At 44.7% G+C, this 48,731-nt stretch carries 46 protein-coding genes and 3 tRNA genes; 17 read left to right on the top strand and 32 right to left on the bottom strand.

Annotated elements, in window-relative coordinates:
- Positions 1 to 216 precede the first annotated feature (216 nt).
- The 3 genes from rnc to rpmF form a co-directional block, all read right to left on the bottom strand.
- Entirely contained in the window at positions 217 to 903 is a 687-nt protein-coding gene (gene rnc, locus HYV65_01425) for a ribonuclease III (GenBank protein MBI2462877.1), read from the bottom strand.
- 95 nt (positions 904 to 998) lie between these two features.
- A complete protein-coding gene (nusB, locus tag HYV65_01420; protein ID MBI2462876.1) occupies positions 999 to 1,520 on the bottom strand; it encodes a transcription antitermination factor NusB in 522 nt (173 codons plus the stop codon).
- Between the two features lie 133 nt (positions 1,521 to 1,653).
- The gene (rpmF, locus tag HYV65_01415; GenBank protein ID MBI2462875.1) at positions 1,654 to 1,929 is read right to left on the bottom strand and encodes a 50S ribosomal protein L32; all 276 of its coding nucleotides are present in this window, start codon (positions 1,927 to 1,929) and stop codon (positions 1,654 to 1,656) included.
- Between the two features lie 392 nt (positions 1,930 to 2,321).
- Here rpmF and HYV65_01410 point away from each other — a divergent pair, with 392 nt between their 5' ends.
- On the top strand, positions 2,322 to 2,492 hold the full coding sequence (locus tag HYV65_01410; GenBank protein MBI2462874.1) for a hypothetical protein: 171 nt from the start codon (positions 2,322 to 2,324) through the stop codon (positions 2,490 to 2,492).
- 361 nt (positions 2,493 to 2,853) lie between these two features.
- Here HYV65_01410 and HYV65_01405 read toward each other — a convergent pair whose 3' ends face one another.
- Positions 2,854 to 4,248, bottom strand: coding sequence for a CCA tRNA nucleotidyltransferase (locus HYV65_01405; GenBank protein MBI2462873.1), 1,395 nt, complete (start codon positions 4,246 to 4,248; stop codon positions 2,854 to 2,856).
- A gap of 445 nt (positions 4,249 to 4,693) precedes the next feature.
- Here HYV65_01405 and HYV65_01400 point away from each other — a divergent pair, with 445 nt between their 5' ends.
- Together HYV65_01400 and HYV65_01395 are read left to right on the top strand one after the other, a co-directional pair.
- Complete coding sequence (locus tag HYV65_01400; GenBank protein ID MBI2462872.1) at positions 4,694 to 4,942, top strand: type II toxin-antitoxin system HicB family antitoxin; 249 nt, start codon at positions 4,694 to 4,696, stop codon at positions 4,940 to 4,942.
- Positions 4,943 to 4,945: 3 nt separating this feature from the next.
- On the top strand, positions 4,946 to 5,158 hold the full coding sequence (locus HYV65_01395; GenBank protein MBI2462871.1) for a type II toxin-antitoxin system HicA family toxin: 213 nt from the start codon (positions 4,946 to 4,948) through the stop codon (positions 5,156 to 5,158).
- 1,202 nt (positions 5,159 to 6,360) lie between these two features.
- Here the strand turns inward: HYV65_01395 and HYV65_01390 are convergent.
- Positions 6,361 to 6,699, bottom strand: a complete 339-nt coding sequence (locus HYV65_01390) for a hypothetical protein (GenBank protein ID MBI2462870.1) — start codon at positions 6,697 to 6,699, stop codon at positions 6,361 to 6,363.
- Between the two features lie 894 nt (positions 6,700 to 7,593).
- On the opposite strand from HYV65_01390, the gene HYV65_01385 reads away from it, so the two are divergent.
- The 4 genes from HYV65_01385 to miaA all read left to right on the top strand — a co-directional run bounded on the left by HYV65_01385 (position 7,594) and on the right by miaA (position 16,019).
- Positions 7,594 to 10,854: a DNA polymerase III subunit alpha gene (locus tag HYV65_01385; GenBank protein MBI2462869.1), complete on the top strand. Its 3,261-nt coding sequence runs from the start codon at positions 7,594 to 7,596 to the stop codon at positions 10,852 to 10,854.
- Between the two features lie 56 nt (positions 10,855 to 10,910).
- Entirely contained in the window at positions 10,911 to 12,743 is a 1,833-nt protein-coding gene (locus HYV65_01380; protein MBI2462868.1) for a threonine--tRNA ligase, read from the top strand.
- Between the two features lie 56 nt (positions 12,744 to 12,799).
- Positions 12,800 to 14,989: a hypothetical protein gene (locus tag HYV65_01375; GenBank protein ID MBI2462867.1), complete on the top strand. Its 2,190-nt coding sequence runs from the start codon at positions 12,800 to 12,802 to the stop codon at positions 14,987 to 14,989.
- Positions 14,990 to 15,053: 64 nt separating this feature from the next.
- Positions 15,054 to 16,019: a tRNA (adenosine(37)-N6)-dimethylallyltransferase MiaA gene (gene miaA / locus HYV65_01370; GenBank protein MBI2462866.1), complete on the top strand. Its 966-nt coding sequence runs from the start codon at positions 15,054 to 15,056 to the stop codon at positions 16,017 to 16,019.
- 82 nt (positions 16,020 to 16,101) lie between these two features.
- Here miaA and HYV65_01365 read toward each other — a convergent pair whose 3' ends face one another.
- Positions 16,102 to 17,130 (bottom strand): amidohydrolase family protein, encoded by a 1,029-nt coding sequence (locus tag HYV65_01365; GenBank protein MBI2462865.1) that lies wholly within the window; start codon positions 17,128 to 17,130, stop codon positions 16,102 to 16,104.
- 1,695 nt (positions 17,131 to 18,825) lie between these two features.
- Between HYV65_01365 and HYV65_01360 the strand changes: the two genes are divergently transcribed.
- Together HYV65_01360 and HYV65_01355 are read left to right on the top strand one after the other, a co-directional pair.
- A complete protein-coding gene (locus tag HYV65_01360; protein MBI2462864.1) occupies positions 18,826 to 20,097 on the top strand; it encodes a serine hydroxymethyltransferase in 1,272 nt (423 codons plus the stop codon).
- Positions 20,098 to 20,204: 107 nt separating this feature from the next.
- The gene (locus HYV65_01355; GenBank protein ID MBI2462863.1) at positions 20,205 to 21,086 is read left to right on the top strand and encodes a bifunctional 5,10-methylenetetrahydrofolate dehydrogenase/5,10-methenyltetrahydrofolate cyclohydrolase; all 882 of its coding nucleotides are present in this window, start codon (positions 20,205 to 20,207) and stop codon (positions 21,084 to 21,086) included.
- A 50-nt stretch (positions 21,087 to 21,136) separates the two neighbouring features.
- Here the strand turns inward: HYV65_01355 and gatB are convergent, their stop codons facing one another.
- From gatB to HYV65_01275, 16 genes are all read right to left on the bottom strand, one after another.
- Positions 21,137 to 22,621 (bottom strand): Asp-tRNA(Asn)/Glu-tRNA(Gln) amidotransferase subunit GatB, encoded by a 1,485-nt coding sequence (gatB, locus tag HYV65_01350; GenBank protein MBI2462862.1) that lies wholly within the window; start codon positions 22,619 to 22,621, stop codon positions 21,137 to 21,139.
- 167 nt (positions 22,622 to 22,788) lie between these two features.
- A complete protein-coding gene (locus HYV65_01345) occupies positions 22,789 to 24,567 on the bottom strand; it encodes an FAD-dependent thymidylate synthase (GenBank protein MBI2462861.1) in 1,779 nt (592 codons plus the stop codon).
- Between the two features lie 108 nt (positions 24,568 to 24,675).
- Entirely contained in the window at positions 24,676 to 25,296 is a 621-nt protein-coding gene (gene tmk / locus HYV65_01340; protein MBI2462860.1) for a dTMP kinase, read from the bottom strand.
- A 207-nt stretch (positions 25,297 to 25,503) separates the two neighbouring features.
- On the bottom strand, positions 25,504 to 26,529 hold the full coding sequence (gene dut / locus HYV65_01335) for a dUTP diphosphatase (GenBank protein MBI2462859.1): 1,026 nt from the start codon (positions 26,527 to 26,529) through the stop codon (positions 25,504 to 25,506).
- A 95-nt stretch (positions 26,530 to 26,624) separates the two neighbouring features.
- Positions 26,625 to 27,047 (bottom strand): 50S ribosomal protein L11, encoded by a 423-nt coding sequence (rplK, locus tag HYV65_01330; protein MBI2462858.1) that lies wholly within the window; start codon positions 27,045 to 27,047, stop codon positions 26,625 to 26,627.
- Between the two features lie 142 nt (positions 27,048 to 27,189).
- A complete protein-coding gene (gene nusG, locus HYV65_01325; GenBank protein ID MBI2462857.1) occupies positions 27,190 to 27,735 on the bottom strand; it encodes a transcription termination/antitermination protein NusG in 546 nt (181 codons plus the stop codon).
- 151 nt (positions 27,736 to 27,886) lie between these two features.
- Positions 27,887 to 28,093, bottom strand: coding sequence for a preprotein translocase subunit SecE (secE, locus tag HYV65_01320; GenBank protein MBI2462856.1), 207 nt, complete (start codon positions 28,091 to 28,093; stop codon positions 27,887 to 27,889).
- Between the two features lie 227 nt (positions 28,094 to 28,320).
- Positions 28,321 to 28,941, bottom strand: coding sequence for a hypothetical protein (locus tag HYV65_01315; protein MBI2462855.1), 621 nt, complete (start codon positions 28,939 to 28,941; stop codon positions 28,321 to 28,323).
- Positions 28,922 to 29,179: a hypothetical protein gene (locus HYV65_01310; GenBank protein MBI2462854.1), complete on the bottom strand. Its 258-nt coding sequence runs from the start codon at positions 29,177 to 29,179 to the stop codon at positions 28,922 to 28,924. The genes HYV65_01315 and HYV65_01310 overlap by 20 nt, the downstream gene beginning before the upstream one ends.
- A 2-nt stretch (positions 29,180 to 29,181) precedes the next feature.
- The gene (locus HYV65_01305; protein MBI2462853.1) at positions 29,182 to 29,382 is read right to left on the bottom strand and encodes a hypothetical protein; all 201 of its coding nucleotides are present in this window, start codon (positions 29,380 to 29,382) and stop codon (positions 29,182 to 29,184) included.
- A gap of 395 nt (positions 29,383 to 29,777) precedes the next feature.
- A complete protein-coding gene (locus HYV65_01300) occupies positions 29,778 to 29,942 on the bottom strand; it encodes an IS1 family transposase (GenBank protein MBI2462852.1) in 165 nt (54 codons plus the stop codon).
- A 211-nt stretch (positions 29,943 to 30,153) separates the two neighbouring features.
- Complete coding sequence (locus HYV65_01295) at positions 30,154 to 30,618, bottom strand: hypothetical protein (GenBank protein ID MBI2462851.1); 465 nt, start codon at positions 30,616 to 30,618, stop codon at positions 30,154 to 30,156.
- A 21-nt stretch (positions 30,619 to 30,639) separates the two neighbouring features.
- Positions 30,640 to 32,793: a DNA topoisomerase (ATP-hydrolyzing) subunit B gene (gyrB, locus tag HYV65_01290; protein MBI2462850.1), complete on the bottom strand. Its 2,154-nt coding sequence runs from the start codon at positions 32,791 to 32,793 to the stop codon at positions 30,640 to 30,642.
- 158 nt (positions 32,794 to 32,951) lie between these two features.
- Entirely contained in the window at positions 32,952 to 35,006 is a 2,055-nt protein-coding gene (pheT, locus tag HYV65_01285; protein MBI2462849.1) for a phenylalanine--tRNA ligase subunit beta, read from the bottom strand.
- Position 35,007: 1 nt separating this feature from the next.
- Positions 35,008 to 36,057 carry a phenylalanine--tRNA ligase subunit alpha gene (gene pheS, locus HYV65_01280; protein MBI2462848.1) on the bottom strand — a complete coding sequence of 350 codons (1,050 nt, stop codon included), beginning with the start codon at positions 36,055 to 36,057 and terminating at the stop codon, positions 35,008 to 35,010.
- Positions 36,054 to 36,440, bottom strand: coding sequence for a hypothetical protein (locus HYV65_01275; protein MBI2462847.1), 387 nt, complete (start codon positions 36,438 to 36,440; stop codon positions 36,054 to 36,056). Before HYV65_01275 ends, pheS begins: the two co-directional genes overlap by 4 nt.
- A gap of 252 nt (positions 36,441 to 36,692) precedes the next feature.
- On the opposite strand from HYV65_01275, the gene HYV65_01270 reads away from it, so the two are divergent.
- From HYV65_01270 to HYV65_01240, 7 genes are all read left to right on the top strand, one after another.
- Entirely contained in the window at positions 36,693 to 36,896 is a 204-nt protein-coding gene (locus HYV65_01270) for a hypothetical protein (protein ID MBI2462846.1), read from the top strand.
- 291 nt (positions 36,897 to 37,187) lie between these two features.
- Positions 37,188 to 37,259, top strand: a tRNA-Met gene (locus tag HYV65_01265).
- A 185-nt stretch (positions 37,260 to 37,444) separates the two neighbouring features.
- On the top strand, positions 37,445 to 37,744 hold the full coding sequence (locus tag HYV65_01260) for a GIY-YIG nuclease family protein (GenBank protein MBI2462845.1): 300 nt from the start codon (positions 37,445 to 37,447) through the stop codon (positions 37,742 to 37,744).
- Between the two features lie 2 nt (positions 37,745 to 37,746).
- Positions 37,747 to 37,818 (top strand) — tRNA-Met (locus HYV65_01255).
- Positions 37,819 to 38,336: 518 nt separating this feature from the next.
- A complete protein-coding gene (locus HYV65_01250; GenBank protein MBI2462844.1) occupies positions 38,337 to 39,005 on the top strand; it encodes an LOG family protein in 669 nt (222 codons plus the stop codon).
- 23 nt (positions 39,006 to 39,028) lie between these two features.
- On the top strand, positions 39,029 to 39,253 hold the full coding sequence (locus tag HYV65_01245) for a hypothetical protein (GenBank protein MBI2462843.1): 225 nt from the start codon (positions 39,029 to 39,031) through the stop codon (positions 39,251 to 39,253).
- 105 nt (positions 39,254 to 39,358) lie between these two features.
- Positions 39,359 to 39,437: transfer RNA gene (locus HYV65_01240), tRNA-Asp, on the top strand.
- Positions 39,438 to 39,655: 218 nt separating this feature from the next.
- Here the strand turns inward: HYV65_01240 and HYV65_01235 are convergent.
- From HYV65_01235 to HYV65_01190, 10 genes are all read right to left on the bottom strand, one after another.
- The gene (locus HYV65_01235; protein ID MBI2462842.1) at positions 39,656 to 40,180 is read right to left on the bottom strand and encodes a hypothetical protein; all 525 of its coding nucleotides are present in this window, start codon (positions 40,178 to 40,180) and stop codon (positions 39,656 to 39,658) included.
- 122 nt (positions 40,181 to 40,302) lie between these two features.
- Positions 40,303 to 41,811 carry an Asp-tRNA(Asn)/Glu-tRNA(Gln) amidotransferase subunit GatA gene (gatA, locus tag HYV65_01230; GenBank protein MBI2462841.1) on the bottom strand — a complete coding sequence of 503 codons (1,509 nt, stop codon included), beginning with the start codon at positions 41,809 to 41,811 and terminating at the stop codon, positions 40,303 to 40,305.
- A 140-nt stretch (positions 41,812 to 41,951) separates the two neighbouring features.
- Positions 41,952 to 42,281: an Asp-tRNA(Asn)/Glu-tRNA(Gln) amidotransferase subunit GatC gene (gene gatC / locus HYV65_01225; protein ID MBI2462840.1), complete on the bottom strand. Its 330-nt coding sequence runs from the start codon at positions 42,279 to 42,281 to the stop codon at positions 41,952 to 41,954.
- A gap of 197 nt (positions 42,282 to 42,478) precedes the next feature.
- Positions 42,479 to 44,545 (bottom strand): NAD-dependent DNA ligase LigA, encoded by a 2,067-nt coding sequence (gene ligA / locus HYV65_01220; protein MBI2462839.1) that lies wholly within the window; start codon positions 44,543 to 44,545, stop codon positions 42,479 to 42,481.
- A gap of 60 nt (positions 44,546 to 44,605) precedes the next feature.
- The gene (locus HYV65_01215) at positions 44,606 to 44,971 is read right to left on the bottom strand and encodes a hypothetical protein (protein MBI2462838.1); all 366 of its coding nucleotides are present in this window, start codon (positions 44,969 to 44,971) and stop codon (positions 44,606 to 44,608) included.
- A gap of 136 nt (positions 44,972 to 45,107) precedes the next feature.
- Entirely contained in the window at positions 45,108 to 45,788 is a 681-nt protein-coding gene (locus tag HYV65_01210; GenBank protein ID MBI2462837.1) for a prepilin-type N-terminal cleavage/methylation domain-containing protein, read from the bottom strand.
- A 3-nt stretch (positions 45,789 to 45,791) separates the two neighbouring features.
- Entirely contained in the window at positions 45,792 to 46,340 is a 549-nt protein-coding gene (locus HYV65_01205) for a prepilin-type N-terminal cleavage/methylation domain-containing protein (GenBank protein ID MBI2462836.1), read from the bottom strand.
- A 111-nt stretch (positions 46,341 to 46,451) separates the two neighbouring features.
- Positions 46,452 to 46,970 carry a prepilin-type N-terminal cleavage/methylation domain-containing protein gene (locus tag HYV65_01200; GenBank protein MBI2462835.1) on the bottom strand — a complete coding sequence of 173 codons (519 nt, stop codon included), beginning with the start codon at positions 46,968 to 46,970 and terminating at the stop codon, positions 46,452 to 46,454.
- A 105-nt stretch (positions 46,971 to 47,075) separates the two neighbouring features.
- A complete protein-coding gene (locus tag HYV65_01195) occupies positions 47,076 to 47,942 on the bottom strand; it encodes a prepilin peptidase (GenBank protein ID MBI2462834.1) in 867 nt (288 codons plus the stop codon).
- Positions 47,943 to 48,065: 123 nt separating this feature from the next.
- Complete coding sequence (locus tag HYV65_01190) at positions 48,066 to 48,533, bottom strand: type II secretion system protein (protein MBI2462833.1); 468 nt, start codon at positions 48,531 to 48,533, stop codon at positions 48,066 to 48,068.
- A gap of 55 nt (positions 48,534 to 48,588) precedes the next feature.
- Between HYV65_01190 and HYV65_01185 the strand changes: the two genes are divergently transcribed.
- The coding region (locus HYV65_01185) for a hypothetical protein (protein ID MBI2462832.1) at positions 48,589 to 48,731 on the top strand (143 nt) is incomplete at its 3' end.

Raw genomic sequence — 48,731 nt, 5'->3', positions numbered from 1 at the left:
ATCAACGAGTCCAGCTATTCCTACGCTGCAAGGCATTGAATATCATGACTGCTCTTGGTATGCCGGACTCCTATGTTGTTGAGTAAATCCTGAATACACTAGGTGAAAACTATCGTGTTCGGGATTTACTCAACAACGCCATTGAGAATCATGAATCCGGCCGTCCTTAAGTATTCACAATTCACTATTCATAATTCAATATTCATAGTGGTGGCGTCACCATCCCTTCACCTCCAACCCATTTTTCGCCGCTTCCTCCTGAGCCTCTTGCTTGGAGCTTCCCTCGCCCTTAGCAATAAGCTCCTCGCCTAGATACACGCCAACCACAAAATGCCTCTCGTGATCCGGTCCCCACTCGTCAATAACATTATAGGTTGGAGTAATGCCAACAACTTCCTGGGCTTTTTCCTGAAACTTGCTTTTTGGATCCTGATAAAGCTGCTCTTTAATTATACTAGGAAGCTCGACTAAAACATATTTTGTAATAAACTCCGATGCCGCGTCGTAGCCCTTATCCAAGTACAGCGATCCGATAAACGCTTCCATAGCGTTCGCCAAAATAAAATGCCGCGCCTTGCCAGCATCCTTGGCTTCGCCCTTTGAAAGCAGCATGAAATCGTTAAATCCTAAACCCTCGCCAATCTGACCGAGTATCTTGCTGTTTACAAGCGCGGCGCGCCAGTTGGTCAGCTCACCTTCAGGGTTTGGATAGTTCGAGTAAAGATAGCGAGTTACCACAAGTTCAAGAACAGCATCGCCCAAAAACTCCAAACGCTCGTTATGCGGCAAAGCAATTTCCGGATGCTCGTTTAAATACGAACGATGAATAAAGGCCTGCTTAAGCAAGTCTTTATCTGTAAACTCAATGCCAAGTTTTTTTTCTAATTCTGAAAATTCTTCCATGAAAACATGAATACCGAAACATGAATAATGAATCATGAATACCGATGCGTCAGTCGCCCCAGTATTCACAATTCATAATTCACTATTCAAGTAAATTAATCCTCTGTTAATTGCTCCTTCTCTTCTAATACTTCACTCTCCACAGATTCTGCGACATCGATCTCTTCTTTCTTCTTCGTCATCTGCTCCTTGCCCGGTTCGCCTATTTCGCGATAAATTGTCCCCAAAACACCATTAATGAATCGGCCAGAGCTTTCGCCGCCGAATGTCTTTGCAATTTCAATTGCCTCATTAATTGCCACTTTTGGCGGTACTTCGTCGCGGTTTCCCCACAATAATTCAAAAATACCGATTCGCAAAACGTTTCGGTCTATGATTGTCACCTGCTCCAAGGGCCAAGCTGGCGCGCAGCGCGTGATAATTTCGTCCATCTTTTCGCGATGCTCTATAACACCATCCACGATAGCGTGGACTAATGTCGGATCGTCAATGCCTGCCCCCATTTCTGCGATGTTACGTTCCAAAATTTCCGAAAGCCGTGAATTGTCGCGTCCCCAGAAATCCCATTCATAAAGGGACTGCATTGCGATGGTTCGCGAAAGATGACGATTTGCCATAAAGAACTGTGTTAACTTTTAACTTAAATCTTAAATGGCAAATCTCAAAATTACATCTCAAATCTGAAATCTTACTACGTAGTTTTGAGATTTGAGTTTCAGTTTTGCGATTTGAGATTTGCGATTTGAGATATTATTTCTGAATTACTTTTTCTGATTTTTCGGCAACATGCTCATGTTCGTGCTCTGCTTGTTCGCGCTTGCGTTTCTTCTGCTCTTTTTTGTCTAATTTTGCAATTACATCAATGACCATTCTGCCCTTGTATGTGCCGCAATACTCGCACATGCGATGAGGAAGAGATGGCTTGCCGCATTTTTTGCAAGACACAATACTCGTTTGCTTAAGCGCGAGGTGCGAACGGCGTCTGTTGCGGCGGGATTTGGTATGACGTTGTGTTGGTAATGCCATAGTCTAGAAATATTGAATATTGAATACAGAATACAGGAACTCTCGAAAAACTTTTTAATCCTTTACCCTATATTCAGCATTCGTGATTAGTATGATTATCTTTTATCAGCATTAGAAGATTTTGTAAACCCCGTTAAGGATAGGCGCTTTGCGAATGCCTTAAAAATGATTTGGCGCCCCCGCTGTTGCGGGGGCGCCAATGTCTACACGGGCCCTCCTCCGTAGAGCCCGAGGTCCTCCTCGCCAGGACCTCCACGATCGTTGCCGCGGTTAACCATTGGCGTTGGCGGGCGACTAGCCGCAAGAATCCGGTAATGATTCCTGTGGACGAACTCCTCGTCCTCGTGGGCGAGCTCGTCCAACTCGTCCAGACGACGCATAACTTCGCAGATATGGGCCAGGAAATCCTGGTCCGCCTACGAATATCCCGCGAAGTCTTTCATGACAACCTTCCTTTCTTTGGCCGTCATAGCTTTAGCGACGACGGCCCGTCCCGCCTAGCAGGACACTACTATAAACTTCTAGTGGAATACTTTTCCACAGAGCCGGAAACCAATGTATGATTTATACAAATGGAGAGAGATGCTTAGATTTTCATCTAAGCTATACAAATCTCACATTGACTCCGCGGCTCTGTGGAAACCAGAATGCTTTATCTGATTATTTTTGTTTAAGAACCCAGCAAAATCCATCCGCCTTAGGCCGATAAACTTTGATGGATTCGCCTCGCTGTCAGCACGTGTGCTGACAGCGAGGCCTTATCTAGTAGCACGGCAACGGCTGTTTACGCCGTTGCCGTGCTAGCATCCGCTTCATCCGTCGGATGAGCGGACTACTAGGACGCGACGTCCAGGTCTTCCTGGACAAAATTCGCGTCCGTAAATTTTTCATCGTAACCTCCTTTCCTTGGCACGCCGTAGCTTTTTAAGCGTAGGCGGCCATAATCTCCCGCGCCATATCCAGCGCCTGCTCAATGGTCGCAACCCGACCCTCAAGCTGCGCCTCAAACACGGCGCGGAGAATCTCGCTAAACTGCCGATTCGGCTTCATGCCGAGCTCGCTGATGAGGTGGCGCCCCATCAGCAATGGCTCGGTCTTGCCCGAGCCGACAGCCAGCGTCTTCGCCTGCTCCAGCAGAGCCGTACCTTCCGCGAACTCGCGATTAGGCACAGCCCTGCCTAGCACGTCTGCCTCCGACACCATCACCAATTCCGCGATGGTTGCCTGAACCAGACGCTGTGCCAGGCGGCGAATCGCCGCATCACTCACCTCCAGCCCATGCTGGGCTGGAAACAAGTGATCGGCGATTAGCGGCAGAACGCGCGCTTCAATCTCCCGCCCGAATGCGTTTCGGGCAAAAAACTTACGCGCGGCATCCACGCCCGCCGCCTCGTGGTTCGGGGAACGCCAGCGGCCGTCAATGAAGACGGTTGTCGCCGGCTTCCCCGAATCATGAAGCAGGACTGCCAGGATGATGACCAGGGCGTCGTCCCCCGCCAGCCCTTCGCGGCGCACGATTTCAGCAGCTTTGTCCACCGCCAATTTCGTGTGCTCGCCGACACTGCCTTCCGGGTGCCAATTGGCATCCTGAGGGCAGATCCACAAGGCCGCAAGCTCCGGGTGCAGTGCATCCCACACCCCAAGCTCCAGCCCGACCTGCAAGCCCACCGACGGCTGCGGGCTCTTGAGAAGCAGTTTGCGCCATTCCTCGGAAACCCGCGCCGGCGACTGGCCGACAAACTCTTTGGTCGCAGTGACATTGCGGCAGAGCACGGCTGTTGCCTGTTCCACCGCAAACCCGAAGCGGGCCGCGAACTGCACCGCGCGCATCACGCGCAGTGGATCGTCCACGAACCGCTCCGGGTCAGTCGCCCGCAGAATCCCCTGCCGCAAATCTTCCTGACCTCCGAAGAAGTCAAAAAGTTCTCCGGTCAGGGGATCCATCGCCATCGCCCCAACCGTGAAGTCACGGCGACGGCATGCTTCCTCCAAGGTCATAGTCGGGTCAGGGACCGCCAGGATCCCCTTGTGACCCTCTCCGACCTTGGAGTCTCGGCGGGGTGGAGCTATGTCCAAATCCTCCCCGTCGATCCGAACCTTCAGAACGCCGTAGGAACGCCCCACGGTGTCCATCCAGCTCGGATGAAAGGAGGCGACGGTCTCCTCGAGACGCGACGGCGCAATGCCGTGCACCTCGAGGTCAAAGTCCTTCGGCGGAACGCCCAGAATCATGTCCCGGACAGTCCCGCCGACCACGAACAGCCGCCCGCCACGCGCTTGCATGGCCTGGGCGAGCCGGACCACGATGTCCGGAAACATGGAACGCTCCTTTCCGTCCCATCTCGCGGTAGCGAGATGGGATTATTTATTTTGTTCAAAGAACCCATCAAAATCCACAATTTGAATTTAGCTTTCAATACACGGCCGTGTATTGAAAGCTAAATTGTAAACTTTGATAGATTCGTTAGCGGTAGTATTGCGCACAAGTGCGCAATACTACCGCTAACTTTTTCTTAACTCCTTTCCTCGGCACGCCGTAGCTTATTAAGCGTAGGCGGCCTGCCCAGTCTTTTAGAACTGGACTATTTTTTTGTTTAAGAACCCATCAAAATCCACAATTTGAATTTAACTTAATATGGACGGCCGTCCATGATAAGTTAAATTGTAAACTTTGATGGATTCGCCTTAAATCAATAAGAAGCACGTTTTTTCTCAAGAAAAGACTTAGCGTTGACTTCTCTTTCCTTGAAGCTATAATAAGCACATGGCTAGAAAAACTCATAAAATTTCATCTTATTTCGCCGTGTTTGATCCCGCGGAGGAGGGAGGATATAATGTATCTTTCCCGGATTTTCCCGGATGCGTAACCTTTGGAAAGAATTTTGAAGAAGCTAAGGCAAAAGCGCAAGAAGTTTTGGAATTGTGGATTGAAGAACTAACTTCTCACAAACAAGAAATTCCCAAAGCGGTTGCAAGGGCTATTATTGATGAGGTCCGCGTAGCTCTTCCTTAATCTATGCGCGCTCTCACCGCAAGACAAGTTATTCGAATTCTTCGCGATAACGGTTTTGTTTTATCTCGCCAGCGAGGAAGCCACATGATTTGGCATAATCCGCAAACCAATGCGAGCGTGCCAGTCCCCTTGCATGGGAATAATAAATCCATTCCTCAAGGCACACTGCTTGCAATTGTGAAGCAGTCCGGACTTGCTCGTGAAAAATTTAAATAATAAACGAACATCGTCCATTTGCTTTCTTCAGCACGCCGTAGCTTGTGTTCAAGCATAGACGACTGTGCCCCGCAACTGTGCGAGACTATTTTTTTGTTTAAGAACCCATCAAAATCCACGAATAATTTCTTGGATTTTGATGAGGTTGGGAGGCGGTTAGAACCGCCTCCCCTTTCTCTACTTCTTGCCTCCTTTCTTCCCGTTTCCAGGCCCCGGGAATAGACCTCCTGTGAAAAGCTCAAAGAGCTTCCACAGGACTACGAGCATGATCGCCATGACGATCAGGTTCGTGAGAACCTGACCCACGGCGACCATCAGGGCTTGGGCGGCATTGCCTAGCGTTGTTACCAACGCCAAGGCATTGCCGCTCATGATGAACCATGCCGCCAGCACTAGAAGTGCCAGCGGAATGCTCCAACGCCCCCACCCTCCCTGATGGTGGGGGCGGAACGGCGGCCGACCACCACGTGGAGCCGGCCGCCGTCCGGCCGCAGGGCGAGGACCGCGTCCTCGCCCTGCGGCCCCTCCGCTAGACCCGCCAACCCTGTTGGCGAGCCAGCGAAGGAAGTTCGCCATGCACCTCATGTGGTGCCTCCTTTATTCGGCACGCCGTAGCTTATTAAGCGTAGGCGGCCATTTTTTTTAAAGTCCTTCTCTGAACCCATCATCTTCAACTTACGCCTCGTGATGATGAATTCGGCGAAAGAGGAGAGCGACACGGGCGTTGTTGCGCCACAGCCACTCTCCTTTCTTCTTTGCGGCCCATCCACCCTAGGCGAATCGGCCGGCTACCTCTGATTTCAGGCGTGAGGCGCGCCTGCCAATTTACTCTAACTGGCAAAATATTTTTCGTCGTCAGTTTTTAACTGACGACGGTGTATTCGGAGAAGGAGAATGTCGCCGAAGCGATCTCCTCCTCCGAATACTCGTGGCGGTCAGTGAGCCGCGGCAAGCCGCGAACCCCCATGACCACCACTGAGTCGCCAACCCCGAGCGCTACTCGGGGCGGGGTCTCCGGGATCGTAACATCGATCCCGTATCGACCCCTCATGGCGCCAATCGTGGCGCCATGGCTCGGGTTGAGGCAGGATTCCACCCCCGCCTTAACCCGAGACTTAATCTCTCGACGGACAGCGTCCGCCGAGAGATTTCGCTGACTCCATCGAACATGGAGTCAGCGAGCGCGAAACCGAAATAAATTTTCATTTTCTCCTTCCGTCATTAGGGCTGACGGAGCCCGTAAGCTCACTCTTTTTCCAGAGCGGCAGAGAAAATACAAATAAATTGCGTTCTCTCTGCCGCTCTGAAGTTTGTTTCAAGGAACCAGAACGGAGAGTAAATGAAGATAAACGATAGGCCAAAATATATAATTTAGTGCCTCGTATCTTTATTTTCTCTCTCCATTCTGGGTGCTTGAATACTGAATAGTGGTAACCCTTCGACTCGCTATGCTCGCTCAGGGTCTTTTTTACCCCGCAACTGCTGGGTAAAAAAGAAAAACGATTGAAAAACTTCTTCTCTTTGTGTATTGGTAATACCATGAAGAGAAAAGATCTTTCAATCGTCTTTTTCCGCTTATTTGCCTCGCGCATGCGAGGTTGCCCTTTAACCCAGGGGCTCGGGTCCTCTCTCCAAGATATTTAGAAGGTACTGGCTGGGACTATAAGTGGGTTTTAAACCCACTTATAGTCCCTTCTTGCCCGGGCCGCTTTCGCGACCACACTGACCTCTGCCAATGCGCATTTGCCTTAAGGGCAATACGCGCTTGGCGTCTTGAGGCTTCCCCGCTCTAGCCAGCTCTGTCAGCGGGGAGGGGTCCGGCGATGCTCTACGTGGATAACACCACATAAGGCCTCGCCGAACACCTCCCTTTCATTCATTCTTTATGCGTGTATTATACACCCACTAGGTTATTTTGTCAAGGGCTGAGACGAAATACAAAAGGCCCTCAAAGAGAGCCTTTATGTGTACTGCAACCAAGTGCTATAAGTCGCCTCGCCGCCCGCCCAACACTGCAAAAATAGTCATTAAAATAAGTATAGAAAAAAGAACTATCGCGCATACCGCTGTTAGCACGGGATACAAAAAAGACACAAAAACAAATGCGGCCAATACAATAAGGCCTACAGCGCACCTAAGGAACAATCGGACGGAATTCTTGACAGCCATAAACATTCTTCCTTTCTTTCCGCACGTTGACTCTTCGTACTTTCATGCATGCATAATGACACGACTAAAGATAAATACAAGGCATCCGCAAAAATTTCTATAAAGATACGGGTGGTGATATAATGGGAAAACTATTGAGAATACTGAATCAAGAATCATGAATCGAGAATGCTATAAAAGCCACTCACTATTCACAATTCATGATTCACTATTCATTTATTATATTTATATAATTCTATAAATTAGAAATAAACACTCTGTATTAAATGAACCAAAAATTTACTCATCTTCACGTCCACTCCCACTATTCCCTGCTCGATGGCTTGCCAAAAATCGGCGAGATGCTTGACTATGTAAAGGAACTGGGCATGGATTCTGTGGCTCTTACCGACCACGGCGTGATGTATGGCATTGTTGAGTTATACAAAGAAGCAAAAAAACGCGGCATCAAACCAATCTTCGGCATGGAAACATATGTCGCGCCCGACAGCCGCTTTGACAAACGCCCGGGCATTGACGATAAGCGCTATCACCTGACGCTTCTTGCAAAAAATGACCGGGGTTACAAAAACCTTATTAAACTTTCTTCTAAAGCGCATATTGAAGGCTACTACTACAAGCCGCGAGTTGATAAAGAACTTTTGAAAGAATGCGGCGACGGCATTATTGCATTGTCGGGTTGTTTGAATGGCGAGCTCGCTAAAGCGGTGCTTGCCAACAATTTAGATAAAGCGCGCGAAATTATCACTCAGTACCAAGAAATATTCGGCAAAGAAAATTATTATCTTGAACTTCAGTACCACAAAAATATTCCAGAGCAACTTAAGCTTAACGCGGCGCTTGTCACACTCGGCAAAGAATGCGGCGCGCCGCTTGTCGCCACGCAAGATTCTCACTATCTAAAAAAAGAAGATTGGGAGGCGCAAGATATTCTGCTTGCAATTCAAACCGGCAACAAAATTTCCGATACGCAACGCCTGACAATGAAAGACGATGATTTCTCAATGAAATCTACCGAGCAAATGATAGAGGAATTTAAAGATATTCCGGAAGCAATTACCAATACACAAAAAATTGCCGATGCCTGCGATATAGAAATTGTGCTAGGAAAATATCAACTGCCGAACTACGAGGTTCCGGAAGGATACGATGACTTTTCATATCTTACTAAGCTTTGCGTGGAGGGATTAAAAAAAAGATTTGAAATACAGGCGCCGACAATTTTAAATTTTAAATTTCCAATTTTAAAACAATTCTCAATTTCTAATGACCAAAACACACAAACTATACTAGAACGACTAGATTACGAATTAAGTATCATCAAAAAAACCGGCTATTCCTCATATTTTCTTATCGTTCAAGATTTTACCAATTGGGCGAAGGAGCATGGCATCGTTGTTGGTCCGGGCAGAGGTTCTGCCGCGGGCTCGCTTGTCGCCTATCTTACCAACGTCACGAATATCGACCCGCTCAAATACAATCTTTTGTTTGAGCGCTTTTTAAATCCCGAGCGTATCTCCATGCCTGATATTGATATGGACTTTACCGACACGCGCAGAGATGAAGTCATTGGATATGTCTCTGAAAAATATGGCCGCGACCATGTGGCGCAGATTATTACTTTCGGAACAATGGCGGCGCGAGTGGCGATTCGCGATGTCGGCCGAGTGCTCGATTATGAATACGGCTATTGCGACAAGCTCGCCAAATTAATCCCGATGCATTTTACACTCGGCCAAGCCGTAGAAGAAGTGAATGAACTGAAACAAATTTACGCGCAAGACGAACGCGCCAGAAAACTTATTGACACCGCAAAAAAACTTGAAGGCGTGGTGCGCCATGCCTCCACTCATGCCTGCGGCGTGGTTATAGCAGGCCGACCACTTGAGGAACTAACCCCCCTACAACTACCAACACAAATGAAAGGTGAAGAATTAATCGCAACGCCGGTTACTCAATACGAAATGCACGCGGTGGAAGAACTGGGTTTATTGAAAATGGACTTCTTGGGACTCAAGAACCTAACCATCATCGAACATGCTCTTGAGTCAATCAGGAAAAGATACGGCGTAAAACTTTCCATAGACACAATCCCCATGGACGATGAAAAAGCTCTCGCCCTGATGCGTGAAGCAAACACCACGGGTTGTTTTCAGTTGGAAAGCTCGGGAATGAAGCGCTACTTGAAAGAACTTCAGCCGAGCAGCTTGGAAGATATTATCGCTATGGTTTCTCTGTATCGGCCGGGTCCAATGGAATTTATTCCGGATTTTATTGCCCGCAAACACGGTAAAAAACAAATTACTTATCTTCATCCCGCGCTTGAGCCGATTCTAAAAAATACTTACGGCATTGCGGTGTATCAAGAACAAGTTCTTGAGATTGCCCGCGAGCTAGCAGGATTTAGTTTTGGCGAAGCTGATGTGTTACGCAAAGCTATCGGTAAAAAAATCAAAGAGTTGCTGGATGAGCAACGAGTGAAATTCATTGAAGGTGTAAAAAAAAATGGCTTGTCGGAAAAAATCGGCGATCAATTGTTTCAATTTATTGAACCTTTTGCCCACTACGGCTTCAACCGCAGCCATGCCGCGTGCTACGCAACAATTGCATTTCAGACGGCATATTTAAAAGCGCACTATCCCACGGAGTTTATGGCTGCTTTGCTAAATTCCGAACAAAAAGATATAGACCGCATTTCGTTTCTTATTGATGAATGCAAGCGCATGAATATTCAGGTTCTGCCGCCAGATATTAATGAAAGTGACGAAACATTCACCGCAAGCGGGGCTCTTAATGATTCTAGCGGTGGACGCATTCGCTTCGGACTCGCGGCTATTAAAAATGTTGGACATAATATTGTTGATGAAATTATACGCGAAAGAAACAGCGGCGTTCGTTTTACTTCCATGGAAAATTTTCTAGAACGCATGAATACAAAGGACTTGAATAAAAAATCTATTGAGAGCTTGGTGAAGGCGGGGGTTTTTGATACTCTGGGAGAGCGCAACAGATTTGCCCAAAATATTGAAATGCTATTAAAATTCAACAACGAGAAAAAGGCGGCTGCGGCTTCAAACCAAATGAGTCTTTTCGGCGCTGGCACCGGTGTAATATCAGAGTCCCGCCTTATACTTGCCAACGCGCAACCCGCACCTAAAAACGAGGTGCTTGGCTGGGAGAAAGAATTGCTTGGCCTATATATTTCTAGCCACCCGCTGGAGGAGCACGCCGAGATGCTGAAAATATTTCCCAAAATTAAAAATATCTCTGCAAAAGATAATGGTCGCGTGTTGAATCTTGCCGGTATGCTCTCCAGCGCCAAAAAAATTATTACCAAATCCGGCAAGCCAATGCTTTTTATTCAGCTGGAAGATTTAACTGGAAAAATTGAAACAATTATTTTCCCTTCGCTACTTGAATTAAAACCTGATTTCTTCCAAAATGGCAAAACGGTTCGAATGTCAGGTCGTGTCAGTGACAAAGACGGCGAAGTCAAATTCATTTGCGAAGAAGTAAAAGAGTTGTAGTATATAGTAGTTACTTGCTACTATATAATTTGTAAAATTTTTATATAGTTAATCATATGAAAAAAGAAAAGTCAACTCAACTACTTCAGGAGCCAACCGAGCTTGAAAAAATACGCCATTCTTTTGCGCATCTTTTAGCCGCGGCTGTAAAAAAATTATATCCCGAAGTCCAGCTTGGCATCGGGCCAGTTATTGAAAATGGTTTTTATTACGATTTCGGAAATCTTCAGGTCGCCGATGAAGACTTAGTGCGCATTGAAGATGAAATGCGAAAAATTGCAAAGCGCAATCTAGCGTTTAGCAAAGAAATGTGGCCGGCGGAAAAAGCGCTAGAACATTTTAAAAAAGAAAATCAACCATTCAAAATAGAACTCGTAGAAGATTTAACAAAGCCGGTTGCTTTGGAGGGACAGTCCTTCCGCGGAGGGACTGTCCCTCCTGTAGCAAATAACGAGGTCGGCATGGTCTACACCGGCGACGCATTTTTAGATCTCTGCCGCGGCGGCCACGTAGAAAATACAAGCGAACTGCCGCTAGATGCGTTCAAACTAATACGTATTGCCGGCGCGTACTGGCGCGGCGACGAAAACCGTCCCATGCTAACGCGTGTCTATGGTGTCGCGTTTGAAACCAAAGAAGAATTAGATACTTATCTAAAACAGCTAGAGGAAGCAGAGAAACGCGACCACAAAAAACTAGGGAAAGAACTAGGGCTTTTTACTTTTTCCGAACTAATCGGCCCTGGCCTTCCTTTGTACAAACCAAAAGGCACTTTCATTTTGAAACAACTAAAAGAATATTCCGGCTCTTTGCGCAAAAAAATGGGTTATCAGGAAGTGCACACGCCGCAAATAAACAAGGCGGAGCTTTTTAAGGTTTCCGGACATTATGATAAATACAAGGATTCCATGTTCCGAGTTACTTCAAACTACACTGAGGAAGAATACTACCTTAAGCCGATGAATTGCCCGCAACATACGCAGATTTTCGCTTCGGAAATGCGTAGCTACAAAGAAATGCCAGTGCGTCTGGCAGATTTTGCAAACTTGTACCGCGACGAAAAGCCAGGAGAACTCGGCGGTCTTACTCGTCTGCGGGCTTTCTCGCAAGACGACGGACATTGTTTTTGCCGCGAGGATCAAATTGAAGAAGAATTTACAAAAATACTCAACGCCATTGCCGAGGCAATGAAAACATATCAACTCAACTATTCTATTCGCCTATCTTTGCGCGATGAAGCCAAAAAAGAACAATATCTTGGCGATGACAAACTTTGGGAGAATGCACAAAATATACTAACAAAGATTCTCGCGCACATGAGCATAGACTTCACGCCCATGCAAGGAGAAGCCGCGTTCTATGGACCAAAGATGGATTTGATCGCCAAAGACTCTCTGGGCAGAGGATGGCAGCTCTCCACTATTCAGCTTGACTTCAGTATGCCGAAGCGTTTTGGGCTTGAATATATAGATGAAAAAGGAAACAAAGCCACCCCAGTAATGATTCACAGCGCGCTCATCGGGTCGGCTGAGAGATTCCTAGGAGTACTGATTGAGCATTTCGCGGGCGCATTTCCCTTGTGGCTTGCGCCGGAACAGGTTTGGGTAATTCCGATTGGTGAAAAATTTAATAGTTACGGACAAACGGTGGCGGATGATCTTGTTGACCGCATTCCCTCACTGCGAATAATAGTGAGGGAAGAGAATGAAACTCTGGGCAAAAAAATCCGCTCCGGACAATTGCAAAAAATCCCTTATCTTATTGTAGTGGGAGAGAAAGAACAATCAGTGAGAATGGTCAGCGCGCGTTCGTTTAAGGATGGCGATTTAGGCAGTTTCCCTATCCAAGATTTTGCGGACAGACTGCAAAAAGAATTACTAGGTTTGTGAATGTCGCAGAAATCTTTTCATAGTTATAAAAATTATTAAAATTAATAGCAAAACATATGCGTATTTATCGTATTTTTCTATCCCTCGCTGCCCTTGCTCTCTTTATAGCGTTGCAAGGAAGCTATCCTGCCAATGCCCATGGACAAACTAATGATCAGCTAACTGAACAGGCACAAGAATTGGTTCAACTCGATGAAAATATTTCAGCTGAGGATCTTGGCGTAACAAATCCCACAATTTTGCCAAACAACCGCCTTTATTTTCTTAAAAATTTTCGCCGAGGGGTACAGAGCTTTTTTACTTTTAACCCAGTTAAACGGGCTGAATTGAAACTTCAATTCGCGAATGAAAAAATTGCTGAGGCGCAGAAACTCGCAAATCAAACCGCCGATCAAACGGTATTGAAAAACGCGATTGAAAACTATACGCAGGAAACAGAGCAGGTAAAAAAAGAGATTGAAAAAGTCTCGGACAAAATCCAGGGATCAGCGGTTGCTGAAAAAATACTAGACGCACAGATTAAGCATTACAAAATATTGAGCGGGTTGATGAGAGAATACAGTGATATTGCGCCGGAAATTGAGCAAATAAAGCAAGACGCGGCTAAAAATTTTGCTGAGTCAGCGTCTGCCATACTATCCCCAGAAGAATTGCGGCAAAAACTGCCGGATATTGTTGAGCGACAAAAAGGAAGCCAATTTCGTGAGTTTAAGAATCTTGAAGTTCTTCAAGCGCTCAAAGATGTAGTACCGGAGCAAGCAAAACCAGCCATTCAACATGCTATACAAGAAGCATCTAAAAATTTTGAAAAAGATTTTTCACAAGCAAGTGAACCATTGCGCGACACATTCAAAGTATATATGGAAAAAATGGGAGGAAACGAGGTTCGACATCTTGAAGTGCTTGATACTATCAAGCCGCTCGTGGAATCCTCCTTGGAATTAAATGAAAAACTTGACGAAGCGCGCGACAAAATACATGAACAAATAGAAAAACGCTTTGAGAATATTAAAGAAAAAGAACGTAAACGCGTATTTATCTCTCATCTTGAGAAGGGCGACCTTAATAAAATCCGCACCCTCCAAGAACTAGAGAGCAATCTTTCACCCGAAGTTCTTCCAACGGTTTTAGAAATTAAGCAAAAATCTGAACAGCGTATACGAGAAAAATTTGAACAAGCTCAATCGCAAGCTGATCTGCAAAACTTTTTCAAAGAAGTAGAACAAAAGCCAGATGTGCGCATGATGACTGTCGTAAAAGACATTGCTAGCTTCGTGCCGGAAAACAAACAAGAATTAGTAAAAAAGTTGGAAAAGAAAATATTTGACGAAACTCGCCGACAAATGGAAGAGGCGCAAAAAAGAGGAATGCTAGAAAATAAACTTCGTAATTTAAGCGGGAATGATCCCGAGGACGTGGAGACGCTAAATGAATTCAAGAAAAAATTTGCCGGCGAAAATGGCCTTATTAACCAGCTAGACAAGCAACAAGCCCAGCGTATTCAAGAACGATTTGAGGTCCTGCGCCAAACAAGCCAAGAAAATCCAACGGATGAAGATGCGTTGCGCAAAACGGATTCGCTCCGCCTTCGCATAGAAGAAAATCCCACCGTGGAAACAAAAATTAAAATTCTTGCTCCGTCTATTGTTCAAAATTTTAAAAAATTAGAAGAACAAAAAGAAGAAAATGTTTCTCCGGAACACGTAAAAGCTATTCTGCAAAAAGCAGAAAATACCATCCATGAGCTTTCTTTGCGCCTTGATAAAAATGAAGTCAAAGAAGAAGTAAAAAATTCCGCGCGAAAACTCTTGCAAAACGCGAAAGAAAAACTGGAGAGGGCGCGAGAGGCCCTTGCCGCGGAAAAATTAGGTCATGCCTTTGGACAGGCAAACGCCGCGCTTCATGATGCCAGCAATGGCTTGCGTATGCTTGAAAAAAGAGGGTCTGTTGCGGAACCTATCGAAACCACAAAAAAAGAGGTGCTGGAAAAAGAGAATGTGCGCGTAGAACTTAAAAAGCCAAATGCGGAACAATCTGAATCGGAAGCATCGTCCAAATCTATTAGAACCCCGTTGCAAGAAAAACCTATTTTTGAATTGAAGCCGCTTAAAGAAAAAATTGAGAATACTTCTACCTCACCAGTAACAGAATCTTCTACCGCAGAAAAAACAGAAACATCTGCTCCATCGGAACCGGCGAACACAGAATCATCTAAAGAAAAAGTTGCCCCTGTAACGCAAGAGTAAAAAAAGACCGTTAAGGACGGACCGACCCTCCGCAGGAGGGTCGGTCCGTCCTGTAGATTAAACCATGATTCCCCTTATTGTCATTGTCGGCCCCACTGCTTCGGGAAAAAGCGATTTGGCGGTCACGCTAGCTAAAAAATTCAACGGTGAAATTATTTCGGCCGATTCCCGCCAAGTTTACCGCGGAATGGATATCGGCACGGGCAAAATTACTAAGAAAGAGATGAAAGGCGTGCCACATTATATCCTCGATGTGGCAGATCCAAAGCGCCAGTTTACAGTCGTGCAATATCGCAAGCAGGCAATTAAAGCAATTCACGACATATCAAAACGCAATAAAATTCCTTTTCTTGTAGGAGGAACCGGTTTTTACATTCAGTCGGTTGTTGATAATCCGACTATTCCAAATGTGCCTCCGGACAAGAAACTGCGAGCAGAACTTGAGAAAAAATCTCTGGGAAATTTAATGGCAATGCTTAATGGCCGCGACCCTGCGCGCGCCAAAACAATTGACCAAAAAAATAAAAGGCGCGTCATCAGAGCGCTTGAGATTGTATTAAAATCAGGTCGTCCAGTTCCCCATCTTACAAGTTCGCCGCCAAAGGATTTCTCGCTATTAATAATAGGAATAAAAAAAGATTATGATGAGCTAAAGGAAAAAATTCACAAACGCCTCGTTACGCGCCTACGCAAAGGCATGATTGCGGAGGTAAAAAATCTTCACCCCGTTAGAAGTCTCGCTCGCGCCAAAGGCGCGAGTCTGCAAGACCCAGGCAAGGCTACTTCTAACGGGGTACATGAAAAAAATGGCGTATCTTGGAAACGTCTTGAGAGCTTCGGGCTTGAATATCGCTGGGTAGCACGCTTCCTGCAGCAAAAAATTTCGCGTGAAGAAATGATTGAAAAACTGCAAAAAGATATTGAACATTATGCCAAGCGCCAGATGACATGGTTTAAACGCGACAAAAGAATCCACTGGATTGAAAACGAGAGCGAGGCGCAGACACTAATTAAAGATTTTCTGAAATAAATACTAACTAATAGGGTAGTCGGGATATCCCATGCGGATAAAATAAAAGTAAAAGGGCCTCCGGGAAGCCCTTTTTAATATTTTATTCAAGACCTAAAATTTTACGGCCGTTAACCGTCATAATGTCTGCCACAACTTCAAGTGATCCTTGATAACGCACGGCGCCAACCATCTGTCGCGCTTCTTCAAACAAATCTCCGTTATTCAAACGGCCATAGATGTCATGTACGTTGTCTGCTCCCATGCCGACTGTAATACCATGCCCAAGCAGCAACAGCCACGGCGCTATGGAGTTATGGATCGGAGCGTCTTTATCGCTTCGCTGGAGCATATCACGCGCCGCGCTTGGGCAAACAACTACAGAAATATTCAACTGACGCATATTATAAAGCAGAACTATTCTCGTGGGCCAATCTGCACGATTATACGCGCCGAGTGAAATGCAATGTGTCGCATTGATGCCCTTATCGTACCCACGCCTGCGAAATGCGTACGCAACTTCTAAAAGCTCGCGCGTTTCTCGCTCGCTCGGATCGTTGTCCTGATCAATCTGCAAATCAATCGGCTTGTCGTGCTCGAAGGCAATAGAGAAAAGATCTTTCATATTGCGATGGCTGGTTTCCCAATCATATTCATTAATGCGGCCGCGTGACGGAAGGCACCCCAGCAAATCCGCACGCTCCATTGCTCTGCTCAGCAATTGTCGCTCAGTTGCGTTACTTACTCCCAAAAATGGATAAGCCGCAATCTGCAAATAGAACCCGTGCCACTGCCATTTTGCTTTTGCCTCCAGCATAGCTTCAAGAACATGCATTCCGACAGTCGAATCAACGGGGCAATACGTTCTGCAAGCCGCTACACCTTGCCGGCGCATATTACGAATTTGCTCGTCGATGCGATCAGGCATGCCATCGATGTATGTTTTTTCGCGTTTCTTAGTATCTATATACGTCCATTTTTGCCGAAGACTAGGATTAGTTGCGAGAAAAGCCATATCTTGATCAGTTAGAGTGCCAGCGGTGTCCAGATGACGATGACAATCAACCAATGTAAGCGCGCCGCGCTCGCGAACAAGTTTTTCTAATGGATCAATTAGCTTTGAGTAAGACATAACGTCTCCTTTTCTTCGGCTTGCCGTAGCTAGCAGCGATAGCGAAAATGCGTAAGCGGCCCGTAAAACAAAGAACTAATTAACTCTACCAGGGGCATATACTATGTCAATAAAACGCGGCGATAAAACAAACCACGCCATCAGCGAAAACTGATGGCGTGGTTTTATGAAATGTGCAAGGAGGCACCGTGGCGTTAACCATAATGCTATCTCCCGCATCATCAGACGACTTGGTCCTCTAATGATGCAGAAGCCCCACCATGCAAACGCATGGTGGGGCTCGGTCATTGCCGCTACTTGCTGCAGCGGCAATGACCTTGACGGTCCGTCGTGCGCGAGCACGACGGACAGATCTCGCTTTTCATTGGATTCCTTTCTGCCCCCGCCTTGGCGGGGGCGATTTTTTATGAAAGATCTGGAATGAGGAGCGTAGTCCCATGTTTTGAATATTGACTCCTCCTCATTCCACATCCTTCATCTTTATGTTTGTATTATACACCCTATTTAATTTTTTGTCAATAGGTTCGGCAGAATTACATTCTAAGTGTTATTTTACATTTTTTTGTAAAATAATATCTTTGTAATTATTGTGTTTTTACATACCTCCCTCTTTCACCTCCATTTAACATGGAGAGTAAGGAGGGAGGGGCCGCCGGTCAACTCGTCGGCTCTAGAAAAGAGAGCGCGAGAGTACCGACCTAGCGGCCCGCCTGCAAGGAGAGAGTTCATGCGGCTACCCTGCCGGCCCTTTTCCAGGGCGGGAGGTGCACAGCTCGACGAACTCGTCTCGCTTAGCCAGCAATAAGGTTGCTGGCAACCTTGGGAGATTAGGCCTTGTTCCTCTGCGGGGGTTGTATGATCCCGCAAAGTAAGCCTCCTCCTCTTTACGTTCTGCTAACAAAGCGCAAAGAGGAAAAGGTAACTTATTTATGCTTATGTTTGTATTATACACCCTATTTAATTTTTTGTCAAGTGCTTTTACGTTTTTAAATATTTTTTTCGGGGGCCTGCCGTATCTTCATCAGACGCGCAAGCCTCCCGGGTAGAGATTAAAGCCCTCTACCAGGGCCATGTACGCATGGTCATCGTGCCTCCTTTGGAGGGGTCAGCGGCGAGGGCGTATACAGCCCTAGTGACCCCACACCCGCCCTATGGCGCTTCATTAAAATCGGAATTTACAGCGCGAAGCCCATGCGCCGTATTTCCGGATAGAGTATTTTAAGCCCCTCTACCGTGGGCTAAATACACCGCTTCACTCTTCTTCCTTTCTAGAAAGTAAGCTAGGCGTAGCTTGCTTTCCGCTTAAAATCAATACTCAGAGTGAATTCTGTAGCCGGTTGTAGCCCGACCCCTCACTCTGCATAAAAGTCATTATACGCCTATATTGATATTTTGTCAAGATATACGACCTTTTTAATACCTCTATAATAGATTTAGGAGAATAAAGCTATAAATATCGAAACTCACAACGATCTAATTTTCAATGATCAATTTACAATTTTCAACGTATAGTTGCGTGGCAACCACGTTGCTTTACGCAATCAATGCCATAATTTTCAAACTAAGCGCATAAAATACATCCTTGGTGTTATTTATATACTTTCGTATAAATAACATTTTCATATTTTACATGCGTTATTGAACATTGATAAATTGAAAATTCATTGTAAACTGTAAATTTAAAGTTGAAAATTTATGCAAAAACTCACCCTCAAATTAAACGACAAAGAGCTGGAAAAGCTCAATGCCGCTGAAGAAAAAAAACAATCAGAATATATCAATCTTATTGCTTCTGAAAATTACATGTCCCCTGCCGTGCGCATGGCGCTTTCAAGCGTTACCGCCAATAAATATGCCGAAGGGTATCCCGGTGCGCGCTACTATCCTGGGTGCGACGAGGCGATCGACCCAATCGAGCGGCTCACGCAAGATCGCGCGCTTAAAGCCATGAAATTGTCGCCTAAAGTATGGGAAGTAAATGTACAACCGTATTCTGGCTCCCCCGCTAACCTCGAAGTTCTCGGCGCGCTGGTAAAACCAAAAGGGCACCCTGATGGCGCAGACACCGTGCTTGGCATGGCGCTTCCGGTAGGAGGGCATCTCACTCATGGCCACCCTGTTTCATTCACCGGCAAATTCTTCAACTTCGTGCAATACGGATTAGATACTAAAGGAATTATTAACTACGACCAAATAGAAAAACTAGCAGGAGAACACAAACCCCGCCTCATTATCTGCGGCGCCACTGCCTATTCGCAGAAAATAGATTTCAAGCGCTTCAGCGAAATTGCAAAAAAGCACGGCGCGCTTTTAATGGCAGACATCGCGCACATCGCCGGACTTGTCGCGGGCGGCGTCCACCCATCTCCATTTCCGTACTGCGATGTTGTAACAACCACCACGCACAAAACCCTGCGCGGGCCGCGCGGTGCCATGATTTTTGCCCGCAAAGAATTGATGCCTGCGATAAACAAAGCGGTATTTCCGGGCATGCAAGGCGGTCCGCATAACAACAACACTCTCGCAATTGGAGTTGCATTTGGAGAAATTATGAAGCCGGCATTTAAAACGTACGCAAAGCAGATAGTAAAAAATGCAAGCGTACTCGCCAAAGAACTCAAAAAAAGAAATTTTACGCTTGTTTCCGGCGGCACGCAGAACCATTTAATGTTAATTGATTTACAAACTAAATCCGTAAGCGGCAACGAGGCGCAAAAGATTCTTTATAGCGCGGGAATTATTGCAAATCGCAATTCAATTCCCAATGACCCACGCAAGCCGTTTGACCCATCTGGTATTCGCATGGGCACACCGGCGCTAACCACGCGCGGTTTCAAAGAGAAAGAAATTCTGCTGGTGGCGCAATGGATTGATGAAGCAATAAGCGACCCAACTGCAAAAAATTGCGCGCGCATAAAAAAACGAGTGCAAACGCTTTGTAAAAAATTCCCACCACCGGGATTTTAAACTAAATTTTCATCAACGAATAGCGAATAACGTACGAATATACGAATACTCCACTACAGCCAATTCGTTTATTCGTATAGGATTCGTTATTCGTTGATTACTACAGCATGTCCATTTTACTCGACGGCAAAAAGCTCTCGGAAAAAATTCTGGACGAACTCAAAGAAACTGTTACGCAAATGAATATGCCGATTACACTCGGCATTGTTTTGGTCGGCGAAGATCCGGCGTCAAAAGCATACGTTGAACAAAAAAAACGCGCCGGGGAGCGTATTGGTGTCAAGGTAAAAGTTTTCCCATATCCTGAAACAATATCCGCACGCGAACTGCGCGCTGAAATTGCGCGCATCTGCCACCTGCCATCAATGCGCGGAGTTATTGTACAACTTCCGTTGCCTGCCCGTCCGAAGCCCCTTGGGGGCGAAGGAGGGCCTCACGCATTAAAGCAAGATCGCATCCTCAACGCCATTCTTCCAAAGCTTGATGTTGACGTGCTCGGCAGGACAATGTTTGGCGCATTTGCCCTAGGCAATTCGCCTATTATGCCTCCTACACTTGCCGGCATTATTCGCCTGCTTGATGAATACAAAATCTCGCTTGATGGCGGTAAGCATGTGGTGCTTTACGGTGCCGGCCGGCTGATAGGCTTCCCAACTGCAATTGAAATGATGAAGCGCGAGGCAACGATATCGGTTATAAACAAAACCACAAAAAATCCTGAGCGCATTACCAAGGAAGCAGACATTCTCATAACCGGTACGCCGATCCCCGCGCACATCGGAGGCGACATGTTAAAAGACGGCGTTGTAATTATTGACGGCGGATACGGCCGCACGCCTGAAGGAAAACTTACCGGCAATGTTATTTTTGACGAAGCAGAAAAAAAAGCATCGTACATCACGCCAGTTCCCGGCGGTATCGGCATTATGACCGTCGCGATGCTATTCTACAACCTCATAGAATTAACAAAATATAATACAAAAGGATGATATATAAAAGGAACGCCATGCTATCGCACGGCGTTCCTTTTATATATTGATTAAACCAACTTCTCTTTCAAAATCTCCGCCACAAGCTGTGGATTTGCCTTGCCTTTTGTCTCTCTCATAATCTGACCGACTAGAAATTGCAGGGCGGTTTCCTTGCCTTTTTTGTAATCCGCCACTGGGCCTTCGTTTGCCTCAATCACCTTCGCCACTATCTCCTCAAGCTCATTTGCATTGCTCATTTGCGCGAGGCCTGATTGCTTCACGATATCCGTGGGGTTATCGCCTATCTCGTACATTTTTTGCAGCACATCTTTGGCGCCGCGGCTTGAAACAACATTCTGATGAAGCAAGGAAATGAATTCTGCAAAATCCTCTGGCGTAATTTTTATATCCGTAATTACATTTGCGTCTTGTTGCATTAAAGCGCGCAAGTCATTCACCAAATAATTTGTCGCCAAGCTATATAAATGCGTTCTCACTTCCTGCGGTTCGTTATCATGCCCGTTGGATTCCTCCCACGCATCTACCTCGCTTATTACATTCTCAAAATACTCGGCAAACATTTTATCGCGAATGAAAATATCTGCTATTGAATCGTCTAATTTATATTGTTCTTTTAATCGCTTGCGTTTTGCTTGCGGTAATTCTGGTATTGATGATTCCAGCAAATCCTTATCCAGGCCATACTCTTTGGCGACATAAACAAGCGGCAAATCCGGCTCCGGAAAATATCTATAATCATGCGCTTCTTCCTTTTCGCGCTGTGAAAAAGTAATTTGCTTGGCATCATCAAAGCCGCGAGTCTCTTGCACAACCTTTTCGCCGCTATCTAAAACTTGAGTTTGGCGTTCAATTTCGTAAGCCACCGCGCGCTCAACAGTGCGAAATGAATTAAGATTCTTTACTTCCACTTTTGTGCCGAGTTTTTCCGCGCCTTCTGGCGCCAACGAAAGGTTTACTTCCACGCGCATCTGCCCACGCTCCATCTCCGCGTCGGAAGCGCCGAGGTAGCGCAAAATAAGCTGTAGCTCCTCGGCAAATTCGCGCGCCTCTTCGGCGTTATGAATATCGGGATGAGTAACAAGCTCCATCAAAGGCACGCCAGCGCGATTAAAATCAACCAGCGAATGCTTGCCATCGGATGTGTGTTGAAGACGGCCAGTATCTTCTTCCAGATGCACGCGTTGCACTCGTATTCTCTTGCCATTAGCTAAATCAATATATCCTTCTTGGCAAAAAGGCATATCGTATTGCGAAATTTGGTAACCTTTTGGAAGGTCGGGGTAGAAATAGTTTTTGCGATCAAACTTTGCAATATCTGCAACAGTGCAGTGCAGGGCATATCCAACACGTATCATAAACTCAACTGCCTGCTTGTTTATTACGGGAAGAGTGCCGGGATGCCCCATGCACACAGGACAGATATTTACATTGGGATGTTGCTCCGCAGGGTCATTTGCAGAATCGCAAAACATTTTGGTCTGCGTCTTTAATTCGGCATGTATTTCTAAACCAATCGTTGGAATATATTTCATATAGCGCTTGCCCCGTTGATTTTGCATAGCAAAATCTTTACGGGGTAAATTTCAAGACCAATTGTGGGAATGTATTTCATACTTGTAGTGAATTTATTGAACTATAGAAATCGTATCATCTTTTTTTAACAAAAAAAAGCCCTCTGCTTATTGCAGAGGGCAGCAAACTAACCATTTCCCAGCTTTCCCTTCAAATCCTCTTCTTTCTGCTGTATTCGTTCCGACACTCCGCGGCGGGCAAAGTCGTACTCATTCATATCAATTAGCATATACTTTAAAATAAGAGGATACACTGGCAATAACAACCGATATTTTTCCTGCTCAATCCAGCGGTAATCAGGTCGCCCCTGTGAGATCGTACGCAATTCACCTTCCCAAAAAAATTGGCGCAAATTTTGATACTGATAAAAACGCATTAGGTGAGAAAGCGTTACCGCGTCCTGCGCGATTTCTGTATCAACAGCTTCTACTTTTGCAAAAAGATTTTCCACTTCTTTCATCAATCTTTTTACGCGAGACAAAAATCCGTATCGTTCAATTTCTGGCGGCAGCTCGTAGCCAAGATGCGTGGTGAAACGCTGGCGCTGAGAAGTGTGCATGCGATGGCGATGAAGGTCGCGATACGCGCCCGCGTTCATTACAATTTCAAAACGCACAAACGCATTTTCAAACGCGCGGCCAATTTTTTCCCAGCGCGCTTGCCTGCCACTCAAATGAGCCTTCAGCGCCCTCTCTTTTTTAGCATCGTTCCAAGAGCAGACTTTCTGAAATAAAGTATCCCATGATAGCCGCGAATTACCTTCATCAAACAATAACGCGGTGATGACTTTCTCTTGTCCTTGCGGGTCATATTCCACGAGCCGCACGACTGGCATGCCCAATTGCTCTTCATAATCCCTTGGGCCAAATTCGTTTCTCATCACAGTAGCCATTCGCTGTTTGCGTGCTATGCGTTCTTTCTGGTAGCGCTTGGCTGGCGCGTCATCAAGGCGCAGAAGCATTGCCGGAATTTCTTCATCAAGCGCCTTGCGCGCTTCCCGCGCGAACCACTGCAGTTCCGCGCGAGGATGCGCGGCGCAACGCGTAATCATATATTGCAAAGCTTGAGCGTTACCATGAAATGCGACTTGCGACACGGTTGCCATAGGCAAAAGTCCGCGCATCACGTCAAATGCTTTCTTCTCCACAACATCATGTTTCTCTTGTGGATAATCTTTTTGCAGAAGTTCAATCAGCTCTGGGATATACGCGCGGTATGCCGCAAATAACTTATCCATTACCCTGCTATACTCATCACCTATTTCACCGCCCGTAAGTTGCGGGGCAGTGTAATAAAGATAATGTCCATTAACTTTCGCGCCATAATCAACGTATCGAGTGGATTTTTCAATTGGCGAAATGCCAATACGCTGGTCTTCCAAAAACTTCAGTGCCGGTTGCGAAGCCGCCGCCCACACAATGTTTGACGAAGTCATCTGCGCGATGGAATCATCGCCGTACTGCGCGAGCCATTTTGCAAAAAAATTATACGCGCGCTTGGTGTTGTAAGGCGGAGTTGCGTGCGCGTAATGAAATGAAATAATTTCACGAAGTTCATCTGCTATTTTTTGTCCTTCTCTATCTGTATCTTGCGGATGAAGAATAGGCGCTAGATATTCTTTGTAAAATACTTCGCGCAAGTCACCTTTAGCGCGACTGGCGCGCGAGAACAACGCCCCAAGTAATTGAGGCGGAAGGAGATGGCTGCGAAATGAATATACTGGCGCTTCCACGCTTGTAACAAACGGCGCGACTGCCCAGCGCGCCCCGTTAGAGGCAATGCCTCTAACGGGGCGCGCTTCTTCGTCAAATTGTGGCGGAGAGTAAAAGGGAGCATATTTCTCTGGTGCAGATGATATTCTTTTTGGCATTGTCCCTTCCTTTCTTTTTAACAAACGCTTTGCCATAAATATAATACAATATTTACACTCCTGCTAGTACTATACTAAATTAACTTGGTTTTGAGTCTTCTGCGTCTGTCCGCGTCTAGTCTGCGTTGTTCCGCGAGTGCCGTTTTAAGCGGCACTAGAAATTACTTTTAGTGCTAATCGCTGCACTTCCTTAAATATAACCTCTATGTCCCTCTCGCCGTCAACTATCGCCACGCGCGGAAAACTTTTTGCAAAATATTCATAATTCGTCCATACGCGCTCAAGCTCGCGTTCTTTTTCAAAAAGCTCAAAGTGATTGCGGTTTTCCGTAATTCGCTTCATGCACGTCCGCGGAGTCACCTTCAACAAAACCGTCAAATCCGGCTCGGGAAAATGCTTATTAATCTCCGTCAGCCATTTCCTGTCTGGTATTTCCAACGCGCCGTATGCCATCGTGGAAAGAAAATAGCGGTCAGAAATTACATGAATGCCTTTTTCGAGCAGAGGTATCACCTCTTTTTCCAAATGATGAGCTCGGTCTGCGGTAAATAAAAGCTGCAAACACACTGGGCTGCTCTCCCAGTCGCCTGAAAGCCAGCTGCGAATAAGGCCACCAATGAGATAGTTTGTCGGCTCCTTTGTCATGTGCGAACGCTTTTTTTCGCTCATCAAATATTGGTGAAGCTTGGCGGATTGCGTAGTTGAGCCAGAGCCATCAAGCCCCTCAAAGACAATGAATTTTCCTGGATAGGGATTTTTTATCATGATAGTTAGAATATTTTTCTATTTATAATTCTACAGTTTTTTGTCAGTGGCCGGATATTTTTATCTAAAATCTCAAATGGCAAATCGCAAATCTAAATCGCAAATCTAAAATCTTCGCCGTAGTTTTGAGATTTGAATTTTAGTTTTGCGATTTAAGATTTGCGTTTTGAGATAAATATAATTGGTAATTTTGACTTTGAGATTTAGCTACGCTAATCCCGTACTACCAAATCCTCCAACTCCGCGGTCTGTTATTTCTTCAATCGGCGCTTCTTCAACATTAAGCTGGGCAATCGGCTTTATCACGAGCTGAGCGATTTTTTCTCCAATGCGTATATAATATGGCGCGTCGCCCATATTAGAAAGAATTACTTTCAGCTCGCCTCTGTAATTTGCATCAAGGACACCACCAAGTGTTTTTAAGCGATAGCGCGAAGCAAGCCCACTTTTATCCCATACAAAACCGGCATACCCTTTCGGAATTGCAAATTTCAGCCCCGTACCAATTGTTGCCTGCGCTCCTGGCATCAAAACCAAATTCTCGCAGGAGAATAAATCTAGCCCGGCGTCATCTGGATATGCTCGATTTGGCACTTTGGCGTGCGGGGAAAGGCGCTCCACGCGCATAGTAGGGCTAACCTTTTTTTGAATAGTGTCGGCATATTCGATCTGCTCTCTTGTAGCAGCGCTTACAATTTTCAAGGCATCCTCCTGCAATCTCCCGCCGGTGCCGCTGATTCTTGCCAAAATTTTATTAAGAAGATTCTCAAAACTAATATCCGCTTTGCGGAATTCAACTCCTTTATGCGTTGCCATTGTTTCAATAAACTCTTGCCCCTGTGTTTTGCCATGTAAATTTGTAAAATCTCGCGTATACAAAAGCTTTTTCACGCCCTTGCTAATAATTTTTTTTGCGCAAGGCACGCATGGGCCATCAAGAATGTATGCCGTGCTTCCATTCCAATCTTGCGTGCCGTGCAAAATCGCGTTTTCTTCCGCGTGCAGTGTGCGCAGGCAATGCCCGTCAACCATAAAATGTCCAACCTCATCACAATGGTCTTCACCGGACAAAGAGCCATTGTATCCGGCCGCGATAAGCCGATTATTCTCGTCTACAATTAAACACGCCGTACGAAGCCTGTCACAAGTGCCGCGCGAAGAGTACATTAACGCGAGCGCAAACCAAAACTCTTCCCACGTTGGACGCTCTGAATTTGAAAAATTATTATTCATTTTTTTTTATACTCAATATCCATTTCATTATAGAATACATTGCAAAACAAAAAAGACTGTACACGCAGTCTTTTTTGTTTTGCGCTATACAATTATTATTCTACGATTATCCCCATGCTACGCGCCGTGCCTTCGATAATCTTAGCCGCGGCATCTACGTTGTTGGCATTTAAATCAGTCAATTTCTGTTCAGCTATCTGGCGAATCTGGGCTTTAGTTACATTCCCCGCTTTGGTGCGAGGCGTATCGCCAGATCCCTTTTCTATGCGCGCCGCCTTGCGCAGCAAATCAGACGCTGGAGGAGTCTTTAGCTTAAAATCAAACGTGCGGTCGGCGTACACCGAGACTTCCACGGGAATAATGTTGCCGAGTTTGTCCTGCGTTGCCGCGTTAAACTTAGCGCAAAAATCCTGAATATTAAGCCCGTGAGGACCAAGCGCGGTTCCCACTGGAGGCGCGGGATTTGCCTTCCCCGCGGGAATTTGTATTTTTACGACAGTAAGTAATTTCTTTGCCATAATTATAACTTTAATTTTCAATTTCGAATTTAGAATTTAGAATAAAATTCTAATGACTGAATTTTGAAACACTCGACGAATAAAGGTTTCGAATTTCTTTTATTCGAATTTGATTCAAAATTCGAGTTTCAAAATTTATCCTCTATATTTTCCTCACCTGCAGATAATCCAACTCCACAGGGGTCTCTCTTCCGAACATTGATACCAGCACCTGCACCTTTCCCTTATCCTCATCAACCGCAGAAACCTTGCCGTCAAAATCACGAAACGGTCCGTCGGTAATTTTTACCGCTTCTCCTATCTGTATGTCAATCTTATACTTCGGCTCTTCCACGCCCATGCGGCGCATAAGCTCGTCAATCTCTGCTTTTTCCACGGGGATAGGCGTTGTGCCAGAACCGACAAACCCCGTAACACGGGGTGTATTTCGCACCACGTACCAAGAGTCGTCGGTAACCGTCATTTCCACGAGCACATAACCAGGATAAATCTTTTCTTCCAAAGTCTGGCGTTTGCCGTTTTTTATACGAATCTTTTTTTCTTTAGGAACGAGCACATTGAAAATTTTGTCCTCCATGCTCATAGACTCAATACGCTGTCGCAAATTTTGCGCCACAGCGTCTTCGTATCCTGAATATGTATGAAGAACGTACCAATTACGCCCTTGTTCAAGTTGTTGTTTAGCCATAAGAAACTATGAAATAATGCTCGTTTAATTTCTGCGTCTTTCTGCGTTTAGTCCGCGTTGTTCTGCGAGCGCCGTTTTTCTCTGTTATAAAAACGATCTATTGTGTGTTTGTGGATATTCAACCCAGCTGAAAAATTAAGTTAAAACTGCGCTATAGAATGAATGTTTTTAAAATCCAAGTAAAAACGTAATCTAGCGCACCGAGATAAACTGCGACAAAAAATGACAGACCAAACACAACAGCCGTGTAGCGCACGATGTCAGAGCGTTCAAGCCAGTTCATTCTTTTCATCTCCGTCCGCACCTCCTTAATGAAGTAAACTAGAGATAATATGGTTCTTTGTACACGATTAAGCATAAAAAATTGTATAGAACTTTAGCTTTTGAGTGCAGTTCTAGGCGCGGGCGCGCACCGGAGTAAGGCGTATTAAATATACGACGTCGAGGAGCACAGCCCGCAACAACGAAATGCGCCAAAAGCTAAAGTTCTAAGTATTTAAAAATGGCCGCGGAGGCCATATATGTCTCCATAGTACACCCGTGGGCGAATAAGTCAAGCGAAACCTTGCAGACAAGTTTATAGGTCTATTGTTTATAGCAAACCTGGTTATTCATATTCCATAGCAGAATAGGCAATAAGAAAGAATCCGTCGCATCGCTTGTGGAATACTTATCAATCATCTCTGTATATTTAGCCAAGCTATCCTCTTGGGCTTGCGTTATAGATTTTCCCTTGATTAAAGAAATTCCGACCTGGTTTGAACATTCAAGAACTGGACTAGCTAGTTTATCTTCCAATGGCCTATTGAAAAAATCTGGATCATGCAAAAATATAAACGGCTGTATGTAGCCAATGAAACCTTTTGCACCCATATTCATTATTTCCCTGCCTAGTGTAGCGCCCGCATCACATGCTCTTATAAATATATTTTTATCCTTTAAGAGATTAGTCCCATCGCCAACGGCAAGAAGAATCTCGTTGTCTTGACCGGCAACCGCTACCGAATTCCCGTGCCCATTTAAAATGACGGTATCGATCGGCTGTTTTGATAAATAGCTGTGTAATTTATCCTTGCTTGCCTTTTCTCGGTCTAAATCTACGATCCTAACTCTTTTCTCCTTCGCTTCATCAATCAAAAGACCCGCCCAATAAAATAAGTAGTGTGTTGGCGGGTCGTACCTTGGTCTAGTTAATAGCAAAAGCATCTTGTGATTCCTTAGTTGGTAATTTACCCAACGATCGTAAATAGGCCATCTGCATCTCTATCATTTTTTTGCCGATATCGTCTTGCTTTTCTACTTTTTCTATCAACTCACTGATAGTAAAACTGCTGCCATCACCGCCTATGGATATTTCAACGTTTGCTGGGATAGTCTTTAACCTAGCTATTACGAGATTTATTATATCTTCAGAAATAATTTGGGGCTCCCTTTTTTCTTCCATAATTATTTTTGCTCATCTAATGGAATAAATCCCAAATCAATAAGCTTTTGCAAAATAATATTACCTAACTCAGAATCAAAATTTATCTCTTTATAGGCAACTTCCCAAGTTATAGGGCCTCGTTCAGGCAAATCTAAAACAACCTCTCGCCTAACTCCAAGAGGCAAGTTAGCGTAGAATCTAAAAAAAGCGTCTTTGTGCATCTGTGATAATTATAACTTTAAACATTGCCACGACTTCATCTGTAAGTCTTTTAATAATAGCAAAACGTCAAGTGAAGTAAATAGAAAAATTGAAGTTAAGCTTCAGTTTGGAAACATGTAATCTGTGTAGTAAAAATACGTAATATATACAACCCAAAAACCTATATATAAAGCCAAAATCTGCTAGTTAGAGGTATATATCGATTGAATATTTTGAAAATAGGATGTAATAATAGACCACGCCAAATAACGATTAGGATTTTGTAGAGATTGAACCTCTACAGGTTTTACTGATATCATCCAGAGAAGCAGAATTTTTATTCATATATTATTCAAAAGAAAATTTTAGAAATTGTAAAAGTTTGTAGAAGCCTGGCTTCTACAAACTACATTATCTATTCTTCTTCGCTAAATTTCACCTGCCACTCGTTATTACAACTATTGCAAAGATAATTTACCATTTGGGCTGATAATGTCTGCGTTTGTTCCCCATCAATTTCTCGAGCGAATGGACCGGTTTTCTTTATATTTTCTGAATTACATTTTGGACAATTTTTCATAAATTTATTTGTATTAAGACTTACGCACTTTTGCTCTATTAGCCATTGTGAGGGCTTTAGTACGTGACAATCCCATACATAAGCGCTACTCTGTATACACGAGATTGCTTCGCGCCGCACTTCGCAATGACGGCGAAATGAATCAAACGCGTAAGTCCTATGTATATTATTTTTAAGTTTAGAAGTCGAGATTGACACCATTTACCATAAACTAATATTCATATGGTCCTGAATGACGTCCAGAATCAGAGGACGCGTTGTTTTCAAAATCTTGTAACAATGCATTACATCTTTGAAATTCTGCATTATTTATATTTATAACTTCGGTGCCTATTACTGCTTGACAATGCTTTATATCTTGCAAATAAAGTTGTTTTTTCGTTTCAATTTTAGCTTGTTCTTCAGGGGTTAATCTATCCCGACTATCTAGCCAAAACAAAAAGTATAAAACAACTCCGATAAAGACGAAGACTCCAACACCTACTACCCAATATTTTATTGATTCCCTATCTAAATTAGTTGTAATTTTATTCTCTGGAGTCGCAATCGTAGAAGATTCTAATGTTTTATCTAAGTTTGCTACAATTACTTCTTTCTCGGACTTATTCAACCATTTACCTAAAAAATAAAAGGCAGGAACTATTACAAGAATACCAATAATTGTTTCTATTCCCATAAATTTATTTTTAATAACTAGTTATATATCCAAATTCTGCACTTTCTTAGCATGGGTTTGAATAAACCTTTTGCGCGGGGCTACTTCGGCGCCCATTAAGATATCAAAGATGCGGTCGGACTCTTTCGCGTCTTCACTAGATACTTGGAACATATTCCTGTTGGCTGGGTTCATGGTTGTTTCCCAAAGCTGTTCTGGGTTCATTTCACCAAGACCCTTGTAGCGCTGGATTGAAACACCCGAAATTTTTTGCTCTCCTGCTTGAAGCTCCTCCTGTTCACCCTGAGCTTGTCGAAGGGCACCTTCTTCGGCTTCCGGCGCCGGCTCTTCCTCGACCTCTTCCGCTTCCCTGCCCTGAGCTTGTCGAAGGGTTTTCCCCTTACCCTTTTTACCCTGAGCTTGTCGAAGGTCCTCTTTTTGCTTAATCATTTCCGCGGTTGCTATTTCGCGCTGCTCGTCGGTATAGGCGTAACGCACATTTTTTCCCAGCTGTATCTTAAACAAAGGCGGCTGGGCTATGTACAAATAGCCGCGTTCAATAATTTGCGGATAATAACGGAAAAATAACGTGAGAAGCAATGTGCGGATATGCGCGCCGTCAACATCGGCATCAGTCATGATGATAATACGATGATAACGCAGTTTCTCTAGATTCAACTCGTCGCCGATTGCGGCGCTCATTGCGATAACCAAATTCTTAATCTGTTCTGAAGCAAGAATCTTGTCTACTCGCGCGCGCTCCACGTTTAATATCTTTCCGCGCAAAGGAAGAATTGCCTGGAATCGCCTGTCGCGTCCCATTTTAGCGCTGCCACCCGCAGAGTCTCCCTCTACTATATACAGCTCTGACAGCGACGGATCTTTAGACGAGCAATCGGCAAGCTTGCCCGGAAGGGTCAAACCTTCCAAGGCGCCTTTGCGGATAACAAGCTCGCGCGCGGCTTTGGCGGCCTTGCGAGCTTTTGCCGCGAGAAAACATTTTTCCAAAATCGCGCGCGCGTCTGATGGATTTTCTTCCAGGAAATATGCGAGAGCCTCTGACACTACAGCGTCCACTGCGGTGCGGGCTTCGGTATTTCCTAGTTTTGCTTTTGTTTGGCCTTCAAACTGCGGCTCGCGAAGTTTTACTGAAATAATAGCTGTCATGCCTTCGCGTACATCATCGCCAGTTAAAACATCGTCTTTTGCTAAATTGTTTTTATGTGAGTAATCATTTAACGTACGAGTTAAAGCCGTACGAAAACCCGTAACGTGCATGCCACCTTCTGGTGTATGAATATTGTTTGCAAACCCGACTTCGGTTGCTTCAATATCATCCGTGTACTGCATTGCTACTTCCACCATCACATTATCTTTTTCTTTTTGCACGTAAAAGATATGGTCGTGCTTTGGCGCTTCGCCGCGATTTAGATACTCAACAAACGAAGCAATGCCACCTTCAAAATAGAATTGATAGCTTTGTGTAATATTTTCTTTTATTCCAGTTTCCTCTCCCTCTATTCCCCCAAACCTAACTGTTTTTCGTTCATCTGAAATACGGATACGAACGCCGCGTGTAAGATACGCCTGCTGGCGAAGATGCTCCAAAATGCGCTTCCATTCATAATCACCTTCCTTGAAAATAGCGCGATCTGGCTCAAACGTAACACTCGTTCCCGAGACAACCCCGGGGGGACATTTGCCGATGCGCTTCACCGTCTCTTTTGCCTTGCCGTATTTATATTCTTGCGCGTACAAACCGCCGTCACGGCATACTTCCACGCGCAAAAATACTGACAGCGCGTTAACCACGGATACGCCCACGCCATGCAAACCTCCAGCAATCTTGTAACTTTCCCCGCCGAATTTTCCTCCGGCATGAAGGGTTGTCATAACAGTTTCCAATGCCGACTTTTTGGTTTGCGCGTGTTTTTCCACCGGAATACCACGACCGTTGTCTGTAACGTTCAATCTGCCATCATCCATTAAAGTTACGGCGATATCCGTGGCATATCCCGCCATCGCTTCATCAAGCGAGTTGTCTACCACCTCCCACAAAAGATGGTGCAAACCGTCTATGCCGGTTGAGCCGATGTACATGCCCGGGCGCTTTCGCACGGGCTCAAGACCCTCCAGAACATAAATGTCTTTGGCGGTATAATTTGACGTATTTTTTGAAGTTTTTTCTTTAGCCATAGAGTAAAATGCAATCACTGATTAAATCTAAATCATAGCCATGAAATCCCAAATCCAAATTTCCAATTTCCAATAAAATCCCAATGCCTAAAATCCTAAAACTTTTTGTCATTAGTTATTGAGTCATTTATTTGTCATTTGAAATTTGGATTTTGACATTACTTACGTACTTCCCACCCTTCTCCTTCAACCATGTAGTATATCTTTGCCATGATATCATCAATTTCCTCCGATGTCAGGGTACGATCGTCTGATTGAAATACTATATGAAACGCCAAACTCTTGGTTGGATTATCCAAGTGCTCGCCTTCATACATATCAAACAGGTCAATATCCTGCACAAGCGCCCCTCCTATAGCCTCTATTTTTTGTATCACCCATTCCACTTTTGACTGCCGAGGTACCAGCACCGCGATATCACGCACAACCGCGGGATATTTTGATGGCGGAGTATAGACGCGCTCCTCTTGCGCAAGCTTTACTATTTTATAAAAATCAAGTTCAGCCGCGCCGTACTCGCCTTTTAACTTCAAATCACTTAACACGCGCGGATGCACTTCGCCGATCCAACCTATAACTTCACTTCCATCAACAGGACCAACCTTAATCTGCGCGCGGCGTGCTGGATGTAAAAATTCAACACCACTTTCTTCTTTTGTTTTAAGCGCGTCATCAAACCAAACGTCAGAGATACCCAAGCTCTCCAAAAACGCCATAACTATTCCTTTTAGTTCAAAAAATTGCGGCTCTTGTGTTGCGCGGCTTGCAATAACCATGGCAAGCGCAGAGTGTTCCTTGAATGGAAGTTCAAAAACTTTGCCAATTTCAAAAAGGCGCACCGAAGAAAAATACCGCAGATTTCCCTCTGCCGCTTCCACAATATGCGGCACAATGCTCGGGCGAAGATACGCAAACTCCGCGCTCATCGGGTTTTCTAGCTCTATTAAATCGCCGTAACCCCAAGCCGCTTTCTGGCGGTCGGAAATAAATGAGTAGGTGTAAACTTCCACCGCGCCAATTCCTCTGATATTGTTTTTGGCAATCTTTTCCCAGTCATGCTCTTCATTTTTTGGCGGCAAAGCAAGTTCGGCTATCGGCACTTGCGCCTTAATATTTTCATAACCATAAATACGGCCGACTTCTTCTATTAAATCCGCTTCGAGCTCCACGTCAGGCCTAAATACGGGCACGCCAACTTTCAAAACCTGGGCGTTTCTTTTTTCAACATCAAATCCTAATTTCTTTAAAGTTTCAGCCGCCTGCGCAAACTTTATATCAGCGCCGAGCAAACTTTGCATTCTCGCCTCCGACATCGCAACGGTTCTCGGCCGCACATTTTGCGGCGCGGTGTCCAGAATAGGACCCTTTTTACCTTTTGCGATATCTGTAATCAAATCTGCAACTTGCTCAAGCGCCCACAACGCGAATGCTGGCGGTACTGTATGCTCAAAACGATATGAAGCATCAGTTGAAATGCCGGTCGCGCGGGATGTTTTGCGAATTGAAGCGCTGTCAAAATTTGCCGACTCAAGAACAATATTGTGGGTTCCCCCATCAATTTCTGCTTTCTTTCCGCCCTTAATTCCCGCGACAGCTAAAACGCCTTCTTCATTGGCTATCACCAACGCCGACTCCGGCAAAAGCAATGCTTGGTTATCAAGCGTAGTAATTGGCTCGCCATTTTTGGCGCTGCGAACAATCAATGTTTTTTTATCGCCGCCCGAGAGCTTATCAAAATCAAACGCGTGCAAGGGCTGGCCAGTTTCCAACATCACAAAGTTTGCCGCGTCAACAATATTGTTGATTGGACGCATTCCCAAAACTTCAAGATAATTTCGCAGCCACTGCGGCGAAGGACCAACTTCTACATCAGCCATCACCATCGCGGTATAACGCGAACAAAGATTAATGTCTTCAACTTTTACTTCAAGATTCTTCAGAGATTTGGAAGAGCTAGGTAATTTTCCAACAATTGATGGAATCTGTTTAAGCGCCAGCCCCGTAACAGCCGCTGCCTCGCGAGCTATACCAATATGTGACAAACAATCATGAGCGCGATTTGGCAAAATATCAATTGTAAGAATATAATCGTCTTTTACTTTTTCCACTCCCTCAACCTCAAAACTGTGCATTGTCAAAAGCTCTGCTAGTTTTTCTGCCGGCGGAAGACTTTTTGCAACGTGAGATTGAATTAGGTTGTATGAAAACTTCATACTAAAATTGTTTTATTAATCTGACATCGCCACTATAAAGCAATCGTATATCATTAACCTTATATTTCATCATCGCGATTCTATCCATGCCTAGCCCAAAAGCAAAACCTTGCCATTCGTTAGGATTAAGCTGTACCGCATCAAGAACCTTTGGGTGTACCATGCCAGCCCCGCCAATTTCCACCCAGCCGCCCTGCGCGCACACGGAACATCCTTTGCCATTACAGATAATACACGTGATATCCATTTCAAAACCCGGCTCGACAAATGGAAAGTAGCTCGGGCGCAATCGCATTTGAATCTGCTTATTGCCAAAAATCTGCTGGAAAAACTGCCCCATCACCGCGCGAAAATTAGCCACGCTTATATTCTTATCAACCATCAAACCCTCCACCTGAAAAAGCTGGAAGCCGTGCGATGCGTCCGTTGCCTCGTGTCGAAACACTTTGCCCGGCGCGATAATACGAAATGGCGGCTTATGGCTTTCCATGTAGCGAATCTGTACGGGAGATGTATGGGTTCTAAGTAGTAACTTTTGACTTTTGACTTTTGACTTTTGACTTTCTGGCTTTAGCCAGAAAGTGTCCCACATATCACGCGCCGGATGATCTGCCGGAATGTTAAGCGCGTCAAAGTTATACCATTCATTCTCAATTTCAGGACCTTCAGCAACGCCAAACCCCATGGATGAGAATATCTGCTCTATCTCAAGCGCAATATGCGTTAAGGGATTCAGGTGGCCGCGCACTTGGCGCATACCAGGCGCTGTTACGTCAATCCATTCGCGTTCAAGCTGATCGCTCTGCTCGTTTATACGAAGCTCCGCGCTCTTCATGCTAAACACAGCTTCAAGATCGGTTTTAACACTATTTAGTTCCGCGCCTCTTTGCTTGCGCTCTTCTGGAGAAAGCGAAGATAAATTTTTAAGTTCCACGGCAAGTTCACCCTTTCTGCCCAAATGCGTACGATAAAGCTCTTCCAAATCGTGAAGTGTTTTTTTAGAATCTATCTCACGAACAAGCTGTTGTTTGTATTCTTGCAAGTCTTTCATAGTGAATTACCTATTATATAAGTTTCTAAGAGAGCAAAGGGAATGAAGGCGATTATTGCGACACCAAGCGTGAGCATGCCCCACGACTGCAAAAGCAAAAGCAGTGTCCCAAAGCCTCCCAGTAATATCCCTCTGCGAAAGCTATTTGAGGTTCGCGCGCTTCTATCCTGCAAGCCGTCTACCAATACAGGCCTCTTGCGCCAACCAACAAGATAATCAAATAACATACCCAAAAGCGCCGCGGTGCTTGTTAGCGAAAGGAAAAAAGTAAAAAAAAATAGAGCAATAACGAACGAACCTCCCTGCGGTGTTGTCAAAAAGATAATCAAAAAAAACGATGCCGACGATACAACTGCCGCAACAAATAATCCTACTATAAACATACATTCATATTAGCATAGGACAAAATTGATCTCAACTCTCTCTCAACTCTCTCTCGTCTTGAATATTTTAGACCTTAAGGACGGACCGACCCTCCTAAGAGGGTCGGTCCGTCCTTCGCCTACCTATTAGAAAAACTGCACAGCAGCAGCAGCAGCAGCAGCAGCAGCAGCAGTCGGGGCGGGGTGTTGACATACCGATTTAATTTGCTATACTTACACCACAACAATTTGGTGTTTTATGCGTTTGGCCATGTGAGCCAAGGCATAATAAAGGAGAAAGGAAGAACTGTGCGCGAAAAAACAATAGTATGCGGCGATTGCGGTGAGGAAATTGAAGGAGGAAAGATTTTCTATTGCTCGTGTTCGTCCGAAGAAGGCCTTACTGTTTTATGCAGAGAATGCGGGCTGGAACACGATGAGCAAGAACATCCGGTTCGGGTAAAATTTTCAAAATGATCCTTTAGGGTCTTTTTTCTTTTGGGCAAGCAACCGCTTGCCCTTTTTATTTTTGACTTTACTGTCTTTATACTGTTAATCTAGTAATTAGTTCCTAAAAAAGGAGGTTGCGATGATGCAAAAAATACTTGCAAGTGATAAGGAATACGAAGAGCTTGAAAATTTTTTGCTTTCACTTGATAAGGAAAACAAATAACGAAAAGCATCAGTATACTTGGGTCGCTGTATATAGCGGCCCTTATTAATTGGTTGTATTAAATGCATTATTATGATATAGTAGTCTAATGTAATAGCGGGGTAGAGCAGCAGTAGCTCGCAAGGCCCATAACCTTGAGGTCGCAGGTGCAATTCCTGCCCCCGCAACCGCGTAAAGAAAATTGCTATGCAATTTTCCACGCGGCACCGCCCCGTATAGGAAGGTGCTGCGTGACAAGAAGCACGTTATTAACGTGCTTCTTGTATTTACGCGTGCCACGTGGAGCGTGGGCGCTAGAGCGCCTTTACGTCCTTTACGGGGCATACAAAATATAATATAGTAATTGAAGAATATGTATTATGTTGTCTACGTATTAGAGAATCAATTAGATAAGAGTTGGTATATTGGCTTCACGGCTAATGTAGACGCGCGACTAGCTCAACACAATGAAGGTAGAGGTGGCAAAACTACAAGAGATAAACTACACGGTGGTTTAACTGATGGATTCGATAAAATCTGGAAGCGAATTTACTGTGAGACTTATATTAATAAAAAAGATGCGCTGGGTCGGGAGCAATTTCTAAAAAGCGGATCAGGTAGAAAATTTTTAAAGAAACAAATTAGATATTATCTAGAAGAGAGGCAAACTTAAACGCCGGCGTAGCTCATCGGAAGAGCAAACGTTTCATAAGCGTTGGGTAGAAAGTTCAACTCTTTCCGCCGGCACACGCTTGACAAGATTATAGTATAGTGATAAAAGATAATTATGAATTCCCTAACCCAAATAAACAATAAAACAACGACTTCCTTTTTCTGGCATTACTTTACCGGCGCTTTTCGCGGCGATTTTGTAATGCTAAGTCCTTATTTGGGTTAATCTCAATAAAAACTTGGCACAACAGGACCAGCCGTGAAAACGGCTGGTTTTTTGTTTTTCGCCATCGGCGAAAAACAACCCTGAGCGAGTATCCCCCACTAATACGGGAGATACGAGTCAAAGGGTATGTTCTTTAATAAGTCGCCGAAGAAAGGAGGCAAGCCGTGATAGGAGAAAAGATGCGCATCTATATCGGATTGAATAAACAATGACATAAGCAAGATTGCTCGCGTAAAAACAGCGATGATAACATGGAAGAACTGATTATTGTCGAGGAAAATCTTCTGCGCTACTGGAGCACTAGCACCAAATACATGTGCCCCGAATGCAAAGCAACGACTGAAGTTACGGACTAAGGAGGAAGGCAATGGGATATGCTAACTTCGGGAAAGATTATGATTTCCGCGAAAAAGTACGGGAGCTTTTGCGAGGCCGCGAAGGTGCGGGCCCCATTAGAGGCGATGCCTCGAACGGGGCGAACAGAAAACTGCAGATTGGTGTAATGGGCTCTGCGGCTGATCTGGCTTACAGCGACAACATCGCAAAGCTAGCTGAGCAAATCGGCAAATACGTAGCTCTCGCAGGCGCTGTGCTAATGTTCGGCGCGGAAAAAGATTATGACTCGCTTTCCACAGCGGCCTGCCGTGGCGCTAAAAAAGTTGGCGGACTGACTATCGGCGTAACTTATGGTAAAGGACTTGATGATGTGTACGAGAAAGAAAACGCGGACATCATCATCGCAAGCGGCATGGAGCGCGGAGGCGGACGGGAGTTGGCGCTGGTGCTAAGCTGTGACGCAATCATTTGCATCAGTGGCGGATCTGGCACGCTCACAGAAATTGCAATCGCCTATCAAGCCAATATTCCGATAGTCGTATTGCGCGACACCGGCGGCTGGAGCGAAAAACTCGCAGATCAATACCTCGATGCACGCAAGCGCGTGCAGATAGAAGCTGTAAAAACCGCTAAAGAAGCTGTACTAAAAGCCATTGAGCTGAACTGCTGGAAGTGGCTGACCGGCGGGTTGGAACACTAATGAAAGCCATGATAAAGTTCGCAATGAAAATCGTCGACATCCTTGAAAAAATTATAGTGACTGGAATCATAGCAGGAGGAATTGGTTTTGTTGGAATACCTCTTAATCTCTACTTAATCCATAGTATGTGGCTTGGAGCAATCATAGGCAGTATGCTGATATTTGGCCTGCTCTCAGCAATACTATTTGCTACTGTCGGTTTGATTATAGTCGCGATCAAGGAAGAGTGTCCACGACTTAGCGTCTAACACGCAAGGGGGTAGTCTGTTTTTACAGACTACCCCCTTTACTTTTCTTACGCGCAGTAGACGAAACTCCTAATTTGCCCTAGAATATATTCGTTACCCACAAAAGGACCCGTGGTGTAGCCTGGTCCAACACGTCAGCTTGTCACGCTGAAGATCGCCGGTCCGAATCCGGTCGGGTCCGCCATCCTTCGCCAAGGCTTCGGAATGGCTTTATGCCATCCTAATCTTTTGACAAAACGCGGACGACAGAAAGGCATTCCGAAGCTTTAGCGTAGGATACCGATCGTATCCGCCAAAATAAGAACACTCCGCATCGCGGAGTGTTCTTATTTTGGCGGATATCTAGACTGCGACGCCCTTGCTTTACTCCAATTCATATTTATTTTCCTCAAATTTTTTTTATTATACAAATATATCCAACTCCTGAAAAATTTTTTCATAAATCCCCATAACGTGGTCAAATACCGGACGATTCAAGCGATACGTGAGATCCTGTTCCAAATACACACGCACCTGATGGGCTTTATGCGCATCCTCAAGATAAGGAAAGTTTCCCGGCTGGATTTTTAAAAGGCGCGCATCCAAATTTTCACCATCATAGCCAATCGTTGCTATAATCTCATCTAATATATTATCTGAAGAAATTAAGGCTTTGCGCCACTGCGCTTCATCTTCAACCTCACTTTCTTTAATAATGCGCTCCCATTTCTTGCGAAACTTGCCTGTTGGTAAAACAGTTTTGCGCCACGCGTTAATGAAATCCCAGATATAATTTTCCAACAGCTCTGTTTCAAACCAAGACATATAAATAATCATCCATATTAAAAATATGGTGATGATAAAACCGCCTATCGGTAGAATAATGCCCGGATAAGAGTAAATAAAATTATCGAACGCTGTGATTGTTTGTTGTAGCTGAGGAAACATGGGGAAAGTTTAACATTATCAACGAATAACGAATCTGTTACGAATAAACGAATCTACTGTGAGAGAGTATGCGTAAATTCGTACGTGATTCGTTATGCGTTGATTATATTTGTGCTGCAAAATTAACTACTATGTAGCCACTCTGCCACGCTAAGAACCTCGTCATCATGGTAAAGCTTGCCCATAATCTGCAAGCCAACTGGCAGCTTCTTGCCGTCCTTCGCCGAGGCTTCGGAACGACTCGCGCCTTCCTTCGCCAAAGGCTTCGGGGTGGCGCCGCCATCTCCTTGCTCTATCCAGCCGCATGGTAAGCTCACCGCCGGCAGACCGGCAAGATTAACCGTTACCGTAAAGATATCCGAAAGATACATAGAAACCGGGTCTGCCACCTTCTCGCCTGCCTTAAACGGAAGGTTGGGCGTAGTCGGAGTCATTATAACATCAACTTTCTCAAATGCCTTCTGAAAATCTTGTATTATGAGTGTTCGTATTTTTTGCGCGCGAATATAATAAGCGTCGTAATAACCCGCCGACAAAGTATAAGTTCCGAACATAACGCGCCGGCGCACCTCTTTGCCAAATCCCGCCCTACGAGAATCATTGTATATTTGCGAAAGATTTTGTGATTCTCCAGGACCCAACATTGAAAATCCATACCGCATACCGTCATATCGAGCCAAATTAGAAGAAACCTCCGATGGCATCAAGATATAATAAGCAGCCAACCCATAATCAGTGTGTGGCAAACTTATCTCTTCCACCGAAGCGCCCATTTCTTGATACCTCATAATCGCCTCACGGACACTTTTTTCAATCACAGGATCAATGCCGGAAATAAAATATTCTTTTGGAACACCGATACGCAATGTCTGCGGCTTTGGCAGTTCCTCGTGTGAGGAAATATCAAGCGAGGTTGAGTCAAAACGATCCTTTCCGCGAATAACATCAAACACCATATGCGCATCCTCAGCGGTAAGAGCAAGTGGCCCGATTTGATCGAGCGACGAAGCCATTGCCATAAGCCCATGACGTGACACCGCGCCATAGCTTGGCTTAAATCCAACCACACCGCAAAACGCTGCTGGCTGGCGTATTGAGCCACCAGTATCAGACCCCAGCGACGCGGCGCACATTCCCGCGGCAACTGCTGCCGCGGAACCGCCCGAAGAACCTCCCGGTACACGCGATACGTCATGCGGATTATGCGTTGGACCAAAGGCAGAATTTTCTGTAGACGAGCCCATCGCGAATTCGTCCATATTTGTTTTGCCCAACAATACAGCGCCAGCATCTTTTAATTTGCGAATTACTGTCGCGTCATAGCTTGCCGTATAATTTCCCAAAATTTTTGAGCCGGATGTGCACGTCTCCCCCTCAATAAGCATATTATCCTTAATAGCTATCGGAATGCCTAAAAGCGACGAGTAAGTCTCGCCCGTTTCCAACATCTCATCCGCGCGAGCTGCGTCCTGTAACGCCCGCTCCTGCATAACGTGAAGATATGCCGCGATTTCAGAATCTTTCTCTTCTATTTTTGAAAGATACGCGCGCGCCAACTCAACGGAGCTTACTTCTCGGCTAGCTAGCTTCTTTTGAAGTTCTGTGATTGATAGTGAGGTGATGTCGTCCATAAAATTATGCTTAAAAAATTTCAAAGTCCAAATGTCAAATTACAAATCAATTCCAAATGACTTAATGTCAAATGCTAAAACTTTGGATTTTGAACTTTGACATTCATTTGACATTTGTAATTTGGACTTTGATATTTAGTCTATACTTTCTTATTTTCAAACACCGTCGGCACCTTCAATAAATTGTCTTGCTTCGAAGGCAGCTGCGCTATCATTCCTTCCGCCCGCATCTTTTCTTTTTCCTCATTAACACCATCCCGCTCATCATCGCGCATAATGCTCTTTAAATCTCCCGCCTGGCTCGTTGGCTTTACGCCTTCCACGGAAACTTCTTGTAATTTTTCTACAAATGTTAAGACTGCGGACAAATCGCCACGGAATGATTCTGCTTCATCGTCGGTGATAGACAATTTGGCGAGCTTAGCGACATGCAGTACTTCTTCTTTGGTTAATTTTGAAATTGATTGCATAAGATTACGTCCGTCAATTATTTTATCTCAAACCTCAAATGGCAAAACTCAAATCTAAATCTTAAATCTAAAATCTTCGCCGTAGTTTTAAGATTTGAATTTCAGTTTTGCGATTTGAGATTTGAATTTTGAGATATCGTGTTAAAATTAAAACTTAAAAATTTTGTTACAACCTAACCAGATATTGATTTTATACCCTATTCTTTTATCATACGCAAAAATTCTTTTTCGTCTATTATGGTAACGCCGAGTTCTTTTGCCTTGTTATATTTTAACCCTGGCTCTGAACCCCCTACAACATAATCTGTATTTTTTGAAACAAAGCCGGACGAGTCACCGCCAAGCTTGCGTACGCTATTTTCTGCCTCCTCGCGCGAGATTGCATCCAATGTACCTGTAAAAACGAATGTTTTTCCTGCAAACTTTCTGCCTACTTGTTCCTCTTTCTGTATGCGCACCCCGACCTTCAAAAGATCATCAATCAGCTCGCGATTACGCTTTAATGAAAACCATTTGGCAATTTCTTTGGCAGTAACCTCGCCAATATCAGGAATACTGCGAAAATCTTCCTCTTTCGCTTCAAGGATACTGTCCAGCGAGCCGAAATGTCTCGCGATATCTAACGCGGTCTCCGATCCAACATGGCGAATGCCCATCGCAATAATAAATCGCGATAAGGTTACTTTTCTGCTTTGTTCTACAGAATCAATAATGTTCTGCGCCAATTTCTCTCCGAACCCCTCAAGCACAACCAGATTTTCCTTCTTCAAACGAAAAATATCAGCCGGACTTGTAATAAGACTCTCTTCGAGCAGCGCATCGATAATCTTTGGCCCCATGCCTTCAATATCAAAACCTTGCCTTGAAACAAAATGATAGAAGTATCCGCGCTTACGCATTGGGCACTCCCTGTTTGGACAACGCCATATAGCTTCGCCCTCCGGTCGTTCCAGTGTTGTATGGCAAGCGGGGCATTGCTTTGGCATGTGGAAAATCTTTTCTTTGCCGGTACGAAGACCGTCTACTACTTTTATTACATCCGGAATAACATCGCCCGCGCGGCCGATAATCACTGTGTCGCCAATTCGTACATCAAGCCGCTTAATTTCATCTTCATTATGCAGTGTGGCGCGGCTAATAGTCACCCCGCCTATTTCAACCGGCCTAAGGTGCGCAATGGGTGTCGCCGCGCCGGTTCTCCCAATATGAATCTTAATGTCTTCAATGATTGTAGTCGCCTGCTTTGGCGAAAATTTGCGCGCCCGTATGCCGCGCATTCCTTTACCCGCTCTTCCTAAGCGCTCAAATAAATCACTGCTTTGCACCTGCACGACAATCCCATCAATCTGAAACGGCAAATAATCTCGTTTTTTATTGATAGATGCAAAGTATGCCGCAACTTCTTTTACATCCCCGCACTCTCTTGCTGTGTCGTCCGTGCGAAATCCTAGCCGCGCTAGAATCTCATGCTCCTGACCGTGCGTTGTTTGGCCGAGATCAGTGACAACATCATATGCCAAAAACCTTAGAGGCCTGGATGCGGCAAGCTTTGAATCGAGCTGACGAATTGACCCCGCCGCGAGATTACGGGGATTTGCGAATGGCTCCTCGCCCGCCCTAATGCGCTCCTTGTTGAATTTATCAAATTCTTTCGTATACATATATGCTTCACCACGCACCTCAATATGTCCGCTCGAAAACGCTCTTTCAATTCTATTTTCAATTTCTTGGGTAAGTTCTGCAAACTCGTGCCTGCCTTTGGGCAAATTTTTCTGTAATTCCAATTTCAACGGAATGCTCTCTATGGTTTTTAGATTACTTGTAACGTCTTCGCCGACCGTTCCATTGCCGCGCGTAGCGCCTCGTACGAAAATACCGTTTTCATAAATAAGAGACATGGCAAGCCCATCAATTTTTAGCTCCGCAAAATATGAAAGATGCGAGGCGCTTGGAGCCAATCGTTTCAAATACTCCTCCCAATCAATGAGTTCATTATCAGTGAATGTATCCTCAATAGAAAGCATGGGTATTTCGTGGCGCACTTTTTTGAATTTCGAAAGCGCCTCACCTCCAACGCGTTGAGTAGGCGAATCCGGCGTGATAAACTCCGGGTACTCCTGCTCGAGGGTGTAAAGTTCATGTTTTAACGAATCCAAAACCGCGTCAGAAATTTCTTCGCGATCAAGCACGTGATACAAATAGCGATGATAATTAATCACCTCTTTTAACTTTTCTATGCGTTTTTTAGCTTCTTCCTTATTCATTATTTGCATGGCTTATTACGCCCACAATGACGTATTTAAAATAAATTTCAAGATTCAAGTCTAGTATGATACCTGAATTCTGCGACTTAAAACGTCAAACGACCCCGTGGAAAATATGCAGATATTTACAATGCTAGCGGGGCACTCGCCATTGCCGGGAGTAGAGATAATAACATCATACGCCGCGCCGTTTACAAAAACTCCGTCATTAAAATTTACTTGATTATCATTTTGTCGCAAGCGATAAAGCGCTCGCTCAACGCCGGCATCAGCCGCATAAAATGCCGGCACATAACGACCGACATCGCCCGCCTGTTGCGCGCCAGATAAAATAATACTAGACATTCCTAATGCGATTGCTGTGATACTAGCGCTGACCAACAGCGCCATAATAAAAATTTGCCCTTTTTGTGAATTACTGCTCATAATATTATTCAATCCGTCATTGCGAGCCCTTCGCTTAGCTCGAGGTAAACTCCGCGCGAAGCAATCCTGTTAGTCGCGCAAATAGATTGCTTCGTCGTTGCTACTCCTCGCAATGACGTACGAGGAATTATTAAAATTAACTTTGCGGTACATCAATTGGACGATCACTCACTGTAGTTTGTATCGGCACGATTACTCCTGTTGGAACATCCTTTACTACCCCTTGCGCCGTCATGGATATCGTAACGAGCGGTTGAAGGCTGTCACTCTGCGCCCCGCCTTGCACCAAAAAAGATAGGTTGGTAATTTGCACTGCGCTAATTGATGTTAAGTCGATAGGACCCGTGCCATCCATCCACATCTGAATCTTATTTGCGCCAGAAGAAAATTTTATACATTTTCCACTACTATTAATAAATAATATGTCGCTGCTTACAGGCGGCGCGTCGGGGAAAAAAGTATTGTTAGGAGCTACAACGCATACACCGGTGGCATCAATTTGCGCAAGGCGCATTTGTCGCGACATATATTCAATCGCAAAACGCGTACTATCGCTCAAATTTTTTTCTGCAATTAGATTGCGCTGTGCTTGCAGAGCCGATATGAACGCTATCGCGCCCACCCCTGCCACAATGCTAAAAATAGCAACTCCCAATAAAAGTTCGATGAGCGTGTATCCATTTCGCAACCCCCTATACGTCATTGCGATCCGCCCTTGGCGGAGAAACAATCTAGTTCCTAGTATGATGAGACTAGATTGCCGCGCCCCACAGTTGCGAGGCGCGCGATGACGAAAAATAAATGAAAGCATATCCATATATTATTTCCAGTTATAAAGATGATCTTCCGCTGTGAGCTGGCTGGTTCCCCAATTAACCGTGCTTTGCACGCGAATGTAGTTTGCCTGTGGATTGCCAGGATCGTCAGGATTATCCATGACCGTAAGCGTAATACATCGTGAGAAAATCGTTGCGCTACCCGCATCATCATGAACATACATAGGTATGCCGTATGTACTTTTTTGAAATAAATTAGTTGTAATAGAGCCACATGTTGCCGATGTAAGAACAACGGGTGACGCAGAAGGATCCGTTATAAACGTATCTGTCGTTCCCCCGATTGTGACATCAATAAGACCTGTGTTCCAAGGCTGGTCAATAACCCAGTTTGTGGTGCGAATATTTTGCACAAGCTCTACTCCCTCCTGCGCTAAGTTTGCGGCGATATGCTCATTACGAACACTGCCAGTTAAAGTCGTGGATTGCGTTATTAAGGATAAAGCGCCGACTATGGCAATAGTTAAGATTGCCGTAGCTAACAGTGTTTCAATTAGGGTGAAGCCGGATTGGCCATGATGAATCTTTTGCATAATAATACTTGACAATAATCAAAGCTAACAAATCTTTAATGTCAAATTATAAATAAAGTCCAAATGATTTAATGTAAAAACTTTAAAACTTTAGACTTTAGTTATTGACATTCATAGATATTCCACCCATATTGCGCCGACGTAGTTTACATTAACAATTTGAGTATAAGATCCATCAGAACTTGTAATAGTTATTGTTATTGTAGAAAAAGTGCCGAGTGGGCCGCCATTTGTGTACACGTCCGGCGTCGGCGCAACAAACGAAACATCCATATTAGTCCCAGTTTGCAGTATGGCATTTTCCTCAAGATTTATAGTCTGCTGTTCTTCGCCATCATTATATACATGATCCTGATTAATATCAGCAAAAATATATATAGGCTCCCCCTCTTTTATATGAACTCCAAATCCTCCCGCGGGATGGTTCCCGCCAACTGTTTTCCCGCCTAGCGCGTCATTCTGCGCCTCGCGCAACGCAGCAACAATTCTCTGCGCAGACAAATCCACTGCCAAAATTTTATCTCCTTCGCGGCTATTTACTATAGTAATTATAACAATAATTGCTGTGATCGCTATAACAATAAGCAATTCTATTAAAGTAAATCCTGTTTGCTGATTATGCTGGGTCATACAAATTACTAATACCTAGCTAACCTACTTTTGAACCTTCCGCGTATTTCCGCGTTTAGTCTGCGGTGGCTACGAGTGCCGTTAAAGACATTGCCCATAACGGCACTACACTGCCAAAAATAAATTTATATATGATGAATAGATTAGCATTCCCCAAAAATTCGCCATCGCCGTTCCTATTATCAAAAAAGGGCCAAATGGAATCTGGCTTTGCATGCTTTTTTTGCCCAAAGCAATGAGGACGAGTCCAAAAACAGCGCCTATAATCACCGACAGAAAAAGCGCGACAAGCACCTTTTGCGGACCCAAAAGAAGCCCCATAAAAAATACTAACTTCGGATCTCCCAGCCCCATCCACTCTCCTTTAGAGAAAATAGAAATTGCCGCAAATGGTAATGCCGCAACCACGCCCGACACAATCGCTGTAGCCGCCGCTATCCATCTTATATCAGATAGGTGGCGCACTAGTCCCATATCTGAGATAGACCATCCAATAAACGGCAACTTCCAAACAAACTCTAGATTCCAAACGCCAAACAAAATAGCGATTAAAGTAGTAATAATTAGAAAAACGAGTACACTGTCAGGAATAATATAATGTTTTAAATCATACACAAATATTATCAATAGCCCTGATGCTATGGCCCACTCAAATACTACATACAATGCAATTCTAATAGAATCATGAGCGATAGGAGTGTGCCATAAAATGAATGCGAAGAGAATCCCTGTTACTAACTCCATAATTGGATATTGCCATGATATTCTTTCTTTGCACGAACGGCATCTTGCTCTTTGAATAACGAAACTGACAAGCGGTATAAGTTCATACCATGAAAGCTCACGCGCGCAGTTTAGGCAACGAGAGCGATCGAAGATAATCGGCTTGCCGCTGTCCATGCGATGCACGACAACATTCACAAAACTTCCCACAAAAAGCCCGAAAATAAATGATGCGATAATAATACTCATATTTTCATTATATCATATCTAAAATTCATCTCCAAAGATTATTTTTGTGGAAGCCAGGCTTCCACAAAACAAGCCCCTAGTGGTGCTAGGGGCTTGATAAATAATCCTAATAACTAGATGTTGTTACGGTTGCAAGCAGTACGCAGGATCATCGCAAGTACAACCATTCGCCGTGCCGTCTTTGTCATTGGAACTAGACAGGACAGCATTGGCCGTATCCTCTAAAACTGCTTTGATTGTATAACTTTGCGGATTCGCTATTGCGTCTACCGCATACTGATAGCTAGAACCCGAGCTTGGGTCATCAAATGTCTGACCAATTAAGCCCTGCAAATTTGTTAAAAAGTTTTCGCAGGTTGCATCCGCTGCCGCTATAGGATATTTGTTGTTTGTTGCGTAATATAGCTCCAAGGCAAGTTGTGTAGATTTCATATCAGACACGCGCTTAGTATCACGAGCGCTTCGCCTCGCGCCGTTCAAAGAAACAAGCACAACTCCTGCCAAAATACCAATTATGGAGATAACAACAAGCAATTCTATGAGGGTGAAACCCTTTTTACTTGAATTTATTTTTTTAAATTGATTTATCATAATGAAGTAAAGCAACCATTTTAAATTTCGTTTATTTTATGTTCCCGTACCTCTTATGCAGTATATGGTCGCGGAATCACAGGCAGTGCTAGCAGCACTTGTGCCATCTGAAGCACTCTTGAAATTTGCCGCAGCCGTGCACCCGACTGGCATACTAGCAAGAGGCACACTGCTTTTCATAACATTAGTGATCCCAGT

Source organism: Candidatus Spechtbacteria bacterium, assembly GCA_016188605.1.
In the GTDB taxonomy this organism is placed as follows: domain Bacteria; phylum Patescibacteriota; class Minisyncoccia; order Spechtbacterales; family JACPHP01; genus JACPHP01.
Note: the sequence above shows the minus strand (reverse complement) of the source record. Positions and strands in the feature narration are given on the sequence as shown.

What these genes read in the sequence shown, in the direction of transcription:
- rnc (MBI2462877.1), bottom strand. Translation starts at nt 903, where the DNA reads ATGGAAGAATTTTCAGAATTAGAAAAAAAACTTGGCATTGAGTTTACA.
- nusB (MBI2462876.1), bottom strand. Translation starts at nt 1,520, where the DNA reads ATGGCAAATCGTCATCTTTCGCGAACCATCGCAATGCAGTCCCTTTAT.
- rpmF (MBI2462875.1), bottom strand. Translation starts at nt 1,929, where the DNA reads ATGGCATTACCAACACAACGTCATACCAAATCCCGCCGCAACAGACGC.
- HYV65_01410 (MBI2462874.1), top strand. Translation starts at nt 2,322, where the DNA reads ATGGGCCAGGAAATCCTGGTCCGCCTACGAATATCCCGCGAAGTCTTT.
- HYV65_01405 (MBI2462873.1), bottom strand. Translation starts at nt 4,248, where the DNA reads ATGTTTCCGGACATCGTGGTCCGGCTCGCCCAGGCCATGCAAGCGCGT.
- HYV65_01400 (MBI2462872.1), top strand. Translation starts at nt 4,694, where the DNA reads ATGGCTAGAAAAACTCATAAAATTTCATCTTATTTCGCCGTGTTTGAT.
- HYV65_01395 (MBI2462871.1), top strand. Translation starts at nt 4,946, where the DNA reads ATGCGCGCTCTCACCGCAAGACAAGTTATTCGAATTCTTCGCGATAAC.
- HYV65_01390 (MBI2462870.1), bottom strand. Translation starts at nt 6,699, where the DNA reads ATGGTATTACCAATACACAAAGAGAAGAAGTTTTTCAATCGTTTTTCT.
- HYV65_01385 (MBI2462869.1), top strand. Translation starts at nt 7,594, where the DNA reads ATGAACCAAAAATTTACTCATCTTCACGTCCACTCCCACTATTCCCTG.
- HYV65_01380 (MBI2462868.1), top strand. Translation starts at nt 10,911, where the DNA reads ATGAAAAAAGAAAAGTCAACTCAACTACTTCAGGAGCCAACCGAGCTT.
- HYV65_01375 (MBI2462867.1), top strand. Translation starts at nt 12,800, where the DNA reads ATGCGTATTTATCGTATTTTTCTATCCCTCGCTGCCCTTGCTCTCTTT.
- miaA (MBI2462866.1), top strand. Translation starts at nt 15,054, where the DNA reads ATGATTCCCCTTATTGTCATTGTCGGCCCCACTGCTTCGGGAAAAAGC.
- HYV65_01365 (MBI2462865.1), bottom strand. Translation starts at nt 17,130, where the DNA reads ATGTCTTACTCAAAGCTAATTGATCCATTAGAAAAACTTGTTCGCGAG.
- HYV65_01360 (MBI2462864.1), top strand. Translation starts at nt 18,826, where the DNA reads ATGCAAAAACTCACCCTCAAATTAAACGACAAAGAGCTGGAAAAGCTC.
- HYV65_01355 (MBI2462863.1), top strand. Translation starts at nt 20,205, where the DNA reads ATGTCCATTTTACTCGACGGCAAAAAGCTCTCGGAAAAAATTCTGGAC.
- gatB (MBI2462862.1), bottom strand. Translation starts at nt 22,621, where the DNA reads ATGAAATATATTCCAACGATTGGTTTAGAAATACATGCCGAATTAAAG.
- HYV65_01345 (MBI2462861.1), bottom strand. Translation starts at nt 24,567, where the DNA reads ATGGCAAAGCGTTTGTTAAAAAGAAAGGAAGGGACAATGCCAAAAAGA.
- tmk (MBI2462860.1), bottom strand. Translation starts at nt 25,296, where the DNA reads ATGATAAAAAATCCCTATCCAGGAAAATTCATTGTCTTTGAGGGGCTT.
- dut (MBI2462859.1), bottom strand. Translation starts at nt 26,529, where the DNA reads ATGAATAATAATTTTTCAAATTCAGAGCGTCCAACGTGGGAAGAGTTT.
- rplK (MBI2462858.1), bottom strand. Translation starts at nt 27,047, where the DNA reads ATGGCAAAGAAATTACTTACTGTCGTAAAAATACAAATTCCCGCGGGG.
- nusG (MBI2462857.1), bottom strand. Translation starts at nt 27,735, where the DNA reads ATGGCTAAACAACAACTTGAACAAGGGCGTAATTGGTACGTTCTTCAT.
- secE (MBI2462856.1), bottom strand. Translation starts at nt 28,093, where the DNA reads ATGCTTAATCGTGTACAAAGAACCATATTATCTCTAGTTTACTTCATT.
- HYV65_01315 (MBI2462855.1), bottom strand. Translation starts at nt 28,941, where the DNA reads ATGCTTTTGCTATTAACTAGACCAAGGTACGACCCGCCAACACACTAC.
- HYV65_01310 (MBI2462854.1), bottom strand. Translation starts at nt 29,179, where the DNA reads ATGGAAGAAAAAAGGGAGCCCCAAATTATTTCTGAAGATATAATAAAT.
- HYV65_01305 (MBI2462853.1), bottom strand. Translation starts at nt 29,382, where the DNA reads ATGCACAAAGACGCTTTTTTTAGATTCTACGCTAACTTGCCTCTTGGA.
- HYV65_01300 (MBI2462852.1), bottom strand. Translation starts at nt 29,942, where the DNA reads ATGAAAAATTGTCCAAAATGTAATTCAGAAAATATAAAGAAAACCGGT.
- HYV65_01295 (MBI2462851.1), bottom strand. Translation starts at nt 30,618, where the DNA reads ATGGGAATAGAAACAATTATTGGTATTCTTGTAATAGTTCCTGCCTTT.
- gyrB (MBI2462850.1), bottom strand. Translation starts at nt 32,793, where the DNA reads ATGGCTAAAGAAAAAACTTCAAAAAATACGTCAAATTATACCGCCAAA.
- pheT (MBI2462849.1), bottom strand. Translation starts at nt 35,006, where the DNA reads ATGAAGTTTTCATACAACCTAATTCAATCTCACGTTGCAAAAAGTCTT.
- pheS (MBI2462848.1), bottom strand. Translation starts at nt 36,057, where the DNA reads ATGAAAGACTTGCAAGAATACAAACAACAGCTTGTTCGTGAGATAGAT.
- HYV65_01275 (MBI2462847.1), bottom strand. Translation starts at nt 36,440, where the DNA reads ATGTTTATAGTAGGATTATTTGTTGCGGCAGTTGTATCGTCGGCATCG.
- HYV65_01260 (MBI2462845.1), top strand. Translation starts at nt 37,445, where the DNA reads ATGTATTATGTTGTCTACGTATTAGAGAATCAATTAGATAAGAGTTGG.
- HYV65_01250 (MBI2462844.1), top strand. Translation starts at nt 38,337, where the DNA reads ATGGGATATGCTAACTTCGGGAAAGATTATGATTTCCGCGAAAAAGTA.
- HYV65_01245 (MBI2462843.1), top strand. Translation starts at nt 39,029, where the DNA reads ATGAAAATCGTCGACATCCTTGAAAAAATTATAGTGACTGGAATCATA.
- HYV65_01235 (MBI2462842.1), bottom strand. Translation starts at nt 40,180, where the DNA reads ATGTTTCCTCAGCTACAACAAACAATCACAGCGTTCGATAATTTTATT.
- gatA (MBI2462841.1), bottom strand. Translation starts at nt 41,811, where the DNA reads ATGGACGACATCACCTCACTATCAATCACAGAACTTCAAAAGAAGCTA.
- gatC (MBI2462840.1), bottom strand. Translation starts at nt 42,281, where the DNA reads ATGCAATCAATTTCAAAATTAACCAAAGAAGAAGTACTGCATGTCGCT.
- ligA (MBI2462839.1), bottom strand. Translation starts at nt 44,545, where the DNA reads ATGAATAAGGAAGAAGCTAAAAAACGCATAGAAAAGTTAAAAGAGGTG.
- HYV65_01215 (MBI2462838.1), bottom strand. Translation starts at nt 44,971, where the DNA reads ATGAGCAGTAATTCACAAAAAGGGCAAATTTTTATTATGGCGCTGTTG.
- HYV65_01210 (MBI2462837.1), bottom strand. Translation starts at nt 45,788, where the DNA reads ATGGATATGCTTTCATTTATTTTTCGTCATCGCGCGCCTCGCAACTGT.
- HYV65_01205 (MBI2462836.1), bottom strand. Translation starts at nt 46,340, where the DNA reads ATGCAAAAGATTCATCATGGCCAATCCGGCTTCACCCTAATTGAAACA.
- HYV65_01200 (MBI2462835.1), bottom strand. Translation starts at nt 46,970, where the DNA reads ATGACCCAGCATAATCAGCAAACAGGATTTACTTTAATAGAATTGCTT.
- HYV65_01195 (MBI2462834.1), bottom strand. Translation starts at nt 47,942, where the DNA reads ATGAGTATTATTATCGCATCATTTATTTTCGGGCTTTTTGTGGGAAGT.
- HYV65_01190 (MBI2462833.1), bottom strand. Translation starts at nt 48,533, where the DNA reads ATGATAAATCAATTTAAAAAAATAAATTCAAGTAAAAAGGGTTTCACC.